The sequence below is a fragment of the Nocardioides gilvus genome (assembly GCF_003194605.1).
Taxonomy (GTDB): Bacteria; Actinomycetota; Actinomycetes; order Propionibacteriales; family Nocardioidaceae; genus Nocardioides; species Nocardioides gilvus.
Genome location: NZ_QHKY01000006.1, coordinates 167866 through 223168 on the forward strand (window position 1 = coordinate 167866; position 55303 = coordinate 223168).

Consider the following 55303-nt stretch of genomic DNA (forward strand, 5'->3'; position numbering starts at 1 on the left):
GGCTGCGGGCAACCGGTCTCAGACCTTCTTGACCACGCTGGACTTGAGCTGCATCGGGCCGAACCCGTCGACCTTGCCCTCGATGTCGTGGTCGCCCACACCCTGGGCGATGCGGATGCCCTTGACCCGGGTGCCGACCTTGATCGAGCCCGAGGCGCCCTTCACCTTGAGGTCCTTGACGATGGTGACGGTGTCGCCGTCGACGAGCACGTTGCCGACCGCGTCCTTGATCACCGACGCGGCTTCGAGTTCGGCCTCCTCGACCGGGGACCACTCGTGGGCGCACTCGGGGCAGACGAGCAGGTCGCCCATCTCGTAGGTGAACTCGCTGGCGCACTCGGGGCACGGGGGCAGGGTCTCGGACATGGGAGCGATTCTAGGACGGCGCTCGGGGGCGTACGGCCGGGGTCGATTCGCCCTTCTTGGGTGAGCCGCGTAAGGTTCATTTCAGCGACGCGGGGTGGAGCAGTTCGGTAGCTCGCTGGGCTCATAACCCAGAGGTCACAGGTTCAAATCCTGTCCCCGCTACCAATGATCAGGCCCGGAATCCAAGGATTCCGGGCCTGATCGCATTTGCTCTCCGCATCGCTCAGCGCGGAGCCGGCGTACGCCGACGTCGTATGAGTCGGTAGGCGACGCCCACGGCCATCACCGCCAGCCCGGTGATCACGGCGGTGACGGGCAGGGTCGCCACGAGGACGGCGCAGCCGGCCGCGCCCAAGATCTGGAGAGCACGGGGAAACCGGCGCTGATCGGCGCCCTGGGTGAAGGCAGCGAGGTTGGCGACGAAGTAGTAGAGCAGGACCCCGAAGGACGAGAACCCGATGGCGCCCCGCAGGTCGACGGTCAGGACCAGGACGCAGACCACGGCGGCGAGCGCGATCTCCGCGTGGTGCGGCACTCGATGGTGGGGGTGCACGGCGGAGAGCCAACACGGCAGGTCGCCCTCGCGTGCCATCGCCAGGCTCGTACGTCCCACTCCGGCGATCAGGGCCAGCAGCGCACCGAGGGCGGCGGCCGCGGCACCGACCCGAACGACGGGTGCTGCCCAGTCCCAGGTGCTGGCGTCCACGGTGGCGGCCAGTGGCGCGGACGTGGCGGCCACCCCGTCTGGGCCGAGGACGCTGAGGATGGTGACGGCGATGACGGCGTAGACGGCGACCGCCAGAGCCAGGGCGATCTGGATGGCGCGGGGGATGGTGCGTCCCGGGTCGCGGACCTCCTCGCCCAGAGTGGCGATGCGTGCGTACCCGGCGAACGCGAAGAACAGGAGCCCGGCGGACTGGAGCACCCCGTACCAGCCGCCCTCGGGATCGATGACGGTGGCGGCCCGGTCGAGGTCGGGATCCGCGCTGATGAGTCCGGCGGCCACGACGACTGCCAATGCCAGCAGCACCACGGTGACGATGACGCGGGTCAAACCGGCGGTGCGGGTGATGCCGCGGTAGTTGACCGCGGCCAACGCCACCACCGCGGCGACGGCGACCGGACGCTGCCAGGCCGCGGGGGCGGCGTACGCGGCGAAGGTGAGAGCCATGGCCGCGCAGCTGGCGGTCTTGCCGATGACGAACCCCCACCCGGCCAGGAAGCCCCACCACTCACCGAGGCGCTCTCGGCCGTAGACGTACGTGCCACCGGAGGTGGGGTACTGCGCGGCGAGCTGGGCGGACGCCGTGGCGTTGCAGTACGCGACCACGGCGGCGATGCCGAGGCCGATGAGCAGGCCGGCTCCGGCGGCCTGGGCAGCGGGGGCGAAGGCAGCGAAGGCGCCGGCACCGATCATCGAGCCGAGACCAATGACCACGGCGTCGCCGGTGCCGAGACTGCGGGAGAGGTGCGGTTGTCGGGGCGACGTGGTCACGGGCGTCCCGGTCCCTCAGAGGATCTGGCTGTCCAGTGCCCGCTGCACCGCTCGGTGCGTCGAGTCACTGAAGGCCACGATCCGGGCTTCGGTCACTGCGGTGGGGGTGGTGCGGATGGTCTCGACGGCGACCCGGATCGCGTCGTCCAGCGGCCAGCCGTAGACCCCGGCGCTGATCAGCGGGAAGGCGACCGTACGCGCCCCGATCTCGTCGGCGACCTCGAGGCTGCGGCGGTAGCAGGAGGCCAGCTGGTCGCGGGTGCCGCGGCCGTGGACCGGACCCACGGTGTGGATCACCCAGCGCGCTGGCATGTCGCCGGCGGTGGTCCACCCGGCGTCGCCGGTGGCGAGCCCGTCGGGGAAGCGTTCGATGCACTCGGCCAGCACTGCGGGTCCACCGGCGCGGTGGATCGCCCCGTCGACCCCGCCGCCTCCCCGCATCGCGTTGTTGGCGGCGTTGACGACGGCGTCGACCGCCTGGGCGGTGATGTCATCGCGTACGGCGATGGGTTCGGGCACGTCTCTCCTCCTGGGTACGGGATCAGCCGGTTGTGGACTGGGTCCCTGTGGACTGAGCGCCTGCGGACTCGGCGATCACCCGGGCGCACAACTCGGGGTCGTCGATCATCGGGACGTGACCGGTGTCGGGGAGCACGATGTGCCGGGCCCCGGGTGCGATCCGGGTGGCGAGGGGACCGTTGATGTGTTGCGGGAAGATCCGGTCGCGCTCGGGCCACGCGAACGTCATCGGGCATGGGAGCGGGTCGAGGGGGGCGATGAACTCATCGGTCGCCAAGATGTCGAGGCCCGCGGTGCAGTGCAGCAGGTCGGTCGCGTGGGTGGTCGCTTCTCGCGGGCTGAGGCGCTCACCGTGGGCGGCGACGTCGCGCATGCTGAGCCGGCGAATCAGCGCCGAGTGCATGGCGAGCGGCAACACGGGGGCGCTTGCCCGAGTCAGGTTGCGTACGAAACGGAGCCGGGCCCTCGAGCGGGAGTGGTCCGGGGCACCCGGGTCCCAGAAGCCGGCGGGGGACAGGCCGCAGACCGATCGTGCGCGGCCGCGCCGCGCCAGCTCGACCGCCATCCAGCCGCCAAGACTGTTGCCCGCCACGTGCACGGTGTCGAGGCCGAGGCCGTCGAGGTAGCGCTCGGTGTGGTCGGTCAGCTCGGCGACGGTCGCGCGACCGGTCAGCACCGGCCCGCCATGGTGTCCGGCAGCGGTGGGGATCAGCACGTCGAAGCGATCGGTGAGCAGGGGAGCGACCTGGTCCCACGCGTTGGCGGACATCATCACTCCGTGCAGGAGCAGTAGCGGGGGGAGTTCGGGCATGGGCCCATTCGATCACCTCGAGGCGGTGCGTGCCCGTCATGACGTGGGTGTCAAAAATTGTTGACACGCTCCGTGCCTTTGCCCTAAGTTCGAAGTGTAAAACATTTCTTACATCTGCCAGGAGTGCCCGGGATGAATGAAGAGCAGCGAGCGTGGGTCTACGGCCTCGTGGCGGCAGTCGTCCCGGTCGTCTATTTCGCGGTCGTGCTCTCCCGGGTGCCGGACACGCCAGTGAGCGAGATCGACTACGTCTGGCCGCTGCTGATCGCGATCGGCGCAGGCATCGTCCTCAACGCACTCCTTGCACCACAGCCGAAGAAGAAGGACGAACGGGACAAGGAGGTCGGCCGGGTCGGCGGACGTGTCGCCTTCATCGTGATGAGTGCCCTCACCGTGATCCCGCTCGCCCTGGCGATGCTGCGGGTCGACCAGTTCTGGATCGCGAACACCTTGTACCTGGCGTTCGTCCTGTCGGCCGTCACGGAATCCTTGGTCCGGATCGTCGCCTACCGACGGGGCTTCTGAGCGTGGCCAAACAGACGAAGGTCAGCAACTCGATCCGGGCACTTCGGTTCGCGCACGGCGAGATGACGCAGGCCGAGCTCGCCGAGCGGGTGAACGTCACCCGACAAACGATCATCGCCATCGAACAGGGCCGGTACTCGCCAAGTCTCGAGACCGCCTTCCAGATCGCGCGGGTGTTCGGCGTGCCGCTCGAGGCGGCGTTCCAGTACCCCGACACCGACAGCTGACCACCGCCCGGGCCACCGCAGGAGCACGCCATGAAAGCCATCGTCCATCACACCTTCGGCTCCCCGGAGGTCCTGCACCTCGAGGACGTGCCGACACCCGCCCCTCAGACGCACGAGATCCTCCTGCGCAACCACGCCACCACGGTGACCTCGGCGGAGACCGCCGGTCGGCAGGGGAAGGGGTTCGCGAGGCTCTACTTCGGGCCGCTTAGGCCCCGCTTCGAGATCCTCGGCTCCGCGGTCGCGGGCGAGGTGGTGGCGACCGGTGCCGCCGTCGAGCGGTTCGCGGTCGGTGACCTGGTGGTCGGCGGGGTCGGTCCGCGGTTCGGTGCCCTGGCGGAGTTCGTCTGCGTCGCCGAGAACGCTGCCATCACCCGCCTACCGGATCACGTCAGCTGGGCGGAAGCCGCCGCAGTCGCTGACGGCGCACTCACCGCCCTGCCCTTCCTCAGGGACCACGCCGACCTGCAGCCAGGGCAGCACATCTTGGTCAACGGCGCCTCCGGCGCCTCCGGGGCCGTCGGGAGCGCGGCCGTGCAGTTGGCGAAGCACCTCGGCGCCACAGTCACCGCCGTCAGCAGCGGACGGAACCATGACCTGGTGCGATCACTCGGCGCGGACGACCTGATCGACTACACCCGGGAGGACTTCACGCGCTCCGGCAAGACGTACGACGTGGTCTTCGACGCGGTCGGGAAGAGTTCGTACGCCAGGTGCAAGCGGTTGCTCACCCCGACGGGCCGGTATCTCACCACTGTCCCGTCCTTGGGCATCTTGGCTCGTACGCTCCTCACCTCCCGCAGCAAGCGTCGGCGCGGTTCGATCGCGTTCACCGGCCTCCGCCCGCTGGCGAAGGTTGCGGAGGACCTGGCGTACGTCATCTCCCTCGTGGAATCCGGCGACTACCGGCCGGTCATCGACCGCACATATCCGCTTGGGGAGACTGCCGAAGCGCACAGGTACGTCGACACGGAGCGCAAGCGTGGGAGCGTGGTCATCACGATCGATCCAGGCCCCGAGCGGTGAGTTCCTCCGGCTTCATCGGCCTGGCTGCGGGCGCCTCAGTGCCAGTGCGTCCTCGTTCCGGACACCGTTGCCCCCGTGTGACTACTTGACCTCGGAGCGGCGCAGGAAGAACAACCCGACGACGAGCGGAATGACGATCCAGATCATCGTGGTCGAGGCGAGCATCGCCCACTCCTCGCCGGTGTTGGTGGCGCCCTCGAAGAGTTCCACCTGCGTGTAGTTCCAGTCGACCCACGGCTGCAGGTCCAGGAACCATTCCCGCACCGACGCGAGCAACAACAGGATGCCGGGCATCACGAACGAGACCACGAAGTAGCCGACGATCGCCGCGGACGAGGCCCTCAGCAGCACGCCGAGCGTGAAGCCGATCGCCATGCCGGCCAGATTGCCGAGCACCATCTGGAGCGCCATGGGCATCGAAATGTTCCACACGGTGTCGACGCCGGCGAGTGCGGAGCCGACCACGTTGCCGAGGGCGCCCGCAGCGAAGGCGACGGCCACGGAGCCGAGGCCCACGAGGAGGGTCGCGACGGCCTTGGCGCCGATCACGCGTCCGCGGCTCGGCACCAGGGTGAAGGTCGTGAGCCCACTGCGCTGGCTCCACTCACTGGTGACGGCCAGGATCGCGATCATCGGCAGGATCACCGACATCGGGAACCCGCTCGCCCTCGCGAAGCTCTCGTAGGTGACGTCGCTGTCGGGAGCGAAGATGACGACCGACCCGGCCGCGATGGGCGACAGGACGCCGATGCTGATGAGCAGCCAGAATCCCGAGCGAGTGTTGAACATCTTGCGGAGTTCGACCTTGACCAGCCGAGTTGACGGGATGGGACGGACGGCCCGGCGGACCGGTACGGACTTCGTGGTGGTGGTCGGTGGGACGATCGTGGCGGTCATGCCGCAACTCCTTCGCGTTGGGTGTCGGCAGTGAGCGACAGGAACATGTCTTCGAGCCCGGCGCCCTCGGCGGACCGGAGCTCGGTGAGGGCGATGCCGGCGGTCAGAGCCACGGCCCCGACTTGAGCGGGGTCGGCCTCGGTACGGACCGAGCCGTCCCCGGCGAGCGTGCTGGGGATCCCGGCCTGCTCGAGTGCATGGGCCAGGTCGCGCGGTGCAGTCGAGCGGGCCAGCGTGCCGGCGGCAGCGAGGAGCTCTTCCTTGGTGCCGGACGCGACGATCCTGCCGTTGCCGATGACGACCAGGTCGTCGGCGATGACCTCGATCTCGTGGAGCAGGTGTGAGGACAGCAGCACCGTGCCGCCCCGGCTGGCGAACTCCGTCAGCAGGTCGCGCATCCACCGGATCCCGGCGGGGTCGAGTCCGTTCGCGGGCTCGTCGAGGATCAGCACCTGGGGGTCTCCCAGGAGTGCCGTGGCGATACCGAGTCGCTGGCGCATGCCGAGCGAGTAGTTGCGCACCCGGCGCTTGGCCTCAGTGGGTGTCAGGCTCACCACCTCGAGCATTTCGTCGACGCGAGAGCCGGGCAGGCCCATCGTGGCGGCGGCGACCGCGAGGATCTCGCGGCCGGTGCGACCGGCATGCTGCGCTGAGGCGTCCAGCAGGACGCCCACCTCGAGGCCGGGGTTGGGGAGGCCGGCGAACCGTTCCCCGTTGATGGTCGCGGAGCCGGATGTCGGGGCGGTCAGACCGACCATCACCCGCATCGTGGTGGACTTGCCCGCACCGTTCGGACCGAGGAAACCGGTCACGCGGCCGGGCCGGGCGGTGAAGGAGACGTTGTCGACGGCGGTGAAGCCGGCGTACCTCCGGGTCAAGGACTCGACTGTGATCATGGGCTCAACCCTCGCGACATCGCGTCGTGCGCACATCGGTCCGACGGCCAGTCCTGTCCCTGACCGAAAGCACTGGGCCGAGTCGTACTTTCGGTCGGTCCGCTGGCGGCGCTCAATCCCTAGGCTGCGGGGGTGAGCAACGCACTGAGGTCCCTGCTGGAGGAACCCCGGCCTTCGGCCCCACCAGTTCGGGTATGGCGGGACTGGGCGTTGGTGGCGGTCGTGACGATCTCCGCGGTGCTGGAAGTTGTCCTGCGCGAACACATGCCGCTAACGGGGTTGTCGGTGGTGTTGACGGTCGGACTGGCGCCGTTGCTGCTGTGGCGCCGTACCCACCCGCTCGCAGTGGTCGCGACCGTCTTCGGCGTGATCACGGTCGTGGACCTTGCCCTGATGGCATCCGACGCACCAGCGCTCGACATCTACACGATGATCTACTTCCTGGTGCTGGCCTACTCACTCTTCCGGTGGGGTTCAGGACGGGAGGCGGCGGTGGGCCTGACTATCATCCTGGTCCCTGCCACCCTGGCGCTCTGGGTCGGTTGGAGCGGGCTGGCTGAAGCCATCGGCGGATTCGGGGTCCTGACATCCGCCTTTGCCCTCGGACTGGCCGTGCGCTCCCAGCGCGGCGCCCGGGAGAGAAGGATGGAGCAGGTGAAGTCGGAGGAGCGGGTCCTGTTGGCGCGCGAACTGCACGACACGGTGGCCCACCACGTCTCTGCCATCGCCATCCAGGCCCAGGCGGGGCGCGCTCTCGCGGCGACCAACCCGTCGGCGCCGCTCCAGGCCTTGGAGGTGATTGAGGGTGAGGCGACGCGCACGCTCGCGGAGATGCGAGCGATGGTGCGAGTCCTGCGCAAGGAGGCGCCCGTCGACTACGCCCCGCAGCCCGGTGTGGCCGACCTGGAGCGGCTGGCCGGGACCTCGCCTGCCGGGCCGCGGGTGGAGGTCAGGGCCTCCGGTGACCTCGCCGGGCTCCCGGCGGCGATCGACGCCGCAGTCTTCCGGATCGCTCAGGAGGCGGTCACCAATGCCCTGCGGCATGCCCGGAACGCCACCCTGGTCGACGTACGTGTCACCGGCGAGGAGTCGACGGTCAAGCTCGTCGTCCGCGACGACGGTGATCCGGGCCCGGTCGACCCTGCCCAGGAAGCGGGGTTCGGGCTCACCGGGATGGTGGAACGCGCACTGCTCCTGGGTGGGACGTGCCACGCAGGTCCCTGCCCCGGTCGCGGCTGGGCCGTCAGCGCGACACTGCCGCGACGGGTGTCGGCGTGAGCATCCGGGTGCTGGTCGCCGACGACCAGGATCTCGTACGCACCGGACTGCGGCTCATCCTCGGCACCCTGGACGGCATCGAGGTCGTGGGGGAGGCACGCGACGGACAGGAAGCGGTGCGGCTGGCCCGCGAGCTCCGTCCCGACGTGTGCCTGATGGACATCCGGATGCCCGTCCTCGACGGGGTCGAAGCGACCCGCCTGCTGGCCGGGCCCGGCGTCGAGAACCCGGTCGCCGTCGTCGTGATCACCACCTTCGACCTGGACGAGTACGTGCACGGTGCGCTGTCGGCCGGCGCCACCGGCTTCCTCCTCAAGGACGCCGGACCCGCACTGCTCAGCGAGGCGATCCGGGCCGCCACCCGAGGTGACTCGCTCATCTCTCCCGGCATCACCCGCCGGTTGTTGTCGACGTTCGCGGGCACGGGCCGGGCAGTTCCTCCCGCCCAACCCCTCGACCCGCTCACCGAACGCGAGGAACAGGTGCTGCTCACCGTCGCGCGGGGTCGTACCAACGCCGAGATCGCCGCCGAGCTCCACATCAGCCTCAGCACGGTGAAGACCCACATCGGCAGCCTCATGACCAAGCTCGGCGCCCGTAACCGGGTCGAGGTCGCGATGTGGGGCTACGAGACCGGCCGGGTCCGGGAGTAGAGACCGGACCGCGAACCTCGGTCAAGGTACGCCCGATGTGGACGTCAGTGCGACCGCAGCTCCTCCACCACCCCCGGCAGAACCCCGCGTCGGGCCAGTGCGTCGGCGGACTCGCTCAGCAGATCACTGCGGGCCGAGGCGTCGCCCGCGTCCTCGAGGACGGAGGCGAGTCGCAGGGTCTGCTCGGTCACGGCGATGTGGCCGAGCGCGTCGGCTGCCCGGTCGAAGTCGTCGAGTGATGCGGAGAGCAGTTCGTTCGCCTCGTCGGGTTGGGCAGGCACCACGGCCATGGTCTCCTGACCGGAGTCATCGACGATGAGCACCTTGCCGTCGTTCGCCTTCGGCGCACCGAGGGCAGCGTTGGCGTGGACGGCTGCACGCGACTCAGGAAGCCTCTCGGAGAGCTCGCGCAGTGTGTCGTTGGCCGACTCCATGACGCGTGACCCGCCGAAGGCCAACACGTGCGCCACCTCCTGGGTGAACACTTCTCCGGCCAGACGCTCCGCCCCGTCACTGGCGGGACGTTCGACGACGATCCTGAGCGGCTTGCTCAAGGCACCCGTCCCCGGAATTGCCTCGGTCGCGGCGTACACCGTGTAGGTGCCCGGGTCGGTCACCAACCACCCCCCGCTCCCTGCTGAGACGAAGATCGAGCTGTACATGGCCTCGCCGGGTTGCAGCACTCGTGGTGCGGGGGCCGTGCAATAGCGGGCGAACGGCAACCACCGCCTCGTCTCGCCTCCGTCCCTGGCCACCACGATCGAGAGTCCGTCGCCCTCCAGTGAGTGCTCGTCGACCACGGTCGGCGTGGAGCTCACGTTCTTCAGCCGGAGCTCCATCACCACCGGCTCAAGGAACTCGAAGCGTGGCTCGCGGTGCACCCGCAGATCCAGCTCCAGCGGTCCGGTCGCGGCCGCCATCAGGTGGTCGTACGCGTCCTGCTCGAAGCCGTGGTGGTCGAACCACGGTGCCGCGCCCATCTTGACCAGCCGCTCCGGCGCGTGCCGCAGGAACAACAGCTCGTCCTGGCTGAAGCCGTAGTCGAAGGCCGCGAAGAAGGCGTCAAGACCACCGGGGTAGTTGTACGGGTAGTTCATGTAGCTGAGCGCCGCAGGTTCGTTGGCCAGCGGCACCCACGAGGTGCCCAGCGACTTCTGCCACGAGTGCGCGAGGTTGAAGCCGTGACCGATCTCGTGCATCGCAGTCCAGAACTTCATCCGCTCGACCCATGGGCCCGGGTTCGCCTCCCCGGCAGGGGCCTGGGAGATGAAGGAGTCACTGAAGATGGCCGTGCCCTGGCGTTGGGCGGTCCCGATGTCGTCGAACATGATCCCGCCGAGCGAGGTGCCCATGTCGTGCAGTCGCGCGAAGAGCACCCACATCGCCCACTGCGGGGCATCGGCCCACCGCGACCAGTGCGCCTGCATCGCGTCGTGCATCTCCTGGTCGGACCAAGCGGTGCCGGGCGGGACGGGGATCACCGAGTCGCCACCGGTCTTCGTCACGGCGAACCCGAGCCGGGAGTACGCGCTCTCCACCGTCAGCATCGAGGTGGGGGAGGAGGGGGCGTGGTTGGGGTGGCTCGTCGGGTTGTGCGAGGTCACCGCGGTGGCGTCGCTGACCGTGTCGTACTCGAACGCGACGTCACGGAAGGCAGCCTTCTGGTAGCCGTACGTGTAGGTGACGGTGGAGCCGGTCCCGCCGCTGAACGTGGCGGTCGCCCTCCGATTCGTGGGCAGGAACGGGCCCCCGGTCAACTTGACGGACACCGTGGCCTGCGGGCGCAGCGACGTGGTGCCGTCGCGATAGCTGATCGGCCCGATCCAGGCGCCGGTGGCGGGATCCTGCGTGACCCGGGCGATCCAGGTGAGCCGGCCCCCGAAGAGGCGGGTGATGGTCCCGCTGACGGTCATCGTCGGCTTCACCCCGTCCACGTCGACGCGGAGCTCCTCGGTGCCGAAGAGCGGCGTGATCGGCGGCAGAACGGGCCCGACGGCGGCGGCGTCCGCGTGATCCTCCTCCGGGTGCGGTGCGGCTCCGGTGCCCGGTGCCAGATGCCCGTTTCCGGCGTGAGGCGCGCCCGGGAGGTCGATCGGTGGGATGGGGATCGGCGTCGGGACTGGGGTGGGGACGCGAGGCTGGGGTGGCAGCACGATCGGACGAGCAAGGCGATAGACGCCCGAGCGTCGCAGCAGGAACGGCGGGATCGATATGGGGGTTGGCAGACGGGGGAACGGGGTCCGTCCACGTGCCTCCTCAGAGTCGGGCAGGTCGTATCCCTCGGACAGCAGTTCGGGCACGTCGGTGACCTCTGCGGTCGCGTTCCGCGCGCTGCGGTACTGCTCGTCGGACTTGTGGCCCGACGATCGTTCGACATCGATGGACATGGTGGCTCCTTCGCTGGTGGCAGTCCTTCTCACCAGTCCGGAGTCCTCGGGGTGCGGCCAGATACTGACCAATTTGTGTCAGTGACCTTGTTCAGGCGTCGCTGGGTCCGGTCGTACGCGGGCGTCAGGCAAACATCGGGGGCGCCGGTTGCGGCACCGCCCGGAGAGCGCCGTCGGTGACGTTCACGCGTACGTACGGGGTGGTTGCCGGGTCGATCTCGAGCTCGGTGGTGAGCCCCCGCTCCGGGAGGGCGATCCGCACGGTCGTCGGGGCGCCGGGTGCGGAGTCCAGCTCGACGACTGACGCGAGGCCAACCTGGTGGCGCGTGGTCACGTCGGGCTCGGTGTGTTGGCTGTCGCTGGAGGTGACCACCACGCGATCGTGGTCGAACCCCTCCTCCAGATAGACCTGGATGGTGGTCATCGGCCCCTGCCTCCCCACGTCGACTGATCCGCTGGGCACGCTCGCAAATCACTATTCCACTCTTGTCGCAGGTCTGCCATGAGTGGTCAACTGGAGAGGCAGGAATGTGGCTGCCCCCGCCTCACGAGATGACCTTCCCCCGACGTGTGTCGCTGCGCAGGGCTGAGGACTGGCATGGACGCGGATCGATCTGACGTCACGGTGCTGGTGGCTGCCGCGGGGCAGGGCGACGAGGGCGCGTGGAGCGAGATAGTCGATCGGTACATGCCGTTGCTCGTCACGGTGGCACTGCCCTACCGGCTGTCCCCGCCCGAGGTGCAGGACCTGGCCCAGACCGTGTGGCTGCACCTGGTCGAGCACCTCGGCGACATCCGTGAGCCGCGAGCCCTTCCGAAGTGGTTGATCACAACGACCAGGCGGGAAGCGGTGAGACAGGCGAGGGAGCAGAGACGCACGCAACCTGCCGACTTCCAGGATCACTGGTGGACCTCGCGACTCCTCACCTTCGACGACGCGGACGCCGACCTGGTGAGGGACGAGCGGCATGCCGCGCTGACGCTCTGCCTCGCCGTCCTGAGCCCGCGTCAGCAGCGGCTGCTGGCGCTGCTGGCCCAGGACCCTCCGCTCTCGTACGCCGAGATCAGCCGCGTGATGGGGATCCCGGTCGGTGCGATCGGGCCGACCAGGACCCGGGCCCTGGAGCGTCTGCGCCGCACCCCGCCCGTGCAGCAACTCATGGCGAGTGGTGACTCCTGCCGCACCGAGCAGTGGAGAGCATGAGCGGGTCGAGGACGCGTCAGACCGTCGTCCCCGGCGCCAACCTCGCTCCCGCGGGCAGCGACGTACTGACCCGGCTGTCGCGACCCACCAGCACCACCGCGTCGGGATCGGCGAGGTCCAGGTCGGCGGAGCCGACGATGGCCCCGTCGGCCAGTTCGCTCCCCGCGTCCACCACACTGCGCCGCACCTGCGCCCCGGCCCGTACGACCGCCCCCTCGATGAGGACCGACTCCTCCACCACGGCTCCCTCCTCCACCACCACGTCGGGACCCAGCACGCTGCGCCGCACCGTGCCCGCGACGGTGCATCCCGGACTCAGGAGACTGTCGGCCACCTCTGCGCCGGCGCTCACCCGGGCCGGAGGCCCCTGCGGCTGGGAGGTGCGCAGTGGCCACCCACCGTCGAAGAGGTCGAGGCCGCGGTCAACGAGTTCGAGGTGCGCGTTGAGGTAGTGGTGCGGTTGGCCCAGGTCGCGCCAGTAGCCGGCGTGGTGATGGGCGTACGCCTTCCCGCGCGCCACCAGCCGGGGGAGCAGGTGTTCCCCGAAGTCCCCGAGCCCGCTGTCCTCGGCTTCGTCGGAGAGTTCGCGGTGCAACTCCTCGAGCACCTCGACGAGCACCGCGACGTCGTACACGAAGATCTCGGCGACCACGAGGCTGCCTCGCGGCTTCTCGGGCTTGTACTCGACCTCGGTGATGCGCCCGAGACGGTTGACCTGGACCACCCCGTGGTCGCCGGGATCCTCGGCGAAGGTGTCCCCGATGTCGGTGGTGACCACGGTGACCTCGGCCTGCTTGGCCAGATGGGTCTCGATGACCTCTCCAAGGTCGAGGCGGTAGATGTGGTCCGCGCTCAGCACCAGCACCAGCTCCGCGTCGCTGGCCCGCAGCTGGTCGCGCAGCGCGTACAACTCGTCCGCGTTGCCCGCGGCCATCCCCTCCTCATGGGTCGAGCCACCCTGCGACGGTGGGATCAACCGCAGACCCCCGACGCTGCGGTCCAGGTCCCAGGGTCGACCGTTGCGGACCTGCTCCTCCAGGGAGCCGGCCTGGTACTGCACCGAGAGCCACACGTCGTCGATGCCCGAGGCAGCCAGCGCGGACAGGGAGACGTCGAGCAGTTGGTAGTGACCGGCGTACGGCAGGGCGGGTTTGGCGCGCTCCATGGTGAGCACGTCCATTCGTCCACCGGCGCCGCCGGCCTGCACCAGTCCGAGCACGTGGGGGAGTCGCATGCCAAGGTCTTACCCAGCCGGGGGCCCACTCACGCTCGTCGACGACGCGGAAACCGCCTTGGTTCGCTGCTAATGTCCGGAGGAGCAGTCGGCATCGTGTCGACCATCAGGGAAGACTTCTTTCTGTGGAGACCGGGATCATCGATCCCGATCCGAATAAGTCGCCGCCTCCTCTGAAGCACTTCAGAGAGTCAGTCATGCCTGAGCGCATCCCGTCCGTACGCTTCTCCTCGCCCTCCTCGCAGCAGGGTCAGGCCCACGCCTCGCTGCCGACCGGGTCGACCGCCGTCGTCTACTGCGAGGGCCAGTTCGGCGAGCAGGACGGCAAGACGGCCAACGGGCTGGTCCGGCACTCGGAGAAGTACGAGATCCTCAGCGTCCTTGACAGCCGCTACGCGGGGCAGGACTCCGGGACGGTACTGGACTCCGAGCCCAACCGGATCCCGGTGCTCGGCGACCTCGCGACCGCCATCCAGCACGCCGGCCACGTCCCGGACTACCTGATCTGCGGCGTCGCCCCGGCCGACGGCCTGCTTTCGGACGCGCAACGCGTGGTGCTGCTCGACGGCATCAGCCGCGGCATGCACATCATCAACGGCCTGCACGAGTTCCTCAACGACGACCCCGAATTCGTGGCGGCAGCGCTGATCGCCGGTGTGACCATCACCGACGTCCGCCGCCCGGCGCCGAAGAAGGACCTGCACCTCTTCTCCGGCGACATCTTCTCCGTCACCTGCCCGCGGATCGCGATCCTGGGCACCGACGGGGCGATCGGCAAACGGACCACGGCGACGCTGCTGGTGCAGGCGCTGAACGAGTACGGCATCCGCGCCGTCATGGTCGGCACCGGCCAGACCAACCTGATCCAGGGCGGCAAGTACGGCGTGGCACTCGACGCCCTCGTCCCGCAGTTCTGCTCAGGCGAGGTCGAGCACCAGGTCGTACGCGCCTTCCGCGGCGAGGACCCGCAGGTGATCGTGGTCGAGGGCCAGGGTGCGCTGAGCCACCCGGCGTACCTGACCTCGGCGCACATCCTGCGCGGCAGCCGCCCCGAGTGCGTCATCGTGCAGCACGCCCCCCGCCGGGTGATGCTCGGCGACTTCCCGATGGTGAAGATGCCGACCGTGGCCTCCGAGGTGGCGCTGATCGAGGCGTTCGCCGACACGACGGTCATCGGGATCACCGTCAACCACGAGGAGATGGCCCCCGACGAGATCGGCGCGGCCATCGACGAGGTCTCCGCCGAGCTCGGCCTGCCCGCGACCGACCCCCTGACGCGCCCGTTGAGCGAGCTCGTCGACATGGTCCTGCTTGCCCTGCCCCAGCTCGCCCTGCCCGCAGGGATCTCGGAGGCGGAAGAGGGTCGCGCGCTTGCCACGAGGTGAGTGCGCCGCGACTGGTCGCGGACCTCGCGGCCCTCACGCACAACGCCCGACACCTCGTCGCACTGCTCGCCCCGCGCGGCGTCGCTGTCACCGGAGTCACCAAGGCATTCCTCGGCGCGCCCGCACTCGCTGAAGCGATGCTCGCCGGCGGCGTGTCGGGCCTGGGTGACTCACGTTGCGAGAACCTCGTGCGTCTGCGTGAGGCCGGCACCACGGCGCCGCTCACGCTGATCCGTTCGCCGATGCTCAGCCAGGCCGCGCAGGTCGTGAAGTCCGCGACCACCAGCCTCAACACCGAACCCGTCGTGCTGAGGGCCCTGTCGGAGGCAGCTTCGGCGTCGGGCACGGTCCACGACGTGCTGCTGATGGTCGAGCTGGGTGACCTGCGTGAGGGGATCCCGGCGCACCGACTGCTCGACGTGGCGCGTCACACCAGTGCACTGCCGGGCCTGCGACTCGTCGGTGTGGGGACCAACCTCGCGTGCCGGAGCGGGGTCGTGCCCGACCAGCTGAAGATGGACGACCTCTCCTCGCTCGCCGAGCAGGTCGAGAAGGCCGTCGGGCACCGGCTCACCACGATCAGCGGCGGCAACTCCGCGAATCTGGACTGGGCGCTCGTCACCTCCGACACCGGACGCGTCAACGACCTGAGGCTGGGCGAGGCAATCCTGCTCGGGATCGAGCCCCTGCGTCGTACGCCCGTGGCTGGGCTCCGCAACGACGCGTTCGTGCTGCGTGCAGAGGTGATCGAGGTGCAGACCAAGCCGTCCCTGCCGTGGGGAGTGATCGCCCAGGGCGCCTTCGGAGTCGTGGCCGCGGACCCGTGGGCGCACGCCGGCTCGGTCAACCAGGTGATCCTGGCTCTGGGTCGCCAGGACGTCGACCCGGACGGGTTGCTCCTGCCGGAAGGCCTGCGCCTGCTGGGAGCCAGCAGTGACCACCTGGTCCTCGACGCCGGGGACGTGGCACTGCGGGTGGGCGACGAGGTCGCGTTCGGCCTCGACTACGCCGCGTTGCTCCGGGCCATGACGTCCCCGTACGTCGAGCTCACAACGACGCCTGGGCCTCGGCCAGGATCCGGGTGACCTCCACACCCAACTCCAACGGTGCGGGGCAGTTGACGTCGAGGCCCTGGGAGCGCGCCACGAGTCCGTCCAGGGCGCGGGCGAACGGCTCGACCGCGTCGACGGCGGGGAAGTCGAGGACGAGTTCGGTGCCGTCCGGCCCCAGGAGACGGAACTCGTCGACGTACGTGGGGGAGCGCAGTGAGACGGAGATGTCGGCGTGGGCACCGCCCGCGTGGTGGGTACGCAGGTCGACGCCGTGGGTCGTGCGTGCGGCGCTGACCCGTTCCACCGCACCCAGCGCCGGGATCAGCTGCGAGAGCACGTGGGGTGCGAGGTCCCAGAGGGCGGCGAGCGGCTCGGCGCGCCACACGGAGTCACGGTAGGGCGAGCCGGGAGCGTACGAGTCGGCGAACCAGGTGACCCGGGCGGCGCTCCACGACTGCGTGGCGGCGTCCCGGATCCGTTGTTCGAACTCGGGCACGAAGCGTCGGGTGAAGAAGGTCGTCGCCTGTACGACCCCCGCCTGCACGGCAGCAAGGACGTCCTCGGCCTCACGCAGCGTGGTCGCCACGGGCTTGTCCAGCAGTACGTGCTTACCTGCGCGGGCGGCGGTCGCGGCCAGCGCCGGCTGGACCTGCGGCGGGACCGCGAAGGTCACCACGTCGACCCGGTCGAGCAGATCCTCGAACGACTCGGCGGCCGTGACGTCGTAGCGCTGCGCGAACGCGGTGGCCCGCTCCCGGTTCCGGCCCCAGACCGCAACCAGCTCGGCGCGTTCTGCCGCGACGGCTCCGGCGGCGTGCACCTCCCGGGCCCAGTGCGCGGTGCCGACCACGCCGACGCGCAGGCGCGAGGACGGGGGGAGGGGGGTCGAGTCGAGGGGCATCGGTCGAGCGTACTGGCCCGGGAGGTCGCGGGGCGGAGGACGCCGATGCGCCGAGGGGCTCGCCAACCGGCCCGGACTGCGTACTCTGGCTGGAGACGCCAAGGAGCGGATCGTGACGAAGAGTGCCGGACCCAGCGACGACCCCGCGATCCGCATCGTGGGGTTGGTGAAGAAGTTCGGCTCATTCGCTGCCCTGGATCACCTCGACCTCGAAGTCGCGCGCGGCGAGGTGCACGGCTTCCTCGGGCCCAACGGATCCGGGAAGTCGACCACCATCCGTGTGCTCCTCGGGTTGCTGCGCGCGAACGCCGGCACGGTGGAGATGCTCGGCGCCGACCCGTGGCGCGACGTGGTCGCCCTGCATCGTCGGCTGGCGTACGTCCCGGGAGACGTCACGCTGTGGCCCACCCTGTCCGGCGGTGAAGCCATCGACCTGCTCGGCCACCTGCGCGGCGGCCTCGACCCGGATCGTCGCGCTCACCTGCTGGGACGGTTCGAGCTGGACCCCACCAAACGGGGTCGGCAGTACTCCAAGGGCAACCGGCAGAAGGTGGCCATCGTGGCCGCCCTGGCCGCCGACGTCGAGTTGCTGATCCTCGACGAACCCACCTCCGGGCTGGATCCCCTCGTGGAAGCCGTCTTCCGGGAAGAGATCGCGAAGGAGAAGGCCAAGGGCCGCACCATCCTGCTCTCGAGCCACATCATGAGTGAGGTCGAGGCGCTGGCCGATCGGGTCAGCATCATCCGGCAGGGCAAGATCGTGCAGACCGGGAGCCTGGCCGATCTGCGGGGTCAGAGTCGGATCACCGTTCGCGTCAGACTGGCGCGGCCGCCGGCCCACCTCGACAGTCTCACCGAACTGCACGAGGCCCACCTCGACCAGGACGGTCACCTCATCGCGACCGTCGAACCGGCCCGGGTCAACGCGGTGATGGCCCAGCTCGTGCCCCACGAGATGACGGCGCTCACCGTCACACCGGCCTCCTTGGAGGACCTCTTCCTCCGGCACTACGACAGGGATGCCGGCCAGTCGGACCGAGAGCCGGGGCCGTGATCACTGGCCTCGCCCATCGACTGACCGGCACCCGAGCGCTGTTGAAGGTGTCGCTGCACCAGGACGCCCGCAACATCGCCCCCTGGGTGGTCCTGATCTCGGCGCTCTCGGCCTCCTCGATCCTGGCCTACGTGTGGGTCTTCCCCCACCCCGGTGAGCGGGCGCAGCTGTCAATGGCCATCGGCGCCAATCCCGCCCTCTCCCTGGTCTTCGGTCCGCCGCGGGACCTGATGACCGCGGACGGCTTCAACGCGTGGCGGGCAGGTCAACTCGGTGCCTTCTTCGCCGGGTTGATGGCGATCCTGATCGTGGTCCGCAACAGTCGGGCCGAGGAGGACTCGGGCCGTGCCGAACTCATCGCCTCCGGGGTGATCGCCCGAGAGTCGCGACTGGCCGTCGCGGTCGCGATGGCGATGAGCGCCTCGCTCGCACTCGGGGTCGTGTGCTTCGGGCTCACCGTGATCTGTGGAGGCGGGATGAGTGCCACCCTGGTCCTGGCCGGCACCTTCGCCGCATCGGGGTTGGTGTTCGCAGGGGTGGGCGCGATTGCCGCGCAGCTGGGAGCTGATTCCCGAGCTGCCTCCACCTTGGCGATCGCCGTCCTGGGTGTTGGCTACGTGGTGCGCGGCTACGTCGGATCCAGCGGTGCCCCGGCCTGGGCGGACTGGCTCACCCCCTTCGGCTGGTTCGACCGGACCCGCCCTGCAGGTGACAACAACGCGTGGCCGTTGCTGCTCGCGGTCGTGGTGGCCGTGCTCCTCGTCGCCGTCGGTTTCTGGCTCCAGGCGCGACGCGACTTCGGCCAGGGGATGCTGGCCCAGCGGCCCGGGCCCTCCGGGGCCGGTGTGGCTCGCACGGTGTGGGGCCTGGCCTGGAAGTTGCACGCCGGCACCCTGGTCTCCTGGCTGATCGCCTTCGCTGCCCTGGGTCTGCTCCTCGGCAACCTCGCGGACTCCGCCGCCGACCTGGTCGAGGCGAACCCGGTGGTGGCCGCGATCCTGGCGGCCGGTGCGACCCCCAGCGACCTGTCCTTCGTCTTCCTGGCCACGATCCTGCAGGTCATCGCGATCGTGGCTGCGGCGATGGGCGTCCAGGTCATCCTTCGCGTGCACGCCGAGGAGGTCAACGATCGCGTGGAGCCGCTCCTGGCCGGATCGTTGAGCCGCTCCGCGTACCTGGCCAGCAACGTCGTCGTCGCCCTGGTGGGCACAGCCCTCGCGCTCCTGGTCGCCGGTCTCTGCCTGGGGCTCGTCGCCCACGCACAGGACGACACCATCGCCGCCGGTGACGTGATCGCCCAGGCAGTGGTGATGACCCCGGCGGTGTGGCTCCTCGTGGGTGTCGCGGTGGCTGCCGTCGGCGCTGCACCCAGCGCACGCCTGGTTGCATGGCTCGCGGTGGTGGCGACCTTCGGGATCACGCTGCTCGGCCCCACCTTTCGGCTACCCGACTGGGCCCTTGACATCAGTCCACTGCGGCACGCGCCGATCGTCGTGCTGGCCGATCCGGAGTGGGTCGGTCTGGCCGTGGTGGGCGCGATCGCGACGCTGCTGCTTGCCGTCGGCTTCGTCGGTTTCCGGCGTCGCGACGTGGACTGAGCGTCGGTCCCGGTGCAGGGCCCGGGGCTCGATCTGTTCACTGACCGTTCACCGGCGCCGGGTCGGCTTTTGCTTCGAGCAGTGTCAATATTGACGCATGTCGAAATCACAGTGTGCGCCCGACGAAGCGCTGGAGTGCTGCACGTCCCTGGCAGCGGAACCGATCGACGTCGAGCAGGCCGAGAAGATTGCTCCGCTCCTCAAGGCACTGGGTGACCCGGCTCGGCTGCGCCTGATGTCCCTGATCCTCTCCCACGAAGGCGGAGAGGCCTGCGTCTGTGACCTCCTGCCCTCCTTCGACCTGTCGCAGCCCACGATCAGCCACCACCTCAAGGTGTTGCACGACGTGGGCCTGGTCGGTCGGGAACGCCGGGGCACCTGGGTCTACTACTCGGCACGACCCGCCGCCATGGCCGCGGTCGGCAGCCTCTTCGACACGGCGGTCCTGGCATGAGTGTCCATACCCCTCCCGCCCGACCGTCCGCCCAGAGCGCTGGTCTCGAACGTCTCTCGACCCTGGACCGGCTGCTGCCGCTGTGGATCGGCCTCGCGATGGTCATCGGTCTGGGCCTGGGTCGCCTGGTGCCGGGGCTGGACGCGGCGTTGGCGGCAGTGGAGATCGGCAACGTCTCGATCGTCATCGCCCTCGGTCTGCTGGTGATGATGTACCCGGTGCTGGCCAAGGTGCGCTACGACGAACTCGGCCACGTCACGGCCGACAAGCGCCTGTTGTGGAGCTCGATCCTGCTCAACTGGATCCTCGGCCCGGCGCTCATGTTCGCGCTGGCCTGGCTGCTGCTGCCCGACCTGCCCGAGTACCGCACCGGTCTGATCATCGTGGGACTCGCGCGCTGCATCGCGATGGTGATGATCTGGAACGACATGGCCTGCGGAGACCGTGAGGCCGCCACCGTGCTGGTGGCGATCAACTCCGTCTTCCAGATCGTCGCGTTCGGGCTGCTCGGTTGGTTCTACCTGGATCTGCTCCCCACCTGGCTGGGCCTCGGTGTCGGGGAGAGCCTGGACGTCTCGGCCTGGGACATCACCAAGTCCGTCCTGGTCTTCCTCGGCATCCCGCTGGTGGCGGGCTTCCTCACCCGCACCTTCGGCGAACGCGCCAAGGGACGGGAGTGGTACGAGGAGACCTTCCTGCCGCGGATCAGCCCGGTGGCTCTCTACGGGCTGCTCTTCACGATCGTCGTGCTCTTCGCGCTGCAGGGCGACGCGATCACCAACCAGCCGCTCGACGTGGCCCGGATCGCGTTGCCGCTGCTCGCCTACTTCACCCTGATGTGGATCGGCGGCTTCGCCCTGGGCCGGGTCATCGGCCTGGGCTACGAACGGACCACCTCGCTGGCCTTCACCGCCGCCGGCAACAACTTCGAGCTCGCCATCGCCGTGGCGATCGGCGTCTTCGGAGTCACCTCCGGACAAGCCCTGGCCGGGGTGGTGGGGCCACTCATCGAGGTCCCTGTCCTGGTCGGTCTGGTCTACGTCTCACTGTGGGCCCGACGTCGCTACTTCCCTCAACCTGCATCCGTCCCTGCACCCACCGACACAAGGACATCATCATGACCACCGTTCCCGAGGTCCTCTTCGTCTGCGTCCACAACGCCGGACGTTCCCAGATGGCCGCCGGCTTCCTGCGCCACCACGGTGGCGACCGGGTCGTCGTGCGGTCGGCCGGGTCCGCGCCAGCCGAGACGATCAACCCGGCCGCCGTCGAGGCGATGGCCGAGGTCGGCATCGACATCACCGCCGAGGTCCCGACGAAGCTCCTCACCGAGGACGTGGCCGCCTCCGACGTGGTGATCACGATGGGGTGCGGTGACGCCTGCCCGATCTTCCCGGGCAAGCGGTACGAGGACTGGGCGCTGGTCGACCCTGCGGGCAAGGGGGTGGACGCAGTCCGTCCGATCCGTGACGAGATCGAGGCCCGGGTCCAGGCGTTGCTCGCCGAGATCGTCGTGCCCACCGTCTAGGGGCAGCCCAGGGACGGCTCGGGAACGGCCCCGCAAACGGCCCCGGGAACGGCCTAGTGGAACAGCGCCCGTACGTCGTCCGCGTCGATCCCGGTGCCCACCGCACCCTCGCCGGAGAAGACGGAGGCGAAGAGCTCGGCCTTGCGAGCCTTCAACGCCATCACCTTCTCCTCGATGGTCTGCGCGGCGACCAACCGGTAGACCATCACCGGGCGGTCCTGGCCGATCCGGTGGGCGCGGTCGACGGCCTGGTTCTCCGCAGCCGGGTTCCACCACGGGTCCAGCACGAAGACATAGTCGGCTTCGGTCAGCGTCAGCCCGACCCCGCCAGCCTTGAGACTGATCAGGAACGCGTCGCCGTCGCCGGCCTTGAACGCATCGATCTCGGCACCCCGGTTGCGGGTGGCACCGTCGAGGTAGCGCGAGGTCAGGCCCTCGGCCTCCAACCGGGTGCGGGCGCGTTTGAGGAAGCCGGTGAACTGGCTGAAGACCAGGGCCCGGTGTCCTTCGGCCGCCAACTCGACGAGGTGCTCGACCAGCACGTCCAGCTTGGCCGAGCCGACCCCTTCGTGGGCCTCGTCGAGGAGCGCCGGGTCGAGGCTGAGCTGGCGCAGACGGGTCAGGGCGCTGAAGATCGCCATCCGATTGTTGTCGAAGTCGTCGACGAGGCCCAGGATCGACTGGCGTTCCTTCTGCAGCCACGTGTCGTAGAGCTTCTGGTGCTTCTCGTTGAGGGTGACCTCCAGGACCTGCTCCTGCTTGGGGGGCAGATCGGAGGCGACGAGGTCCTTGGTGCGGCGCAGTACGAAGGGTCGGATCCGTGCCCGGAATCGCTCCAGCACGGCCTGGTCGCCCTGCCTCTCGATCGGTCGGGCCACCTGCTCGAGAAATCTCTGCGGCCACGGGTAGAGCCCGGGGGCGGCCACCGAGAGCAGTGACCACAGCTCCATGAGACGGTTCTCGAACGGGGTTCCGGTCACCACGAGCCGGAACGGAGTGTCGAGGGTCCTGATGGCTTGGTAGGTCTTGCTCTGGTGGTTCTTGATCGCCTGCGCCTCGTCCAGGACCAGCCCACCCCACGCACGGCTGCTGTAGGCGTCCGCCTCGAGCCTGAAGAGGGTGTACGAGGTGACGACCAGGTCAGCACCCGCCACGGCATCGGCGAAGGACTCGCTGCGCCGAGCGGCGGAGGCGTCGATGACGCGTACGGTCAGTCCCGGGGTGTGGCGGGCCACCTCGCTGGCCCACGCGGTCATCACACTGGTCGGGGCGACGACCAGGAACGGAGCCGCTCCGTGGGCGCGGGCGTGGCTGATCAACGCGAGCGTCTGCAGGGTCTTGCCCAACCCCATGTCGTCGGCCAGGATCCCGCCGAGCCCGAGCTGCCAGAGGTGGACCAGCCAGCGCACTCCCTCGAGCTGGTACGGACGCAGGGTGCTGGTCAGCCCCACCGGATCGACGTGCGGCAACGTCTCGTGACCGATCAGCGCCCGGGCGGCCTCCACCCACTTCGCGGCCTGCGCGTCGACCACACCGAGCTCGGCTAGCTCGGCCCACGTGCTCAGGTCGCGCTGGGCCACCCGCAGTCCGTCGTCGCGCCCGGCGCGGATCTCCGCGGCGGCGGCCACCAACTCGGCGAGTCGGCGGAACTCCGGGCGGTCAGTGCTCAGGTGCAGTCCGGTGGGCAGCACGAGGCGGGGTTGTCCCATGGTCAGGGCAGCCAGCACCTCCGACAGCGGCACCTGTTGGCCGTCGATGCCGATCACCACCTGGAGATCGAGCCAGTCGGTGGATCCGTCCGGATCAGGCTCCTCGATGGTGGTGAACTCGATGGTGGGGGCCTCCACTGCAGCGCGGAAGTCAGGGCGTTCACCGGTCTCGACCACGTCGATCCCGTCGTGCTCCAGCAGACCCGGCAGATCGTCGTTGACGAAGTCGAGCGCGGCCAGGTCGCCCAACGAGACACGCGGTTGCAGGTGCGTCCAGTCGGTGGCCGCGGCGAACAGGACGCGTTCGGTGACGGGACGGCGTACGGCGGGGGCCCGCTCGCTGCTGTCGATTCCAAACGTGGAATCGGTGGAACCGGCGTAGCGCCACTGCCAAGCGACCTCAGCAGTCACGCCCGTCCAGCCCACCACGACCTCCAGGCGCGGCGGATGCTCCTCGGGGAGCGCCAGCGATCCGTCGGAGGAGGTGATGGGCACCTGCTGTCGCAGTCGCGGCAGGTAGTCGGCCTCGAACGCGGCGCGATCAGCAGTGGGTACGGCGATCGTGTCACCGCGCTGGTGCAGTCGGAGCAGCGACTCCGGCAACCTGCGCTGCAACGGTGCCAGCACCAGACGCAACTTCGGGTGGAGGGCGGTGGAGTTGCTCCGGGTGGGGGCGATCAGGGCCGCGGTGTGGGGTTGGCGGCCGAGCAGCAACAAGTCGTCGCGGGTGCGGAACTCGTCGTCGAACCAGACGCCCAGCCGCAGGTCCGTGCCGTCCGAGGCCGCGACGACGTCGAGCACGGCCTCGACCGGGTCAGCGGCGACCTCGACGCTGGAGAGGCGCTCGCCCCCGAGCAGCGGGATGCCGGCTTCCTGGGCCTCGAGCAGCAGTGCGGGGAGTTGTGGCCCGATCGTGGTGAGGTCCAGTACGTCGCGGGGGACCCCGCCGGGGACGGCGCGGAGGAAGCGGCTCAGGACCGCCAGCTGGTCGAGGTCGTGGACCTCGTCGTACTGCGCAGCCTCGACGACTGCCCAGGTGATGCCGGTCTTGATCCAGTTGTTGCGGGCGCCCTGCCGCATCGGCCGCAGCCAGAGCCGTTGGCCGGCCTCGGGGTGGAGGCGGTAGCGGCGACGACTCGGCACCGGGATCTCGAACTGCAGGGCCAACTTCTTGCGCGGCCCTGACTCAGTCGCTGACCCAGTTGCTGACTCCTCGAGCGGTGCCAGGAGTTGGTCCAGGCTGCGTTGCCACAGTGGAGCCACCTCCACCGGCTGCAGTGACTGGGCCGAACGCACCACATGGACCAGCGCAGCAGCGTGCTTGCAGTGCAGGGCGACCGGACAGTCACACCGGGCGCTGATACCGGACTCGTTGATCCAGACCTCGGCGCGGTAGGGGGCACGCCTGCTGCCGGTCACGAGACCGGTGATCTCCAGTGACCCGTCGTCAGGTTCGGCCAACTCGGCGGAGAGCACGCGGCGCGAAGCCGCGTAGGAGCGTCCGCGAGCGATCGTGCCGGGGTCGAAGGCAGCGAAGAGCATCGCATCGCTGATCGTCACCCTTCGCACGTCGTCAAGGCTGCCACAGGAGAGTGATCGTGGTTCAGTCGGACGGCCCGCTGGCCGCGCGGATCCGTTGGAAGTTGCGGCCGCCTCTGGCGAACGCGGCCAGGACCGCGGGGGGAGCCACGGCTGCCGTCACGTCGCGGTCGAGCCAGTCACAGGCGCGTACGTGCACCAGGTCCGCCTCGAAGGCCGCCTCCGTGCCGTCGAAACGCCACTGACCGGTGAATTCGCCGCGGTGGAAGAGTCCGTCCTCGTCCACCGTCCAGACGTGCGCGCCGGCGGGGAGGGCCATGAACCGCTCCAGACGCCGAGCCACGCGTTCCCCGTGCTCGTGATCGACCGCCAGAACGGCGGCCAGGGCGGTGTCAGGAGCCTGCGTCAGCCGCCCCCCGACACCGCAGAGACCGAGGTCGAGGGCGCGCCGGACCCCAGCCCACCGGTCGACGGTGTCGTCGCGGGACCACATCGGCGCCCGGTGGACGTCAATCACCCGCACCCGCTGGGGGCGCGCACCCGGTGCGGCGAGAGCTGTCTAGGAGATGACGGCGTCAATGGTCTTCTTCAGGGCGCTCGGCTGGGACGGGCGACGGGGAGCGGTCTTCTGCGCCTCCAGCATCTCGGCCCCCATCCGCTGCAGCTCGTTGCGCCCGAGTCCTTCACGGACCTTCGGGAACCACTCGTCCTCCTCCTCCTCGATGTGGTGGCGCACGTTCTCGATGAGGACCATGGTCTTGGCGTCGAAGCGCTCGTCCTCCGGCTTCATCATCGACAGCTCCATGACGAGCACGTCGGCCACGTGATGCTCCTCGTACGACTCCAGGACGTCGTCCTCGAGCTCGGGCAGGGCCGCACGGACCTGGGGGTACATGACTTCGTTCTCGATGTAGGTGTGCACGGTGAGCAGTTCGATCATCTTCTCGACCAGTTTGCCCTTGGTCTTGTAGGCGTTGGGGCCGGCCTCCTCGAACTCCTTGAAGGTGCTGAGGATCTGCTTGTGGTCGTCCTTCAGCAGGACGATGGCGTCGGTGGACATGGAGCCTCCTGGAGCGTTGAACGGATCGTGAGCGGCGCCGGTGGACGTGCCCCTCGCTGGGTGCCCGCTCCCGGGGACCCCGAAACGTCGGTGGACACCCTGGGGAAGCAGGTGTGCTGGGCCGCCGGCATGGGTACTGCACGGGGGACGACCCCAACGGCAGCGGAGGAACCATGGCACTCACCTCACTCTGGGAGACCGGTCACACCCCTCGGGCGGAGCGCGCCGAGGTGCGCGACGGGCACTGGGAGGTCGCCGTGGTGGGCGGTGGCATCACGGGCCTGGCGGCAGCGGTGCTGCTGGCCCGAGCCGGCCGCTCCGTGGCACTCTTCGAAGGTCGTCGCCTCGGCGCCGGGAGCACTGGCCGCAGCACGGCCAAGCTGAGCCTGCTCCAGGGCACTCGTCTCTCCGAGATCGCACGTCTGCATTCGAGCTCCGTGCTGCGTGACTACGTCTCGGCCAACCGGGCAGGGCAGGCGTGGGTGCGCGAATTCTGTGCCGACAGCGGTGTCGAGCTGCAGACCCGCTCGGCCTACACGTACGCCAACACGACCGTGGGGGAGCGACGGCTGCGAGAAGAGCTGTCCGCCGCCACGGTCGGCGGGCTCCACCCCCAGTGGCTCGACGAGGTGGGGTTGCCCTTCGCGACCCAGGGCGCCATCCGTCTGGACGATCAGTTGCAGGTGGATCCCCTCGACCTGGTGGACGCGCTCGCTGCGGAGGCACTGACCCTGGGCGTCCAGATCTTCGAGGAGGCCCGGGTCACCGGGGTGGGGATCACGGCGCCCTACCGGCTCCAGATCGACGCTGACGGCGGTGCCGGTGAGGGGGCCGATGCTGACGCAGTCGATGTCACCGCCGACCGGGTGGTGCTGGCCACCAACCTGCCGATCCTCGACCGGGGTGCCTTCTTCGCCCGCGCCTCGCCCGCCCGCTCGTACGCGCTCGCCTTCCGGACCCCGGCCCTGGCGGTCGACGGGATGTATCTCTCGGCGGATGAGCCCTCCCGCTCACTGCGCGACTCCCCGTCACCGCAGGGCCCGGTGTTGCTCGTGGGCGGCAACGGTCACCGCACGGGCGCCAAGGTCTCCGAGCAGTCCCGCATCGACGAGTTGCGCGACTGGACCCACCAGCACTTCCCGGGGGCGGAGGAGACCCACGCCTGGTCGGCCCAGGACCAGGTGCCGCACCGCGGTCTTCCGTACGCCGGTCCCGTGCTCCCTGCGACGTCCGGGATCCTGGCGGCCGGCGGTTTCGCCAAGTGGGGCATGACCAACGGGGTCGCGGCCGCGATCGCCCTGGTCGGCGAGATGGTCGGGGCTCCGCCGCGCTGGTCAGGTGTCTACCGCTCGTGGACCCCACGCGAACTGCGCTCGGCCCACAAACTGGCGGCCGCGAACCTCAAGGTGGGCCTTGAGTTGGCCGAAGGATGGTTGCGGCCACTCGTGGGCGCGGGGGGCGCCACGGGCCAGGAGGGGTACGTCTCCCGTGAGGGCGCGCACCTGGTCGCGACCTCCGCGGTCGACGGTCACACCGAGCGGGTCAGCGCGGTCTGCACCCACCTCGGTGGTGTGGTCAGGTGGAACGACGCCGAACGCAGTTGGGACTGCCCACTGCACGGCTCCCGCTTCGCGCCCGACGGATCGGTCCTGGAGGCGCCGGCCACCTGTGGGCTGCGCAAAGCCTGAGAGGGCGGGCGTCGTCTGCATCGTGGTGACCAACCTGGCTGGCGGGCTGGGTCTCACGACGGTGCTGGCGAAGCGGTGGGGCCTCCCGGAGGACTGACCCCACCGCTCCACCCGTGTCAACAGACTTCAGGGCCGGGTGGGGCCCTTGCTGTCGCTTGCGGTGGACCCCATCGGGTCGCTGTCCCCGTGGTCCTCCGAGCCGTTGGACAGGCTTGCACCCGGGGCGGTGCTCAGGGTGCCGCCGCCCTGCGGCCCCGGGACCGGGGAGCTCGCTGCTGAACCGGCCCGGAGGGCCTTGACCTTGCGTTGCAGGAGTTCACGCCGGGACTTGGAGGCGAGCAGGGCGCCCACCCCGGCACCGGCCAGGAGCATGAGTTTCTTGAACATTGGCGTTCCTTTGCTGGTGGTTGATCAGCCCGCGACCGGGAACCGGTCCCAGGCGCGGTGCAACTTCATCTCCGAGGTGAGGTCCGCGAAGACTGCCTCGGCGGTGTCGCCGGTCACGACGCCGGAGGCCCCGACGTAGCCGGCGGCCTCGAGGACGTCGACGCCCGCGCCCCAGGCACCGATGGCCTTGGCGTGTCGGAAGCACTCGTCCACCAACAGGGACACCCGCGGGTCGACACCCGGCGCCCCGGGAGCTCCGGCCTTGGCGTCGCGGTGCGGCTGCGCGTCCGGAGCCGGCACGGGCGCGCCGGCGATCAGCACTGCATCGAACTCGACTGAACGCGCGGTGGCGAACGTCCGCTGAATCGGCATCCCCTCGACAGTGCCACCGTGGGGAGCGATGATCAGCGGCACCATCTTGGCGGCGAAGACCGCCGAACGGAGCTCCGCCAGACCGTCCAGTGAGCCGGCGGGGTCCACGACGATGCCGACCATGCGCCCGTCGATCGGCCACGCCTCACCGACCTGGGAGAGCGCCGGGCTGGGCTCGGGGTCGACGAGGGAGATCGTCGGCTCCGGGGCGGGCAGCCCGAGACCCGTGGCGACCTCGGAGCACAGGCGGGGATCGATGTTGGCCAGGCTCTGGAGCTGACGCTCCTTGATCGTCTCCTCGTAGCACTTGCCCAGCTCGAAGGTGTACGCGCGGATGATGTGCTCCTGCTCGACCGGCGACATGCTCAGCCAGAAGAGTCGGGCCTGGCTGTAGTGGTCGTCGAAGGAGGCCGACAGCGCTCGCACCTTCTGGGCAGCGGGCACGGTGACCGGCAGGTCCGCGAAGGCGCTCTCGTCAGCGCCCGCGAAGAACGGGCAACCACCGTCGAGGGTGTTGGGCTTGTACGGTGCCGCGCCGCTGTGCACCGCGTGTTGGTGGAAGCCGTCGCGCAGCATGTCGTTGACCGGCGCATGGGGCCGGTTGATCGGGATCTGCGAGAAGTTCGGGCCACCCAGGCGGGTCAACTGCGTGTCCAGGTAGGAGAAGAGCCGGGTCTGCAGCAGCGGGTCGTCGGTGACGTCGATGCCGGGCGGCAGGTGACCGACGTGGAAGGCCACCTGCTCGGTCTCGGCGAAGAAGTTCGTCGGGTTGCCGGTCAGCACCATCATCCCGATCGGCTGCACCGGGGCGAGCTCCTCGGGCACCATCTTCGTCGGGTCGAGCAGGTCGATCCCTTCAAAGCTCTGCTCCGGGTTGTCCGGGAACACCTGGACCCCCAGCTCCCACGCCGGGTAGGCACCGGACTCGATGGCGTCGTAGAGGTCCCGGCGGTGGAAGTCGGGGTCGATGCCGTTGATCAACTGCGCCTCCTCCCAGACCAGGGAGTGCACACCGAGACGCGGCTTCCAGTGGAACTTGACCAAGGAGGTCTCGCCCTCGTCGTTGACGAAACGGAACGTGTGGACCCCGAAGCCCTCCATGGTGCGGTAGGAGCGCGGAATGCCCCGGTCGGACATGTTCCACATGGTGTGGTGCTGGGCCTCGGTGTGCAGCGAGACGAAGTCCCAGAAGGTGTCGTGGGCGCTCTGGGCCTGCGGGATCTCACGGTCCGGGTGGGGCTTTCCGGCGTGGATGACGTCAGGGAACTTGATGCCGTCCTGGATGAAGAAGACCGGCATGTTGTTGGCCACCAGGTCGAAGGTGCCCTCCTCGGTGTAGAACTTCGTCGCGAAGCCGCGGGTGTCGCGCACCGTGTCGGCCGAGCCGCGCGATCCCAGCACCGTGGAGAAGCGTACGAAGACGTCGGTCTGCTTCCCCTCGGCCAGGAAGCCGGCCTTGGTGAGGGCGCTGGCGGTGCCGTACCCGACGAAGACGCCGTGGGCGCCGGCCCCGCGGGCGTGGACCACCCGCTCGGGGATGCGTTCGTGGTCGAAGTGGGTGATCTTCTCGCGCAGGTGGTGGTCCTGGAGGAGCGTCGGGCCTCGCTCGCCGGCCTTCAGCGAGTGGTCACTGTCGCGCAGACGCGTCCCCTGGGAGGTGGTGAGGTAGGCACCGTGCTGGGTGCGGTCCTCGCTCGGGTCGCCGCCGGTGGCGGTACGCAGGGCAGGGGCGGCCTGGTCATCGCGCGGGGGGAGCGGGGGGCGCGGCTCAGTGGGCTCCTCCAGTGAGGGGCGCTCCGGAGCCGGGGCTCCGGGAGTGGGCGGGTCAGGCGTCTCCTTCACGGCATCAGCGATGCCTCCTACGATTCGTTCGAACGTGTCCTGAGCCAGCTTCTTCGGGTCCACGGGTCTTCCTTTCGCGTCTGGGGTTGGCTTCCGGTACCCCCGTGCCGTCAGGCCCAACCCCCTTCGGACACGTTGTCTCGGCGGACTCCATGATTCGCCCCGCATACTGGGGCACATGTCCGCCATCGATCCTGAGTCCTCCCGCGAAGTCGACGTCCTGGACTCGTTCCGAGGACTGGCGGTGCATGGAGATCCGGAGGACCCGCGCGCGAGGGCGCGGGAGGTGCACCGGCAGCTGTCGACGTTCCTGATGGAGTACAAGTTCGCGCTCGACGAGGTCGAGGTGAAGATCAACATCCTGCGCGAGGAGTTCGAGCTCGACCACGACTACAGCCCGATCGAGCACGTGAAGTCACGGCTCAAGTCGTTGGAGAGCCTCGCCGAGAAGGTCAACCGAACCAACTGCCCCAGCGACCTGGGCGTGATCCGCGAGCAGATCCGCGACATCGCCGGGATCCGGGTCACGACTGCCTTCGTCGAGGACACCTACCGTTTCGCGGAGATGCTGATCCGCCAACGTGACGTGACCGTCCTGGCCCGCAAGGACTACATCGCGACCCCCAAGTCGAACGGATACCAGAGCCTCCACCTGGTGATCGCCGTGCCGGTCTTCCTGTCCGACCGCACGGTCCAGGTGCCTGTCGAGGTGCAGATCCGCACCATCGCCATGGACTTCTGGGCGAGCGTCGAGCACCGCATCTACTACAAGTACGACGGACAGGTCCCCGAGCACCTGACCGAGACGTTGCTGAAGGTCGCTGGCACGGCTGCTGACCTGGACGCCCAGATGGAGAGGCTGCGCGACGAGATCGGGACGTTGGCCAGCGACCCCGTGGAGCCGCGCGTGACGAAGGATTGAAATTTCGCTGGTCGGGTATCGAAGTCACACCCCCGACCACCAGGAGTCAGTGATGACCGAGAACGTGCAGGACACCGCCCCCACCCAGGCGCGCAACGACCGTCGAGTCGCCGTGCTCGTCGCGTCGGAGGGCATCGAGCAGATCGAATTGACCTCTCCCTGGCAGGCCCTCGAGGAGGCCGGCTACGAGCCGGTCCTGATCTCCACGGAGGCCGGAGAGGTCCAGGCGTACAACCACCTCGACGCCGCCGACACCTTCACCGCCGAGCACGCGGTGGCCGACGTTGACCCCGACGACTACGCCGGCCTGCTGCTCCCGGGTGGGGTGGCCAACCCGGACGCGCTGCGGATGGACGAGGGCGCGGTCGACTTCGTACGCCGATTCGTCGACGCGGACCGGCCCGTCGCGGCGATCTGCCACGCGATCTGGCTGTTGGTGGAGGCTGACGTCGTGCGGGGTCGCCGGGTCACGTCGTGGCCCAGCCTGGCCACCGACGTACGCAACGCCGGCGGTGAGTGGCAGGACAGCGAGGTGGTGCGCGACCGCCACCTCGTCACCAGCCGCAAGCCCGACGACCTGCCGGCCTTCAACGCCGCACTCCTCGACGTCCTCGCGGGGGACGAGGCCGCATGAGCACCAAGTTCGGATACTTCCTCTCGGCCGAGGAGTACGGTCCGGCCGAACTGGTCGAGCAGGCCAGGCTCGCCGAGGAGGCGGGCTTCGACAGTCTCTGGATCAGCGACCACTTCCACCCATGGAACGACGAGCAGGGTGAGAGCCCGTTCGTGTGGTCGGTGATCGGCGCGATCTCCCAGGTCTGCTCGCTGCCGTTGACCACCGCCGTCACCTGCCCGACCTTCCGGATAGACCCCGTGATCATCGCCCAGGCGGCGGCGACGAGCGCGGTGATGCTGAAGGGAAGATTCATCCTCGGTGTCGGCTCGGGCGAAGCGCTCAACGAGCACGTCCTGGGCCAGGGATGGCCCAGCGCCCAGGTCCGCCTGCAGATGCTCGAGGAGGCCGTCGACGTGATGCGGGAGTTGTGGCAGGGCGACCTCGTCACGCGCCAGGGCGAGTACTACACCGTCGACTCTGCCCGCATCTACACGTTGCCCGACTCGCCGCCCCCCGTCTACATCTCGGGTTTCGGTCCGCGGGCGACCGATCTCGCGGCACGGATCGGGGATGGTTACGTCAACACCTCTCCCGATGCCGAACTCGTCAACCGCTTCAAGGAAGGCTCCGGTGGCAAGCCGGCTCAGGGTGGCGTCAAGGTCGCCTGGGCTCCCACCGAGGACGAGGGTGTGGAGCACGCCCACCGACTCTGGAGGACCAGCGGACTTCCCGGCGAGCTGGCGCAGGTGCTTCCCTCCCCCCGGCACTTCGAACAGGCGGCCGACCTGGTCACCCCGGAGATGACGCGTGAGTCGCAGGTCTGCGGACCCGACGTGGACCGACATGTCCAGGCGATGACCGAGTACGTCGACGCTGGCTACGACGAGGTGTACGTCGCCAACATGGGTCCGCACTGGCGCGAGATGATCCGCGCCTACGGGGAAGAGGTGCTGCCCAGACTCCGCTGAGGGCTTGTGCGATCACCATCCCTGAGTAGGTTGAGTCCGAGCCAACTGTTCCCTCTCGGGGAGGTCGCCCATGGCCCTTGCGCGATCCGCACCACTGGACAACCCGTACGACCACCTGCCCCGCGACGAGCGCAGGGTGCTGACAGCCAATTTGCTTGCTCGGGCCGCCCGAGCGCTCGGCAGTGAACGTCGCGCCCTCCTCGACGAGGTCGTCCTAGTCAACATGGCGGTGGCGAGCAGCATCGCGTCGCGCTACCGCTCTCGTGGCATCCCCGTCGACGATCTCCAACAGGTGGCCCATGCGGCACTGGTGCGAGCCGTGCGGCGCTTCGACGTCGGGCATCACCGAGAGCTGCTCGCGTACGCCGTCCCGAGCATCCGGGGCGAGCTGATGCACCACTTCCGCGACGCGGGATGGGTGGTGCGCCCACCGCGTCGGGTGCAGGAGATCCAGGCGAGGGTGCTCGCTGAGCGAGATCTGATGCGGGGTGGCGCGGCCGGGCCAGTGACCACCCAGGGTCTCGCCGCCCGACTCGAGGTCCCGGAGCAGGACGTCGAGGAAGCGCTGAGGGCCCAGGGCTGCTATCGGCCGGCGTCCCTCGACGTGCCCGCTCAGCGCTCCGGGACCATGACAGTGGGGGAGACGCTCGCCGAGTCGAGCGCGCTCGGCACCTTGGAGGCGGCTGAGGCCAGGGTGATGCTGTGGCCGCTCCTCGCGAGCCTCACCACCCGTGAGCGCCGGCTCCTGCACCTACGATTCACGCGCGATCTCAGTCAGCAGCAGATCGCACTCGAGCTGGGTGTCACCCAGACCCAGATCTCCCGCCTGCTCGCCAAGGTGCTGCGCGACCTCCGTACACGACTGGGCGAGGTCCCCCTGGTGGAGGACCTCGCCGAGTCGGTGAGGTTGGCGGGAGGCGACTAGAGGACGACGATGCCGACCACGAGCATGGCCAGCAGCGCCACCACCAGAACGGCGATGAAGGTGGTCACGAAGACGGGCCCACCCCCACTGTCGGTCGGGTCCACGTCAGCGGCTGCCTCGTGCGCTGCGTCGTGTCCGTCCGGCTGCTTGGGGTTGTTCGCCTGGGCGGAGTCGCCGCCGAGGTCAGGAGTCGGCTTCTCATTCGGCTCGTTGGTCATGGCTCTGCGATACCCATCCTCGGGGGAATTCATGCATGCAGCCTCGACTGGATCGTCGGCCGTGGGATTCGAACACCGTCAACCGGGTATGGCCGAAGGGGCAAACTCGAACTGAGGAGGACCCATGGCGAAGCAGAAGGCGTCGACCGACCCCGGACCGAGCGTGAAGGACGCCGAGCTCTACGAGAGCCTGCGCGACGACGGAGCCAGCAAGCAGAAGGCAGCGCGGATCGCCAACGCCGCAGCCGCCAGCTCACGCTCCGAGGTCGGGCGCCGTGGCGGCGAGTCGCGGGCGTACGAGGAGTGGACCGTCGCAGAGTTGAGGGAGCGTGCTCGCGAGGTGGGCATCGACGGCCGGTCCTCGATGCGCAAGGGAGAGCTCGTGGAGGCCCTGCGCGACCACTGACGAAGGTCGGGCAGGATGGCCCGTGTGACCTTCTCGCCCCTCATCTGCGTCGTCGGTGGGTACGGTGTCGTCGGGTCGCACATCTGCCGACTGCTGGCGAGCCGGCACCCGCAGGCACGGATCGTCGTGGCCGGCCACGACATGCAGAAGGCCGGGCTGCTGGCGCGCGCATTGCCGCACGGGCGGCCATGGGCGCTCGAGGTGGGGGACGACGACCCATTGGCCGGGCTCGAGGAGGACGAGGTCCCAGACGTGCTCGTCATGGCCACCCTCGACCCGGACGACCATGTGCTGCGCGCTGCCGCACGCCGTGGCATCCCCGTGCTGGACCTCACCCGGAGCCTCGACCGGATCGACGACGCCCGTGAAGTGCTCGCCGACGTCGATGAGCTGATCCGCTTCGTCGCCGCCTCCGGCTGGATGGCCGGCGCCGCCGCCGTGACGGTCGCTGCCCACGTCAGGCCGGACGAACCGGCCGAGCAGGTGGAGATCGACATCCTGATGGTGGTGGCGGACGCTCTGGGGCCCGAGACAGCGACCAGGTTCGTCGACGCGCACAAGTCCTTCGCGATCTGGATCGAGGGCCGCCCCCGTCTGGTGCGCGGGCTCGCAGGTCCGCGCCGATTCCGGTTCAGTGGCGACCGCATCGTGCGGACGCGTCTGGTCTCCAGCCCCGAGCAGGAGACCTTGGTCGCCCACCGACTCAGCAACGGCGTCACGGTCCGACTGGCGGTCGCGGAGGTGGCGACCCACGTGGGTTTCTCGGTGCTCGTCGGCACCAAGATCTGGTCCTGCCTACCCAGGGCGACCCGCCGCAGGATGCTGCAGCGACTGACCACGGGACAGGGTGAGCACCCGCATGAGTTCTGGGTCTCCATCGTCCGCCCTGCGGGCGGGGACCACCGGGTGGCGCAGATCCGTGTCGTGGACCCACACGGTCAACGGCACCTGGCGGCGGCCAGCGCGGTCAGTCAGGTGGAACGGTTGCTCGGCTGGAACGGCCGGGCGGTGCCCCCGGTCGGGGTGAGTCTCCCGGAGTCGGCCCCGGATGCGGTGCGCGACGTCGAGGCGATGGCCCAGATGGGCGTACGTTTCGACGTCACCCTGCACTGAGGGTCGCCCCAGAGGAATCAGTCAGGAGAATCAGCCAGGGACAATCAGTCGGGCAACCCGCCACGCCAGCCCATCGCCCTGGAGACGAGGTCGGCGGTCGCCATCACGTGGACTGCGTGCAGGGACCGGATGTCGGCGTTCATCCGCTCTGTCGGTCCGCAGACCGAGATGGCGCCGACGGAGTGGCCATCGACGTCGAACACGGGGGCGGCGACCGAGGCAGCCCCCTGGTGGCGCTCGCCACTCGAGCTGCTCCAACCCTGTCGACGGACCTCCTGCAACTGCTCCCGGAGCACTGCGGCGTCGATCGCGAGGTCGTCGGGGACCGAGAGGTCGCCCGCGAGACATGCTTCGATGACGTCGGCGGGCTGGAAGGCCAGGATGCACCGCCCCGAGCTGCCGAGGTGCAGCGGAAAACGACGGCCGATCTCCACCGTCATCTTGATCTCACTGGGTGACTCGACCTGAGCGATGAACGCGCGTACGTCGCCGACCAGGGCCGAGAGGGTGGAGGTCTCACCCGTTGCCCGCTGAAGCGAGGGCAGCAACGGCTGGGCAGAGACTCGGATCGAGGAGGCGCGCAGGGCCCGAGCGCCGAGGGTGGTGGAAGCGGGGCCGAGCCGGTACCCACGCCCGCCGACGCCCGGGCTGAGGACTCCGCGGTCGACGAACGTGGTGATGATCCGGTGCACCACGGCCTTCGACAGATCCAGTCGGCGCGCGATCTCGGAGATCCCGAGGACGTCGCTCTCCTCGGTGAAGAGAAGAAGGACGTCAGTGGCCCGGGCGACCGACGTGGTCGCCCCCTGCGGGACAGTCACCTGCATTTCAAGAGCCTCCTCCCTCAAGGCCGTTCCGTTGAGCGAAACGACCGTGCCGCGACACTGCGTCACGCCTCCGCCCTCAGCAGACCACAAAAACTGATCCTCCGGAACCCCTTGCACGCTCAACATCAGACAATTACTGTATGCCTCAGTGATTGTTTGGGGGGAACCAAACAAAGCTTCTCTGCAGTGGGAGAAGCAGCACGCATCTGATGTTCCGTTAGGCGAAACGCAAGAAGCTCGCCGCCGCGGGGCATCTGATCGCTTCGACCCCCAGCAGTCAGGAGACGCATCGATGAGTTCCACAGGTCCGGACCTGGTGGTGGCAGGCGCCGGAGGTGGCCTCGTGGCCGCGCTCCGAGCAGCGCAGCACGGGCTCTCGGTCCTCGTCGTGGAGGCGAGCGAACACTTTCGGCGGGGCAACAACACCGCCATCTCGACGGCGATGATTCCCGGCGTCGGCTCGCGGTGGCAGAGGCACGCCGACGTCGACGACTCGATCGAGCGATTCGTCTCCGACGTACGCACCAAGACGAAGGGCGCGGCCGACCTGGAGTTGGCAGCTGCTCTCGCTGAGGTCAGTGCCCCGATGGTGGAGTGGCTGGCTGACCACCTCGGTTTCCCGCTCACGCTGGTCACCGACTTCCAGTACCCCGGCCACACCGCCCACCGCTGCCACACCATCGAGGGACGCCACGGCAGTGTCCTGCTGGAGCGTCTCGTCAAGGCAGTCGAGGCCGATGACCGCATCGACATGTTGGTGCCGGCCCGACTCAGCGACGTCCTGGTCGACGAGGGTGGCGCGGTCAGCGGCGTCGTGATCACGATGCCCGACGGCACCACCGAGGAGATCGACTGTGGCGCCGTGCTGCTCGCCACCAACGGATACGCCGGTGCGCCCACGTTGGTGGCCGAGCACCTGCCGGAGATCGCCGGGGCCCGCTACCACGGCAGCGAGCACTCCCGCGGTGACGCGCTGCGGATCGGCGCCGGCCTCGGCGCCGCCAGCGCCTACCTCGACGCCTACCAGGGCCACGCCGCGCTCTCCAAGCTGGCCAACACCCTGGTCGGCTGGGCCACCGTCATGCATGGCGGGATCGTCGTCAACGTGCTCGGCGAGCGTTTCGGCGACGAGACAGCCGGCTACTCCGAGTTCGCGCCGGCCCTCGCCGCGCAGCCTGACTCCGAGGGTTGGATCGTCATCGACAGTGAGATCCATGAGCGGTGCCTCGCCTTCACCGACTACGTGCAGACCGTCGAGAGCGGTGCTCTCGTGTGGGGTGACACGGTCGCTGACCTGGCGGCCGCGATGAAGGTCCCTGTCGAGGCGCTGGCCGACGAGCTCTCCGATCTGGGTGCGTTCGCGAGCGGTGACAAGTCGGACCGCTTCGGGCGTACTTCCTTCGACCACGTGCTGGCCGGGCGTCTTGCTGCGGTGAAGATCGTCCCTGCGCTGTTCCACACCCAGGGCGGGTTGGTGGTCGACGCGAACGCCCGGGTCCTGCGCCCGGACCGCGCACCCATCGCAGGGTTGTACGCCTCCGGTGGCGCGGCCAACGGCATCTCGGGCCACGGCGCCAGCGGCTACCTCGCGGGCAACGGACTGCTCCCAGCCCTCGGCCTGGCCTACCTGGCGGCTGACGACGTGGCGCGGCGCCGGACCTGACCCCCACCCCCGTTTCCCCCACCTTCGGGTTCCCCCACCCGGATCCCCAGACAACCAGGAAAGGAGACCTCCATGGACATGGATCTGCGGCAGCGCCGACGAGCCAGCCTGGAGTTCCTCGGGTCGGTCCAGCACTTCGCCGGCCGTACCCTCCAGTCGGCCGCGGCCGCCCAGTACGAGGCCGCGGTCCCCGCGCCGCCGGACTCCCTCGACGAGCGCCGTGAATCGGTGCACTCGACCCTCGACGGCAGCAGCGTCTGGGAGTTCGACAGGTTCCTGACCCGCTGGGTCGCCGAGGAGATCTACGTCCGGGCACTCCCCGCGATCGAGGAGATCCGTGGGGGAGTGGAGAAGTGGCTCGACGTCGCCCGCCCCAGCGGCACGCTGACCCTCGACCCCGACCTGGTCCCGCCCGCCTACTGGGAGCACGGTTTCCACCTGGCCCCCGGCGGCTGGGACGGACACGACCTGATGGGACCGGCGATCTCCGAGCTGGTCTTCGCCTACGTGCTGACCCCCGGCGGCGTCGGTGCGGTGCGCGCCGGGGAGAACCTCAACGACCAGCGCAGCCAGGTCGCCGGCGAGACCCGGCGTACGGACTACGAGCACGTGGTCGAGCTCGGCGCCAGCAGCGGTCGCTTCACCTTCGCCCTGCGTCGCCGCCTGCCCGACGCGCGGATCACCGCTGTCGAGCTGTCGGAGTCGGCACTGCGCCACGCGCACGCCCTGTCGGCCGACAAGGGGGCCCGCATCGACTGGTGGCAGGGCGCGGCGGAGGACACCAAGCTCGAGTCCGGCAGCGCCGACCTCGTGGCCTGCTACACCCTGCTCCACGAGTGCCCTGCCGAGGTCAACCTCCAGATCTTGGCCGAGGCGTTCCGACTCCTCGAGCCCGGCGGCGACCTGATGATCAGCGAGATCGCGCCCTACGAGCACCAGAACGCCTTCCGCGCGGTCGTCCTCGACTGGGAGACCGAGAACCGTGGCGAGCCGTACTGGCGTGAGGTCATGGCCCTCGACCTCCACCGGGCGCTCGCGGACGCGGGCTTCGTCGACATCGAGTCCTACGGCGTGGGAGGTGGCGTCTACCCCTGGGTCACCCGCGCCACCAAGCCCGCCGCCTGACCTCCACAAGAGAAGGAGACATCCCATGACCGGTGGAGACGTCCCGAACCGCCCCCACTACCTCGGCTCCGACCGGCTCGATGATCTGGCTCGGATGATCACCGAACTCACCTCAGAGCTCTGGATCCTCAAGGACCGCAACATGGTGCTCGAGAAACTGCTTGCAGAGGCCGGGGTGGTGACCGTCGAGTCGATCGACTCCTACCAGCCCGACGCCGAGACCGCAGCTCACATTGCCGCGGAACGCAGCGCCCTGGCGGCCCGCATCTTCGGAGCCGTCCTCCCCAACGACCAGAGGCTGGAACGCGAGCTCGGCACGGTCCATCCCTGATCAGCACCACCAGTACGTGTGCACCACAACCCCCACTGACCTGCACTGACAACCCGAGGACACACCATGACCCCCACCCCGAAGAGTTCGCGTCGTTTCCGGCTCGCGGCCGCCGCCGTCGCCGTCACCCTGAGTGCCTCCCTGCTGACCGCGTGCGGTGGCGACTCGGACTCCGGTTCGTCCGACACCGACAAGCTTGTCGTCGGGACCACCATCTCGCTCGGCCAGATCGACCCGATGGCCATGCAGTACAAGACGGTCCAGCACAACGTCTTCGACGGTCTCGTCCGTGTGGACTCCGAGGGCAAGGTCGAGCCTCGTCTCGCCACCGAGTGGACCGCGGTCGACGACACGACCTGGGACTTCACCCTGCGTGAGGGTGTGACCTTCCACGACGGCTCCGAGGTCACCGCTGAGGACGTCGTGTACTCGTTCACCGAGCCCAAGAAGTTGCAGTCCCTCGCCTCCACCCTGATCTTCTCGATCACCGGCGTCGAGGCCATCGACGAGAAGACCGTACGCATCACCACCGCTGAGCCCGACCCGCTCGTCCTGAAGTCGATCGGGCAGATTTCCATCGTCCCGAAGGCGATCTACTCCGACCTCGGTCCTGAGGGCTTCTCGAAGGCCCCTGTCGGCACGGGCCCCTACACGGTGAAGGCCATCGACGGTGACCAGAAGGTCACCCTCGAGGCGTACGACGAGTTCTGGGACGAGAAGGCCAGGACCAAGACCGTCGAGGTCCAGTACTTCGCTGACGGCAACGCCCTGGCCACCGCCTTCGAGTCTGGGCAGGTCGAGGTCGCGCACGAGCTTCCCCCGACCGCGCTGAAGACCCTCGAGGGCAACTCCGACTTCGTCGTGGAGTCGGGCTACGCGGGGAACCAGAACATGATCACCTTCAACTCCACGAAGGGCGTGTTCGCCGACGAGGCCGCGCGTGAGGCGGCCAACCAGGCTGTCGACGCCGAGGCACTCATCGAGGCCCTCACCTACGGCAAGGGTCTGCTCGAGGACGGCCAGCTCCCGATCGAGGGCATCTTCGGGTACTCCTCCGACATCACCCGCCCCGCCTTCGACCTCGACGCCGCGAAGGCAGCCGTCAAGGCCGCTGGTGTCGAGGGCGCCAAGATCAAGGTCGCCGGCCCGTCGCTGTACAAGCCGCTGCTCGAGGCCGTCGCCGCGCAGCTCGCGGAGGCCGGTTTCGAGCCCACCGTGGATGCACTGGAGATCTCGGTGTGGCTCGAGGGCCTGCGCAACGGCTCCGACGCGGACGTCTTCTACAAGGGCGTCTCCGACATGGGCTACTTCGACGCCGACCGTTCGCTGTCCCAGTTGGCCCGCGGCGACAACGCCATGGTCAAGGACGCCAGGTTCGATGAGCTGTACTCCGCACAGCGCACCGAGATGGACGCGGACAAGCGTGCCGACGCCATCACCGAGGTCAGCAAGTACGTGGCGGACCAGGACCTGGTGCTGTGGACGTACGGCCGCCCGAGCGTCAACGCCCACGCCGACGAGGTCTCCGGACTCTCGTTCGACTCCGGCCTGATGCTCCTGCTCGACGACGCCGCCAAGAACTGACGCGCGTCTCTCTCCTCGATCCGAAAGGCACGCCATGAGCACGGTCTCCGCCCAGAGCGACACCCGCACTCCCGGGCAGCGCATCGACCAGCGAGGTCGCGCCGAACTCGAGTTCGTCGTGGCTCTGCGGACCGGCATGACCAGCGCCCTGCGCAGCCAGGTGCGCCGTCGGATCGAGGAGAGCGGTGTCCTCGACCGAGACACCGTAGACACCTCTGACATCGTCTCCGTACGTGAGGCGGTCGACCCGCTGGTCGAGGCCTCCGCAGCCCACCGGTTCCAGGCAGCCACGCTGCGCTGGAGCCGTGAGATCTCGACCGCCCGCGGGGTGCAGGCCTTCGACCGCAGCCGTGAGCGCCTCGAGACCCTCGCCGTCCCCTCGTCGCCGGTGGAGGACTTCACCGGCGGCGAGGTCCCGCGCTACTGGTCGTACGAGTTCCACGCGACCGAGGGAGGTTGGGACGGTCACGAGCACATGGGGTTCGTGCACCACGAGATGGTGTACCACTACCTCCTGACCAAGATCTACGGAGGCGGTGGCGACATCTTCGCGCTGCGCCGCGCGTTCGCCGACCGAGCCCCGGCGCAGGCCTACCGGTCAATCGTCGACCTGGGTTGCGGCACCGGTCAGTACACGCTGAAGCTGGCCGAGGCGTACCCGGACGCCAGGATCACCGCGCTCGACCTCTCGCAGTCCGAGCTGAACTACGCGAAGAGGCGCAGTGAGGATGCCGGACTGGACATCGCCTTCCGTCGCGCGGCCGCCGAGAAGACGGGGTTGGCGGACGGCTCGGCCGACCTGGTCACCTCCTACATCCTGCTCCACGAGATGCCGCCCCACGCCATCCGGTCGGTCTTCGACGAGGCCTTCCGCCTCCTCGAGCCGGGTGGTCACGTCCACTTCGGCGACGTCGGTGCGTACGCGGGCAGGTCCGGCTACGACGCCTGGAACGACGACTGGGACGCCGAGCACGGCAACGAGCCGTGGTGGCGCCTGGCGGCGACCACCGACATCGCCCAGATCGCGCGTGAGGCCGGCTTCGTCGACGTCGAGCGTTACGAACTCCTGCCGGGCGGTCACCCGATGGGCACAACCGCCCGCAAGCCTGAGGAGGCCTGATGGCCAGCACTCTCACCCCCACCCCCAGCCCCGGCCGCGTCGCCCACCGCGTGCCGCCAGCTGTCTCGCTGGAGGACGTGACGGTCACTCTGCCGCGCGCCAGCGGAGACCTGCAGATCCTGCACGGCGTCTCCTTCAAGGTGCCTGCCGGGTCGGTGGTGGCCCTGGCCGGTGAGTCCGGCTCGGGCAAGTCGACCGCGGCCCTCTCCCTGATGCGGCTGCTGCCGTGGGGAGCCGAGGTCGGTGGTCGCATCATGGCGGGTGATCGTGACGTCGCGGCCATGAGCAAGGAGGAGTTGCGGCTGTTCCGGAGCAAGGAGGCCCGCATCATCCTGCAGGACCCGTGGTCCTCGCTGCACCCGATGAAGTCCGTCGGCTCGCAGCTCATCGAGTCCGCGCGTGCGTCCGACCCGGCGCTGAGCAAGGCGCAGGCGCGCGAACTCGCCGTCGAGACGATGAAGCGGGTGCACATCCCTGACCCGAAGAGCCGACTCAAGGCCTACCCGCACGAGATGTCGGGCGGTCAGCTGCAGCGGGTGCTGATCGCGATGGCGCTGGTCGCCAGGCCGACGCTGCTGGTGTGTGACGAGCCGACCACCGCGCTCGACGTCTCCACCCAGGCCCAGATCCTCGAGCTCTTGCGTGAGCTCAACCGTGAGATGGGCCTGACGATCGTCATCGCCACGCACGACCTGGACGTGATCGCCGGCCTGGCCGACCGTCTGGTCGTCATGTACGCCGGCCGGGTCGTCGAGGAGGGGCCCACCGCTCAGGTGATGGCGAACCCGCAGCACCCCTACACGTGGGCGCTGCTGGCAACCGCGCCCAAGCACAACAGGGGCGAGCGGATGCTCACCATCGAGGGTCGTCCTCCGGCGCTCGACGCGCTTCCGCCGGGTTGTTCCTTCGCCGAGCGGTGCGAGTTCACCACCGCGAGGTGCCTCGAGACCCGTCCCGAGCTGGTCCTGGTGGACGAGCCCAGTCGACACCGCACCGCCTGTCTGCGTGTGCAGGCCGACCAGAGCGTGAGCGAGGAGGTCCGATGAGCACGCCCCCGATCATCCGCACGGGCAAGACAGCGGTCGACCCGACCGACGTGGTCCTGGAGCTGGACGAGGTCGTCCAGACGTTCCACGGCAAGGGCGGTCTCAAGGTCCACGCCGTCAACGGGGTCTCCTTGAAGATCGCCCGGGGTGAGACCCTGGGCCTCGTCGGCGAGTCCGGCAGCGGCAAGACCACCGTGGGGCGGGCAGCGCTGCGCCTCTACACCCCGACCTCGGGGAGGATCACCTTCGAGGGCGCGGACGTCTCGCGGGTCAAGGGTCGCAAGCTGCGCCGGATACTGCGCCGTCGCTCGTCGATGGTCTTCCAGAACCCGAGCACTTCGCTCAACGGCTACATGCGCCTGGGAGAGATCCTGCGCGAGCCGCTGGACGTGCACAGGGTCGGCACCCCGGCCGAGCGCAAGCGGAAGGTCGAGGAGATCCTCGACGTCATCGGTCTGGATGCTGCGTACGCCCAGCGCTACCCGCACGAGCTCTCCGGGGGTCAGCGCCAGCGTGTGGGTATCGCGCGGGCCCTGATGCTTGATCCGTCCCTGATCGTGGCCGACGAGCCGACCGCCTCACTCGACGTCTCGGTGCAGGCCCAGATCGTCAACCTGCTCGAGGACATCCAGGCCGAACGTGGCCTGGCCTACCTCTTCATCACCCACGACCTGGCTCTGGTCCGTCGCATCAGCCACCGGATCGCGGTCATGTACCTGGGGCGCATCGTCGAGCTGGGGGCCGCCGAGGACGTCTTCGCTCGACCCCAGCACCCCTACACGGCGTCCCTGGCGTCGATGGAGCTGACGCCCGAGCACCAGATCATCCCCGAGGGCGAACTCCCGTCCCCGGCCAACCCGCCGCCGGGTTGTTCGTTCCACCAGCGCTGTCCCATCGCCCGCCCGCAGTGTGCGAGAGAACGCCCGGAGCTGACGGAGGTCGCCGACGTGGTGTCGGGGCAGCCCCGCTCCTTCGCCTGCCACTTCCCGGGTGAGCTCACGCTGGCTCTGGCCGACGAGCGCGTCGTCACCGTCCCTCCGCCCCTTCCCGTCGTCCCGGCCCTCGCGGCCCGTTAGGAGGAACCCATGCCCGGCCATGCACAGGACCACCCCCGGTATCTCGACAGCGCCATCGACGTCGACACCCTCTACCGGATGCTGCTCGAGGTCACGTCCGAGCTCTCCGTCACCCGTGATCGACTGATCCTGGTCGAGTCGCTCCTCGTGGACAAGGGGCTCTTGGACGACGCGTCGATCGAGCTGGCCGCCTTCGCCCCCGAGACCGCGGCCAGACTCGACCGGGAGCGCAAGCTCCTCGTGTCCCGTCTGGCGGCCAGCGTCCAGGACTCCGCCCCGGGCGCAGTCGTTCCGGACGGTGGGTAGACGTTGATGAACATCCTCCGCTTCCTGTTCTGGAAGGCCGTGCTGCTGCTGATCGTGCTGGTCGGTGTCACCACGCTCATGTTCTTCCTGACCCGCGCCACCGGTGACCCGGCCGTGCTCATGTCGCCGCCCGAGGCGAGCGACGCGGTCATCGAGGCGACCCGTCAGCGGCTGGGCCTGGATCGGCCGCTGCTCGTGCAGTTCTGGGAGACCCTGGTCAACACGTTCACCCTGGACTGGGGTTCTTCGTACGCGCTCGGTTCCGAGGTCCGCCCGTTGGTGATGGACCGCCTGGTCCCGAGCCTGTCGCTGGTCGTTCCCGCGCTGGTCCTGGCGGCTGCACTGGCCGGTGTCATCGGCACCTACGCCGCGCTGCACCAGGCGGACGTACGGGGCCGCTTCCTGATGGGCGCCGCCTTTGTCCTGGACGGCATCCCCTACTTCCTCATCGCCCTGGTGCTCGTGCTGGTCCTGGCAATCCAGATGGGTGTCCTTCCCGCCACGGGCGGCGACGGGGGAGTGGCACTGGTGATCCCGATCGCTGTGCTGACGATCCAAGGGTTCGCGACGCTGTCGCGGCTGACCCGGGGACAGTTGATCGACTCCCTGAGCCAGGGCCCGGTCACGATGGCCAAGTCGAAGGGGTTGCCCGCTCGCACCGTGCTGTTCCAGCACGCGGTGCCGCTCGCGCTGCCTCCGCTCATCGCCTACCTGGGCATCCTCTTCTCGTTCATGATCGGCTCACTCCTGATCCTCGAGTCGATGCTCAACTACCCGGGTCTGGGCCAACTCCTCGTGCGAGCGGTGAACCAGCGTGACTTCCCGATCGTCCAGGCCGCGGTGATCGTCATTGCCGTCCTGATCACCCTGGTCAACATCGTCATGGACACGATCGTCAGGGTCCTCGACCCCCGTCTGCGAACGAAGGTGTCCTGATGAACAACGACCACAACCAGCCTCCCGCTGAGGCGGGCAAGGCACACATGCCGTCCGTCGTGACCGAGGGCGATCCGTGGGGGTCCGTCCCCACCGTGGCCGGGATCGAGCCGCAGAACGCCGGGGAAGCGATCCCGCGCAAGGCACCTGGGCGTCTCCGCGAGATCCTGCGCAAGGCGTGGGGCAATCCCTCGGGTCGCGTCGGATTCGTGCTGCTCGGCCTGCTGGTACTGGCTGCGGTGTTCGCCCCCTTGATCGCACCCCACGACCCGGTGGTGCAGACCCTGGCCGCGACCAACGAGGCACCGGTCTGGTTGGGGGGAGAGAGCGGGTACCTGTTGGGTGCTGACTCCCTGGGCCGCGACGTGCTGAGCCGCGTCCTGCACGGGCTACGTCTCTCGTTGCTCGTGGGCATCGTCGCCGCCACGGTCTCTGCTCTGCTCGGTCTGACGCTGGGGATCCTTGCCGGGTGGTACGAGGACACCTTGGGCAAGGTGCTGATGCGCCTGGCCGACATCCAGTTCGCCGTCCCGTTCGTCGCCGTCGGCATCGCGCTGACCGCGGCCCTGGGGCCGGGCCTCGGCCCGGTGCTGGTGATCCTCTCGGTGTGGGGCTGGACCACCTACGCGCGCACCATCGCCAACTCGGTCGCCCAGGTCAAGCGGGCCGACTTCGTGACCGCTGCTCGTACCCTGGGCGCGGGCACGGGACGGATCATGGTCAAGCACGTCGCGCCGAGCGTCCTGGCACCGGTCGTGGTGCTCTGGTCGACGAGCGCTGGCGTGCTCATCCTGGCTGAGTCGGGTCTGTCCCTGCTGGGCCTCGGTGTCCAGGCCCCCGGCTTCTCGTTGGGTTCGATGCTCTCCGACGGTCAGGTCGCGCTGCGACTGTCCTGGTGGGCGGTGCTCTTCCCGGGCACGGCACTGCTGCTGATCGTGCTTGCCTTCAACATGATCGGCGACGCCCTGCGCGACGCCTTCAACCCGTCCTCGTCGCTGGCGCCGAAGAACCCCGAACTCGTCTGAGTCGACGATGTCGTGCGCACCGGACCGGGCCGACTCAACTGAGGGCCGCGGAGATCCGCTGTCCGACGGTCCGGACCTTCTCGATGATCGTGGCACGAAGCGCGTCGTCGGTGCGGAAGACGGGGGCAGCGGTCCCGATGGCAGCCACCACGCTGTCCCCGACACGGATCGCGGCGGCACAGCCCCAGATGCCCTCGTCGACCTCCTCGAAGCTCTGGGTCCAACCCTCAGCACGGGTCACGTCCAGGGCGGCGGGAGTGAGGAGTTGGAGACGTTCAGGGCTCAGTCCAGGGCTGATGCTGTCCACGTACCGACGGCGCTCGGCGATCGGCATCGCCGAGAGCAGAATCCTGGAGAGGGAGCCGGCGTGCAGATCCATCGCCTGACCGCGGTCGAACTGCAGGCGTACCGGGCGTTGGGACTCCACCCGGTCGACGCAGTACGCGGACGTCCCTCCTCGGCGAGCGATCAGCACCGTCTCCCCGATCTCGTCGCGCAGCCTGGTCATCTCCGGCAGTGCGACCTCGGCGAGTGGGGCCTGGGCGGCCTCACACGCCCGGGAGAGGCCGAAGACGAGATCGGTCACGCGGTAGGTGTTGTGGGGAGCGCTGTCGAGCAGGCCGACCTCGCGCAGCAGGCCCACGTACCGGTAGGTCGAGGTGGTCGAGAGGCCGAGCTCGGCGGCGAGTTCGGCGACCGACCAGGTGGGCTGCTCCTCGGTGAAGAGCAGGAGCGTGTTGAGCAGTTTGCGACTGCTGCTGGCCCCGCTGACCCGGGGGGCGTTCTCGGATGAAGGCACTGGCTCCTCAGTTCTGCTGGTGGGACGGATCTCCGACCACTTGATTTTCGCATGGTGGGAATGAACTGCGAAGAAGCACCGCCATATGGAGGCAGGGCTTGCTGACGCTGTCGTTCTTGGTAATCTATATCCACAATATGGAAGGAATTATCCACATTATGAAAATCCAGACTGCCACTCTGCTGGGTTCCAGCGAGAACAGGACGTCGACCTCGGTCCGCGTGGGCACCGCCCAGTTCTTCTCCGGCACTGACGTGGCCGCCAACGCGGAGCTCGTCGCCGACTACCTCAGGGTGGCCGCGGAGGCAGGTGTGCAGTTGGTGGTCTTCCCCGAGAACAGCAACCGGGTACGTGACTACGCCGATCGCGACGACGCCTGGGAGAAGTGCGAGCGGATCGACGGCCCCTTCGTGACCAGGGTCCGCGAGGCCTGCCGTGAGCACGGCGTCCATGCCGTCGTCGGCGTCGACCTCAGCGAGGACCCCAAGCCGGTCGTACGCATCGCCTCGGTCCTCATCGGTCCTGACGGCACGATCATCCACGTGCACCACAAGACCGTCTTCTGGGACTACGAGTACACCCTCTTCACCGCCGGCACGAAGCAGCTCGAGGTCGTCGACACCGAGCTCGGTCGGATCGGTCTGCTGATGTGTGCCGACGGCATCGTCCCGGACGTGCCGCGTGTGCTCGGTCTGCTCGGCGCCCAGATCTTCTGCAACTCCCTCAACTCCCGTGGCCCCGACGAGGTCCGTGTGCACGTCCCGCTGCGCACGCTGGAGAACCACGTCTGGCACATCTCCTCCAACACCGTGGGCGGATTCGCCGACGGGTGGCCCTGGATGGGTGGCTCCCAGATCGTGGCCCCGCGCGGCGAGGTCCTCGCGGGTGCGGGTGAGGAGCACGAAGGCATGGTCTGGGCCGACATCGAGGTCGCCCACGCGGACGACAAGAACGTCCCCGGCTTCACCGACGTCTTCGGCTGGCGCCGCCCCGACCTGTACGGCGACCTGATGACACCGCACGCCGACCTTCCGGTCGCCTCCATGCTGGGTCCAGTCGGTGACGACGTGCCCTCCAAGCCCCTGACCGTGGCGACCCTGCAGGTGTCGTGGTTCCACAACACCGCGTGGACCATCACCCGGGCCGAGGGGCAGATCGCCCACGCGGCCGTGCAGGGCGCCCGGTTGGGTGTCTTCCCCGAGCTCTTCTGCTTCCGCCCCGGTGAGGTCGCGGCCGACCCCGCCAAGGCTGCCGAGGTCTCGGAAGAGGCGTTGGGCCGGGTCAGGGCTGCTGCCGCCGAGCACGGTCTCTGGGTGGTGGTGAACCTCGTCGAGAAGTCGGACCTGGGGTACCACTCCACCGCCCACCTGATCGACGACGCGGGTCAGGTCGTCCACTCCTACCGCAAGACCCACCTCGACACCGAGGAGCAGGGCTGGGCAGTGGCGGGCGACGAGATCGGCGTGGCCGAGACCGCGATCGGTCGCATCGCAATGATGATCGGCAACGAGGTCTGGCTCCCCGAGGTCAGCCGTCTGCTGACGCTGCGTGGCGCGGAGCTGATCGCCCACCCCGCCAACTGGGACCGTGCCGAGGCGGCCGACTGCGCTGCCACTGAGCGGACCGAGGAGAACCGGGTGCATCTGGTCTCCGTCAACCGGCTCGACAGCCCCGCTGCGATCGGCAGTCAGATCGTCCGTTCGGACCCGTTCATCCCCGGGCAGCCCGTCGCGTTGATGCGCTACCCGTCGGCCCAGTGGACCCGCCACGGGTTCGAGGAACAGTTGATCCAGACCCTCGACCTGCGCGAGTCGCACAACAAGATGATGGGCTTCCACCTCGACCCTGTCGGGACGCGGCAGCCGAACCTCTACGGACCTCTCGTCCGCTCCCAGGGAGAAATCTGAATGACTGACCTGCTCACCCAGCTCAAGCTGCGGGACAACCCGCCCCTGGCCGACATGCACACCGTGGCCATCTCCGGCATGGGACCGGTCGGCATGGTGGCGGCGCTGCGTCTGGCGCGCCTGGGCCATGACGTCATCCTCTTCGAGGCGGGAGCAGGGCTCTCCGACGAGGCTCGGGCCTCGACCTTCCATCCCTCGTCGCTGGAGATGCTCGACGAGCTGGGGGTCTGTGACGACCTCCACGCTGTCGGCCTCAAGGCCCCGAAGTACCAGTATCGCGACGGCTTCGGCAAGGTCCTGAGCGAGATGGACATGTCGTTGCTCGCGGGGGAGACGAAGTACCCCTACCGCTTGCAGAGTGAGCAGAACAACCTCACGGCGATCATCCTCCGGGTCCTGGAGACGATGCCGAACGTGACGCTCAGGTTCTCCTCCCCGGTCGCCCGGGTGGAGCTCGCGGACCGTCACGTCCGGATCCACCTCGAGGGAGGGGACCGGGACAGACCGGTCCTCGCCCGGTGGATGATCGGTGCCGACGGGGCCGCCTCGCCCACCCGCAAGTCGCTCGGCATCGCCTTCGAGGGGGCGACCTACGACGACCGGTTCCTGGTCATCTCGACGACGCACGAGTTCCGCGACGACTTCCCGGACCTGGCCTACGTCTCCTACATCTCCGATCCCGAGGAGTGGAGCGTGTTGCTGCGCACGCCGAACCACTGGCGCGCGCTCTTCCCGGTCCGCGACGGTGAGTCCGACGCGGAGGCCATGAGCCCTGAGGCGATGGAGCGCCGACTCCAGCGCGTCGCGGCCCAGCCCGAGCCGTACGAGGTCGTGCACCGCAACGTGTACGCGGTCAACATGCGCGCCGCCGCCACCTTCGCGGTCGGTCAGGTGCTGCTCGCGGGGGACTCGGCCCACGTCAACAACCCGCTCGGCGGGATGGGCATGAACTCGGGCATCCACGATGCCTGGGCCGCCACCGAGGTCATCCATGCCTCGCTCGTCGACGGGGTTGACCCGGGTCACGCGGGGCGCCTCTACAGCGAGCTGCGTCGCGACGTCGCCCTCAACCACGTCCAGGCCCGCGCCCAGTCCAACTACGACTCCATGCGCGAGGACGACGACTCGGCTCGCGCGGCCCGGGCCAACGAGCTCTCGGAGATGGACAAGGACGAGTTCGACAAGCGCGAGCACCAGCGTGGAGCAGCCATGCTCACGTCGCTGCGGATCACGCTGGGTCGCCTCAAGCGCGAGCTGTACGCGGGCCGGGCGCACACCCCGTCCGCCGGCGAGCGCCTCTCCGCGTTGCTGAGTCAGGGCCCGGTCACGGCTGCGGGCGCCTACGACGGCATCAGTGCCGCGCTCGTCGAGCGCTCGGGCTTCAAGGCCGCGTACGTCTCGGGCGCGGCAGTCTCCGCTGCGGCACTGGGGCAGCCTGACCTCGGTTACATCGGGCTTGCCGAGATGGCCGAGCAGGTGCGTCGGATCGCCGCGGTGACCGACCTCCCGCTCATCGTCGACGGCGACACCGGCTACGGGGGAGTGCTCCAGACCGGTGAGGCCGTACGTCGTCTCGAGGGGGCCGGTGCTGCTGCGGTCCAGTTCGAGGACCAGCTCGCGCCGAAACGCTGCGGTCACCTGGCTGGCAAGGCCTTGGTCGAGACCGAGGAGATGGTCGCGAAGATCAAGATCGCCGTCGCCGAGCGCAACTCGATCCTGGTCATCGCCCGGACCGACGCGCTGGGCGTGGACGGCTTCGACGCCGTCCTCGAGCGGGCCGCTGCCTACGGCGCGGCTGGCGCCGATCTGGTCTTCGCGGAAGGTGTGACCAGCCGTGAGCAGCTCACCGCCCTGCGCAATGCCGTGGGTCAGGGCGCTGCGCGTCGACCACTCATGGTCAACCTCTCCGAGGCCGGTGACCACTCCGACCTCCCGGCGTTGCCGATCGCGTACGAAGCCGGTGTCGGCCTGCTGATCCAGCCGGTCTCCGCCGTCCTGGCCGCCGCTGAGGCGATCGCGGCCGTCTACCACCGCCTGCGCACCACCGGCGAGTCCGGCAAGGGCACCGAGGACTGGGCCGCGTTCACCGACGTGATGGGCCAGAACGACCAGTTGGCGCGCGCATCCGCGCTCGCCGCCACCGACACGAACCGCTGAGGAGTCCCGAGATGATCACCTTGAACAAGGGCAAGAAGTTCGCCTTGGTCCTGCCGTCGACCAACACCTCGGTCGAGCGCGAGTTCCACCACCTCCGACCGCAGGACTGCTCCTGGCACACCGCCCGGATCATGATCAAGGCTCCGGCGCTGGACTCGGCCAATGCCTTCGCCGCCTTCCGCGAAGGACTCAACGAGGCGCTGCCGTCCGCCCTGGAGATCGTGATGACCGCCAAGCCCGACTACATCGTGATGGGCATGAGCGCCGAGACCTTCTGGGGCGGCGTGCAGGGCAACGCTGCGTTCGAGCAGAACGTGCGCGAGCAGACCGGGCTCGAGGTGACCACCGGCGCCACCGCTGCCGGGGAGGCCCTCAAGGCCTTCGGCGCCAAGCGGATCGGCATCGTCACCCCCTACCAGCCGGTGGGCGACGAGCAGGTCGTCGACTACTTCACCGAGCTCGGCTTCGACGTGGCGGCCATCACCGGCCTCTGCTCCGAGTCCGCCACCTCGATCGCGGACGAGTCCCCGGAGAAGCTGCGCGACGCGTTCCTCTCGGTCGACGGACCCGACGTGGACGCGCTGATCCAGTGCGGGACCAACCTGGAGTGCATCGCCGTGGCCGCCGAGCTCGAGAAGGAGTTGGGCAAGCCGGTCATCGCGATCAACCTGGCAACGATGTGGCACGCCTTCCGGGTCAACGGCATCGAGGACAAGATCGCGGGCTACGGCTCGCTCCTCGAGAAGCACTGAGGGCTGCCTTGAACGACATGTCTGGTCGTCCCCTGCGCGGCGCGACGCTCGCGGAGGACTACGCGAGCGCAGGGTTCGGCGGTCGCCTCGAGCCCGGTGTGTCGCCGGCGCTGGTGATCGTGGATCCCGCCGTCGCCTACGTCGAGCCGAGCTCGCCGCTCTACGCCGGCGTCGAGGAGTCGGTCGCCGCGATGCTCGAGCTGCGCGAGGCCGCCGCAGCTGCCGGTATCCCGGTCTACCTGACCCGGGTGCTCTACGAGGACGACGCAGGTCTGCTGGGCGGTCTCTTCTTCCAGAAGGTCCCGGCCCTGAGGTGCTTCGTCGAAGGCAACCCGTTGGGCGACTGGATCGACGGGTTCGCACCGCGCCCGGGCGAGACCGTGGTGACCAAGCACTACCCGAGCGCCTTCGCGGGCACGTCGTTCGCGGCGTCGTTGACGGCACGACGCGTCGACACGTTGCTGATCGCCGGGCTCTCCACGAGCGGGTGCATCCGGGCGACCGCTCTGGACGCACTCCAGCACGGATTCGTGCCGGTCGTCGTCCGTGAGGCGGTGGGCGACCGCCACCGCGAGCCCCACGAGTCGAACCTGCGCGACATCGCCGCGAAGTGCGGGGAGGTGCGTTCGCTCGACGAGATCCGCACGTACCTGGGGTCCCTGTCGTCCGATGAGTAGGCTCGGTCCGAGACTTCCCAGCAGAAGGGGTCGGGAGACCTGGTGTCCGTAGCGCAGACGATCGCGGCCGACTTCGCTGCGCTCGCTGCTCCCGACCATGCCGACTCGTCAGCCTGGGTGCTGCGCGGTGAGCACCACAGCTTCTCCGGCGTCCCCAGCAAGGGCGACGACGAGGTGCTGGTCTTCTACGTGCACCCCACGACAGGTAATGGTCCGGGGTGGTTCGCGGACCCGCAGGAGCACGAGACCCTGGCTGCCGTCGACCAGGTGACGGGGGAGCACCTCGAGGCCTTCCCTGGTCGGGTCTGGGCACCTCGGTATCGCCAGACGACGACGCGCGCCTACTTCGAGCGCGGCCGCGGAGGCGAGCAGGCCTACCAGCTGGCGTACAGCGACGTGGCTGCGGCCTTCGCCCAGTTCCTGGCCGACGACGCTGTCCATGCGCTCGAGCATCCCGGCGAGCCCCGCCCCATCGTGCTGGCCGGGCACAGTCAGGGCGCGCGCCACGTCATGCAGCTGCTGGAGGACTTCTTCGACCACGACGGGTTGGCGTCTCGACTCGTCGCTTCCTACCCGATCGGCATCGGGGTCGCCGAGGACGCGTCCGTCCTGGCCCGATTCCCGGCGGCCAGCGACCCGGACAGCAGCGGGGTGGTCGTCTGTTTCCGGGCCACGCTCGAGTGGGGTGCCGAGCCCGAGACCCCAGGGGTCTGCCTCAACCCCCTCACCTGTTCGACCCAGGTGCGCGACGCTCCGGCCTCGTGGCACCTCCCGGTCGAGACGGGCACCAGCGGCCCACTGGCGGGGATCCGCGTCGCAGCGCGGGTCCGGGGCGACTTCGTGCTCGTCGACCCCATCCGCCCCGGTGCACTCGACAAGGTCGCCCTGCCCGGTGGCGGTCTGCACCGGGTCGAGCTCCAGCTCTTCGCCCGCAACCTGCGCAACGATGTACGTCGAAGGGTGGCAGCCTGGCGCGCGCGCCATGACGATGAGTGCGCCCGACTCCGCGCCGCCGATCCAGGTGGGTCAGCACCCGATGCCCACGCCGAGGTGCCGTACTGGCCGGGAGTGCTGGGCGAACGGATCCAGATGACCGCAGGGCAGATCCATTACGTGGACCTGCCTGCCACGGGAGCGGACGCCGGGTCGGCGGCGGAGCTGCCGGTGGTCCTGCTCCACAAGCTGGGTGGGTGGGCCGCCGACTGGCGCGGCGTGGCCCAGAGCCTGTCCGGCGTACGACGGGTGGTCGTCGTCGACCTGCCCGGCCACGGCGGGTCCCGGATGGACGTGGAGGCCCCGTGGGTGATGTGGCCACAGGCGAGCGCACAACGGCTCTGGGCCCTGCTCGACGAGTTGGGCATCGAGCGCGCCCACCTGATGGGCAGCTCGCTGGGTGGGATCGTCTCTCTGCTGATGACGGTCTCCGCGCCCGAGCGCGTCGTCAGCCTCGGTCTCGTCGGTGTCTCCTTGACGCCGGCCCACACGGCGGCCCGGGTGTGGGCAACTGACCAGGCCGTACGTGCCAACTTCGGCCCCGGGTGGGTGCCGGTGCCGGGCGTCCATGCGCGGGCGGGCACCTCTGACCCGGTGGTCCTGGCGGAGCAGGACGCCTCGCGCGCCCGCGCCGGCCAATGGGTGCGTCCCTCAGAACGAGGAGTCGGCCTGAGCGGTGTGGCCCACCTGTTGGGTGAGGTGGACGTGCCGGTGCTGGTCGTCAACGGCGAGAACGCCGGCTACCGGGTCTACGAACAGAGCGCGCGGGATCTGCTCCGCGACGTCGAGATCGAGACCGTCGCGGGCGCGGGCTCGTTCCCGCACCAGGAGCGGCCCGAGGCGGTCGCGGCGCTGTGGGAGTCGTTCGTCCACCGCAGGTGACCCGGGCGATGCGGGGCACACAGCGGATCGGAGCGACACCACGAAGGCCGGACCCGATGGACGGGCCCGGCCTTCGTCGTCAGTTCACTGTGCCCAGTCGCAACTGAGCGGTCATGGTCAGGGCAGGAAGCGAGCCTTGGAGCAGTTGGAGCTGGCGGTCTTTCCGTTGAACCGGTCGATCATCCAGTTCTTCGAGTTGCCCATCCCGGTGATCAGGGGACCGAGGTGGGTGAGCATCAGGCCTCCACTGCTGACCAGCTGGATCGTCGGGTCGTAGTTGACGTTGACGCCCTCGGCGCACCAGTCGAGTGCGAGCTGCTTGGCCTGCCCGTGGTCGACGACGTCGTCCTTGGTGCCGGTGATGACCAGGACAGGGACCTTCGGCTTGAGCTTGCCGATGCGCTGCTCCTCGACCGCCGCCACGATCGCGGGGTAGTTCTTCACCTCGACGGAGGCCGACTTGCCCGAGTTGGTCCACGACGAGGTCTTCTTGAAACCGGCGCCGAGGATCGCGTCCACGACGCACTGGTCCTTCGACTTCTCGAGGTAGTCACGGCCGGACTGGTTCAGCAGTTGGCCGATGTAGGGAGCCAGGTCGGGGTGGTAGGGCGCGATGGCGTTGATGGTCCAGGGGATGACGCCCGTGAGCAGCGTGTTGTCGGCCGACTGCATGACCTCGTACAGGTCAGCGGGCGGGCCGCCCACGTACGCGCCCTTGAGGTTGAGCTCGGGGGCGTACGTCGGAGCGAGCTCCGCGGCGGCACCGGACGCGCCACCGCCCTGGGAGTAGCCGTACAGCCCGATCGGGGAGTCGGGGGTGACCGAGGTCTGCGGCAGCTGCA

General features: G+C 69.1%; 55 protein-coding genes and 1 tRNA gene (2 of these 56 running past the window's edge). 37 read left to right on the top strand and 19 right to left on the bottom strand.

Annotation, left to right across the window (positions count from 1 at the left end):
• Positions 1–32, top strand: the 3' portion of a protein-coding gene (locus DNK52_RS14865) for a DUF6314 family protein (RefSeq protein ID WP_110241816.1). It extends 400 nt beyond the left edge of the window; 32 of the gene's 432 nt are visible here — the last part of the coding sequence; its start codon lies off the left edge, out of view; its stop codon occupies positions 30–32.
• Here the strand turns inward: DNK52_RS14865 and DNK52_RS14870 are convergent.
• Complete coding sequence (locus DNK52_RS14870) at positions 19–366, bottom strand: zinc ribbon domain-containing protein YjdM (protein WP_110241817.1); 348 nt, start codon at positions 364–366, stop codon at positions 19–21. The two genes, DNK52_RS14865 and DNK52_RS14870, sit on opposite strands and share 14 nt — an antisense overlap.
• Positions 367–454: 88 nt before the next feature.
• On the opposite strand from DNK52_RS14870, the gene DNK52_RS14875 reads away from it, so the two are divergent.
• A tRNA-Met gene (locus tag DNK52_RS14875) sits at positions 455–531 on the top strand.
• A 58-nt stretch (positions 532–589) separates the two neighbouring features.
• On the opposite strand, the gene DNK52_RS14880 is transcribed toward DNK52_RS14875, so the two are convergent.
• The 3 genes from DNK52_RS14880 to DNK52_RS14890 are packed head-to-tail and all read right to left on the bottom strand — an operon-like array spanning position 590 to position 3191.
• Positions 590–1861, bottom strand: coding sequence for an APC family permease (locus DNK52_RS14880; RefSeq protein ID WP_204163567.1), 1272 nt, complete (start codon positions 1859–1861; stop codon positions 590–592).
• A 15-nt stretch (positions 1862–1876) separates the two neighbouring features.
• Positions 1877–2380: an O-acetyl-ADP-ribose deacetylase gene (locus tag DNK52_RS14885; protein WP_110241818.1), complete on the bottom strand. Its 504-nt coding sequence runs from the start codon at positions 2378–2380 to the stop codon at positions 1877–1879.
• Between the two features lie 22 nt (positions 2381–2402).
• Positions 2403–3191, bottom strand: a complete 789-nt coding sequence (locus tag DNK52_RS14890) for an alpha/beta fold hydrolase (RefSeq protein WP_110241819.1) — start codon at positions 3189–3191, stop codon at positions 2403–2405.
• A 132-nt stretch (positions 3192–3323) separates the two neighbouring features.
• On the opposite strand from DNK52_RS14890, the gene DNK52_RS14895 reads away from it, so the two are divergent.
• Genes DNK52_RS14895 through DNK52_RS14905 form a run of 3 tightly spaced genes read left to right on the top strand, consistent with a single transcriptional unit; the run spans position 3324 to position 4969 of the window.
• Positions 3324–3716 carry a hypothetical protein gene (locus DNK52_RS14895; protein WP_110241820.1) on the top strand — a complete coding sequence of 131 codons (393 nt, stop codon included), beginning with the start codon at positions 3324–3326 and terminating at the stop codon, positions 3714–3716.
• A 2-nt stretch (positions 3717–3718) separates the two neighbouring features.
• Positions 3719–3943 (top strand): helix-turn-helix transcriptional regulator, encoded by a 225-nt coding sequence (locus DNK52_RS14900; protein ID WP_110241821.1) that lies wholly within the window; start codon positions 3719–3721, stop codon positions 3941–3943.
• A 30-nt stretch (positions 3944–3973) separates the two neighbouring features.
• On the top strand, positions 3974–4969 hold the full coding sequence (locus DNK52_RS14905; protein ID WP_110241822.1) for an NAD(P)-dependent alcohol dehydrogenase: 996 nt from the start codon (positions 3974–3976) through the stop codon (positions 4967–4969).
• A gap of 81 nt (positions 4970–5050) precedes the next feature.
• On the opposite strand, the gene DNK52_RS14910 is transcribed toward DNK52_RS14905, so the two are convergent.
• On the bottom strand, positions 5051–5866 hold the full coding sequence (locus DNK52_RS14910; protein ID WP_110241823.1) for an ABC-2 transporter permease: 816 nt from the start codon (positions 5864–5866) through the stop codon (positions 5051–5053).
• The gene (locus DNK52_RS14915) at positions 5863–6762 is read right to left on the bottom strand and encodes an ABC transporter ATP-binding protein (RefSeq protein ID WP_110241824.1); all 900 of its coding nucleotides are present in this window, start codon (positions 6760–6762) and stop codon (positions 5863–5865) included. The genes DNK52_RS14910 and DNK52_RS14915 overlap by 4 nt, the downstream gene beginning before the upstream one ends.
• 222 nt (positions 6763–6984) lie before the next feature.
• Here DNK52_RS14915 and DNK52_RS14920 point away from each other — a divergent pair, with 222 nt between their 5' ends.
• The gene (locus tag DNK52_RS14920) at positions 6985–8040 is read left to right on the top strand and encodes a sensor histidine kinase (RefSeq protein WP_239455712.1); all 1056 of its coding nucleotides are present in this window, start codon (positions 6985–6987) and stop codon (positions 8038–8040) included.
• Positions 8037–8693: a response regulator gene (locus DNK52_RS14925; protein WP_110241826.1), complete on the top strand. Its 657-nt coding sequence runs from the start codon at positions 8037–8039 to the stop codon at positions 8691–8693. The genes DNK52_RS14920 and DNK52_RS14925 overlap by 4 nt, the downstream gene beginning before the upstream one ends.
• Positions 8694–8737: 44 nt before the next feature.
• Here DNK52_RS14925 and DNK52_RS14930 read toward each other — a convergent pair whose 3' ends face one another.
• On the bottom strand, positions 8738–11080 hold the full coding sequence (locus DNK52_RS14930; protein ID WP_110241827.1) for a zinc metalloprotease: 2343 nt from the start codon (positions 11078–11080) through the stop codon (positions 8738–8740).
• Between the two features lie 124 nt (positions 11081–11204).
• Positions 11205–11504: a hypothetical protein gene (locus DNK52_RS14935; protein WP_110241828.1), complete on the bottom strand. Its 300-nt coding sequence runs from the start codon at positions 11502–11504 to the stop codon at positions 11205–11207.
• Positions 11505–11678: 174 nt separating this feature from the next.
• Here DNK52_RS14935 and DNK52_RS14940 point away from each other — a divergent pair, with 174 nt between their 5' ends.
• Entirely contained in the window at positions 11679–12284 is a 606-nt protein-coding gene (locus DNK52_RS14940) for an RNA polymerase sigma factor (RefSeq protein WP_110241829.1), read from the top strand.
• 16 nt (positions 12285–12300) lie between these two features.
• Here the strand turns inward: DNK52_RS14940 and DNK52_RS14945 are convergent, their stop codons facing one another.
• Positions 12301–13518 carry a glucose-1-phosphate adenylyltransferase family protein gene (locus tag DNK52_RS14945; protein WP_110241830.1) on the bottom strand — a complete coding sequence of 406 codons (1218 nt, stop codon included), beginning with the start codon at positions 13516–13518 and terminating at the stop codon, positions 12301–12303.
• 197 nt (positions 13519–13715) lie between these two features.
• Between DNK52_RS14945 and DNK52_RS14950 the strand changes: the two genes are divergently transcribed.
• Both DNK52_RS14950 and DNK52_RS14955 read left to right on the top strand, forming a co-directional pair.
• Entirely contained in the window at positions 13716–14903 is a 1188-nt protein-coding gene (locus DNK52_RS14950) for an N-acetyltransferase DgcN family protein (RefSeq protein ID WP_110241831.1), read from the top strand.
• Positions 14900–15988 carry an alanine/ornithine racemase family PLP-dependent enzyme gene (locus DNK52_RS14955; RefSeq protein ID WP_110241832.1) on the top strand — a complete coding sequence of 363 codons (1089 nt, stop codon included), beginning with the start codon at positions 14900–14902 and terminating at the stop codon, positions 15986–15988. The genes DNK52_RS14950 and DNK52_RS14955 overlap by 4 nt, the downstream gene beginning before the upstream one ends.
• Here the strand turns inward: DNK52_RS14955 and DNK52_RS14960 are convergent.
• The gene (locus DNK52_RS14960; RefSeq protein ID WP_162598798.1) at positions 15951–16856 is read right to left on the bottom strand and encodes a Gfo/Idh/MocA family protein; all 906 of its coding nucleotides are present in this window, start codon (positions 16854–16856) and stop codon (positions 15951–15953) included. The two genes, DNK52_RS14955 and DNK52_RS14960, sit on opposite strands and share 38 nt — an antisense overlap.
• Positions 16857–16968: 112 nt before the next feature.
• Between DNK52_RS14960 and DNK52_RS14965 the strand changes: the two genes are divergently transcribed.
• The 5 genes from DNK52_RS14965 to DNK52_RS14985 all read left to right on the top strand — a co-directional run bounded on the left by DNK52_RS14965 (position 16969) and on the right by DNK52_RS14985 (position 21490).
• Positions 16969–17910 (top strand): ABC transporter ATP-binding protein, encoded by a 942-nt coding sequence (locus DNK52_RS14965; protein WP_110241834.1) that lies wholly within the window; start codon positions 16969–16971, stop codon positions 17908–17910.
• Positions 17907–19508 (top strand): ABC transporter permease, encoded by a 1602-nt coding sequence (locus DNK52_RS14970; protein WP_204163568.1) that lies wholly within the window; start codon positions 17907–17909, stop codon positions 19506–19508. The genes DNK52_RS14965 and DNK52_RS14970 overlap by 4 nt, the downstream gene beginning before the upstream one ends.
• Positions 19509–19605: 97 nt before the next feature.
• The gene (locus DNK52_RS14975) at positions 19606–19962 is read left to right on the top strand and encodes an ArsR/SmtB family transcription factor (RefSeq protein ID WP_110241835.1); all 357 of its coding nucleotides are present in this window, start codon (positions 19606–19608) and stop codon (positions 19960–19962) included.
• Positions 19959–21083 (top strand): ACR3 family arsenite efflux transporter, encoded by a 1125-nt coding sequence (arsB, locus tag DNK52_RS14980; RefSeq protein WP_110241836.1) that lies wholly within the window; start codon positions 19959–19961, stop codon positions 21081–21083. Before DNK52_RS14975 ends, arsB begins: the two co-directional genes overlap by 4 nt.
• Complete coding sequence (locus tag DNK52_RS14985; RefSeq protein ID WP_110241837.1) at positions 21080–21490, top strand: arsenate reductase ArsC; 411 nt, start codon at positions 21080–21082, stop codon at positions 21488–21490. Before arsB ends, DNK52_RS14985 begins: the two co-directional genes overlap by 4 nt.
• A gap of 53 nt (positions 21491–21543) precedes the next feature.
• Here DNK52_RS14985 and DNK52_RS14990 read toward each other — a convergent pair whose 3' ends face one another.
• The 3 genes from DNK52_RS14990 to DNK52_RS15000 are packed head-to-tail and all read right to left on the bottom strand — an operon-like array spanning position 21544 to position 25798.
• Positions 21544–24759, bottom strand: coding sequence for a DEAD/DEAH box helicase (locus tag DNK52_RS14990; RefSeq protein WP_110241838.1), 3216 nt, complete (start codon positions 24757–24759; stop codon positions 21544–21546).
• Positions 24760–24802: 43 nt separating this feature from the next.
• Positions 24803–25255 (bottom strand): GAF domain-containing protein, encoded by a 453-nt coding sequence (locus DNK52_RS14995; RefSeq protein WP_204163569.1) that lies wholly within the window; start codon positions 25253–25255, stop codon positions 24803–24805.
• Positions 25256–25297: 42 nt separating this feature from the next.
• The gene (locus tag DNK52_RS15000) at positions 25298–25798 is read right to left on the bottom strand and encodes a hemerythrin domain-containing protein (protein ID WP_110241840.1); all 501 of its coding nucleotides are present in this window, start codon (positions 25796–25798) and stop codon (positions 25298–25300) included.
• A 173-nt stretch (positions 25799–25971) separates the two neighbouring features.
• On the opposite strand from DNK52_RS15000, the gene DNK52_RS15005 reads away from it, so the two are divergent.
• On the top strand, positions 25972–27486 hold the full coding sequence (locus DNK52_RS15005) for an FAD-dependent oxidoreductase (protein ID WP_110241841.1): 1515 nt from the start codon (positions 25972–25974) through the stop codon (positions 27484–27486).
• 126 nt (positions 27487–27612) lie between these two features.
• Here DNK52_RS15005 and DNK52_RS15010 read toward each other — a convergent pair whose 3' ends face one another.
• Together DNK52_RS15010 and DNK52_RS15015 are read right to left on the bottom strand one after the other, a co-directional pair.
• Positions 27613–27873 (bottom strand): hypothetical protein, encoded by a 261-nt coding sequence (locus DNK52_RS15010; protein WP_110241842.1) that lies wholly within the window; start codon positions 27871–27873, stop codon positions 27613–27615.
• A 24-nt stretch (positions 27874–27897) separates the two neighbouring features.
• Positions 27898–30150, bottom strand: coding sequence for a catalase (locus tag DNK52_RS15015; RefSeq protein ID WP_275426159.1), 2253 nt, complete (start codon positions 30148–30150; stop codon positions 27898–27900).
• 115 nt (positions 30151–30265) lie between these two features.
• Between DNK52_RS15015 and DNK52_RS15020 the strand changes: the two genes are divergently transcribed.
• The 4 genes from DNK52_RS15020 (at position 30266) to DNK52_RS15035 (ending at position 33518) form a co-directional block, all read left to right on the top strand.
• Positions 30266–31009, top strand: a complete 744-nt coding sequence (locus DNK52_RS15020; RefSeq protein ID WP_110241844.1) for a GTP pyrophosphokinase — start codon at positions 30266–30268, stop codon at positions 31007–31009.
• Between the two features lie 52 nt (positions 31010–31061).
• Positions 31062–31643, top strand: coding sequence for a type 1 glutamine amidotransferase domain-containing protein (locus tag DNK52_RS15025; RefSeq protein ID WP_110241845.1), 582 nt, complete (start codon positions 31062–31064; stop codon positions 31641–31643).
• Complete coding sequence (locus DNK52_RS15030) at positions 31640–32593, top strand: LLM class F420-dependent oxidoreductase (protein ID WP_110241846.1); 954 nt, start codon at positions 31640–31642, stop codon at positions 32591–32593. Before DNK52_RS15025 ends, DNK52_RS15030 begins: the two co-directional genes overlap by 4 nt.
• Before the next feature lie 70 nt (positions 32594–32663).
• Positions 32664–33518, top strand: coding sequence for a sigma-70 family RNA polymerase sigma factor (locus DNK52_RS15035; RefSeq protein WP_110241847.1), 855 nt, complete (start codon positions 32664–32666; stop codon positions 33516–33518).
• Here the strand turns inward: DNK52_RS15035 and DNK52_RS15040 are convergent.
• Positions 33515–33769, bottom strand: a complete 255-nt coding sequence (locus DNK52_RS15040) for a hypothetical protein (RefSeq protein ID WP_162598799.1) — start codon at positions 33767–33769, stop codon at positions 33515–33517. The two genes, DNK52_RS15035 and DNK52_RS15040, sit on opposite strands and share 4 nt — an antisense overlap.
• A gap of 91 nt (positions 33770–33860) precedes the next feature.
• On the opposite strand from DNK52_RS15040, the gene DNK52_RS15045 reads away from it, so the two are divergent.
• Together DNK52_RS15045 and DNK52_RS15050 are read left to right on the top strand one after the other, a co-directional pair.
• Entirely contained in the window at positions 33861–34142 is a 282-nt protein-coding gene (locus DNK52_RS15045; RefSeq protein ID WP_110241849.1) for a Rho termination factor N-terminal domain-containing protein, read from the top strand.
• Between the two features lie 24 nt (positions 34143–34166).
• On the top strand, positions 34167–35255 hold the full coding sequence (locus DNK52_RS15050) for a saccharopine dehydrogenase family protein (RefSeq protein ID WP_162598800.1): 1089 nt from the start codon (positions 34167–34169) through the stop codon (positions 35253–35255).
• Between the two features lie 44 nt (positions 35256–35299).
• On the opposite strand, the gene DNK52_RS15055 is transcribed toward DNK52_RS15050, so the two are convergent.
• Positions 35300–36082 (bottom strand): IclR family transcriptional regulator, encoded by a 783-nt coding sequence (locus DNK52_RS15055; RefSeq protein WP_110241851.1) that lies wholly within the window; start codon positions 36080–36082, stop codon positions 35300–35302.
• A 292-nt stretch (positions 36083–36374) separates the two neighbouring features.
• On the opposite strand from DNK52_RS15055, the gene DNK52_RS15060 reads away from it, so the two are divergent.
• The 10 genes from DNK52_RS15060 to DNK52_RS15105 all read left to right on the top strand — a co-directional run bounded on the left by DNK52_RS15060 (position 36375) and on the right by DNK52_RS15105 (position 46294).
• Entirely contained in the window at positions 36375–37745 is a 1371-nt protein-coding gene (locus DNK52_RS15060; protein WP_110241852.1) for an FAD-dependent oxidoreductase, read from the top strand.
• A 72-nt stretch (positions 37746–37817) separates the two neighbouring features.
• The gene (locus DNK52_RS15065) at positions 37818–38870 is read left to right on the top strand and encodes a class I SAM-dependent methyltransferase (RefSeq protein ID WP_110241853.1); all 1053 of its coding nucleotides are present in this window, start codon (positions 37818–37820) and stop codon (positions 38868–38870) included.
• Between the two features lie 25 nt (positions 38871–38895).
• Positions 38896–39201 carry a hypothetical protein gene (locus DNK52_RS15070; protein ID WP_110241854.1) on the top strand — a complete coding sequence of 102 codons (306 nt, stop codon included), beginning with the start codon at positions 38896–38898 and terminating at the stop codon, positions 39199–39201.
• A gap of 66 nt (positions 39202–39267) precedes the next feature.
• Positions 39268–40785: an ABC transporter substrate-binding protein gene (locus tag DNK52_RS15075; RefSeq protein ID WP_110241855.1), complete on the top strand. Its 1518-nt coding sequence runs from the start codon at positions 39268–39270 to the stop codon at positions 40783–40785.
• Between the two features lie 34 nt (positions 40786–40819).
• Positions 40820–41905, top strand: coding sequence for a class I SAM-dependent methyltransferase (locus DNK52_RS15080; protein WP_110241856.1), 1086 nt, complete (start codon positions 40820–40822; stop codon positions 41903–41905).
• Positions 41905–42951 carry an ABC transporter ATP-binding protein gene (locus DNK52_RS15085; RefSeq protein WP_110241857.1) on the top strand — a complete coding sequence of 349 codons (1047 nt, stop codon included), beginning with the start codon at positions 41905–41907 and terminating at the stop codon, positions 42949–42951. The genes DNK52_RS15080 and DNK52_RS15085 overlap by 1 nt, the downstream gene beginning before the upstream one ends.
• A complete protein-coding gene (locus DNK52_RS15090; RefSeq protein WP_110241858.1) occupies positions 42948–44027 on the top strand; it encodes an ABC transporter ATP-binding protein in 1080 nt (359 codons plus the stop codon). The genes DNK52_RS15085 and DNK52_RS15090 overlap by 4 nt, the downstream gene beginning before the upstream one ends.
• Before the next feature lie 9 nt (positions 44028–44036).
• Positions 44037–44333, top strand: coding sequence for a hypothetical protein (locus tag DNK52_RS15095; RefSeq protein WP_110241859.1), 297 nt, complete (start codon positions 44037–44039; stop codon positions 44331–44333).
• Positions 44334–44339: 6 nt separating this feature from the next.
• Positions 44340–45269, top strand: coding sequence for an ABC transporter permease (locus tag DNK52_RS15100; protein WP_110241860.1), 930 nt, complete (start codon positions 44340–44342; stop codon positions 45267–45269).
• Positions 45269–46294, top strand: a complete 1026-nt coding sequence (locus DNK52_RS15105) for an ABC transporter permease (protein WP_110241861.1) — start codon at positions 45269–45271, stop codon at positions 46292–46294. The genes DNK52_RS15100 and DNK52_RS15105 overlap by 1 nt, the downstream gene beginning before the upstream one ends.
• Positions 46295–46328: 34 nt before the next feature.
• Here the strand turns inward: DNK52_RS15105 and DNK52_RS15110 are convergent, their stop codons facing one another.
• Positions 46329–47093 (bottom strand): IclR family transcriptional regulator, encoded by a 765-nt coding sequence (locus DNK52_RS15110; RefSeq protein WP_110241862.1) that lies wholly within the window; start codon positions 47091–47093, stop codon positions 46329–46331.
• A 158-nt stretch (positions 47094–47251) separates the two neighbouring features.
• On the opposite strand from DNK52_RS15110, the gene DNK52_RS15115 reads away from it, so the two are divergent.
• Genes DNK52_RS15115 through DNK52_RS15135 form a run of 5 tightly spaced genes read left to right on the top strand, consistent with a single transcriptional unit; the run spans position 47252 to position 54461 of the window.
• Positions 47252–49000 carry a carbon-nitrogen hydrolase family protein gene (locus DNK52_RS15115; RefSeq protein WP_162598801.1) on the top strand — a complete coding sequence of 583 codons (1749 nt, stop codon included), beginning with the start codon at positions 47252–47254 and terminating at the stop codon, positions 48998–49000.
• The gene (locus DNK52_RS15120) at positions 49001–51157 is read left to right on the top strand and encodes an FAD-dependent monooxygenase (protein WP_110241864.1); all 2157 of its coding nucleotides are present in this window, start codon (positions 49001–49003) and stop codon (positions 51155–51157) included.
• Positions 51158–51168: 11 nt separating this feature from the next.
• Positions 51169–51909, top strand: coding sequence for a maleate cis-trans isomerase family protein (locus DNK52_RS15125; protein WP_110241865.1), 741 nt, complete (start codon positions 51169–51171; stop codon positions 51907–51909).
• 17 nt (positions 51910–51926) lie between these two features.
• Complete coding sequence (locus DNK52_RS15130; RefSeq protein WP_110241866.1) at positions 51927–52586, top strand: isochorismatase family protein; 660 nt, start codon at positions 51927–51929, stop codon at positions 52584–52586.
• 42 nt (positions 52587–52628) lie between these two features.
• Positions 52629–54461 (top strand): alpha/beta fold hydrolase, encoded by a 1833-nt coding sequence (locus DNK52_RS15135; RefSeq protein ID WP_110241867.1) that lies wholly within the window; start codon positions 52629–52631, stop codon positions 54459–54461.
• A 117-nt stretch (positions 54462–54578) separates the two neighbouring features.
• Here DNK52_RS15135 and DNK52_RS15140 read toward each other — a convergent pair whose 3' ends face one another.
• Positions 54579–55303, bottom strand: partial view of a lipase family protein gene (locus tag DNK52_RS15140; protein WP_110241868.1) — the 3' portion only. Its footprint extends 574 nt past the window's final position; only the last 725 of its 1299 coding nucleotides appear in the window; its start codon lies off the right edge, out of view — the gene reads right to left on this strand; it ends in the stop codon at positions 54579–54581.

What these genes read in the sequence shown, in the direction of transcription:
- DNK52_RS15035 (WP_110241847.1), top strand. Translation starts at nt 32,664, where the DNA reads ATGGCCCTTGCGCGATCCGCACCACTGGACAACCCGTACGACCACCTG.
- DNK52_RS15095 (WP_110241859.1), top strand. Translation starts at nt 44,037, where the DNA reads ATGCCCGGCCATGCACAGGACCACCCCCGGTATCTCGACAGCGCCATC.
- DNK52_RS14890 (WP_110241819.1), bottom strand. Translation starts at nt 3,191, where the DNA reads ATGCCCGAACTCCCCCCGCTACTGCTCCTGCACGGAGTGATGATGTCC.
- DNK52_RS15115 (WP_162598801.1), top strand. Translation starts at nt 47,252, where the DNA reads ATGAAAATCCAGACTGCCACTCTGCTGGGTTCCAGCGAGAACAGGACG.
- DNK52_RS15045 (WP_110241849.1), top strand. Translation starts at nt 33,861, where the DNA reads ATGGCGAAGCAGAAGGCGTCGACCGACCCCGGACCGAGCGTGAAGGAC.
- DNK52_RS15000 (WP_110241840.1), bottom strand. Translation starts at nt 25,798, where the DNA reads ATGTCCACCGACGCCATCGTCCTGCTGAAGGACGACCACAAGCAGATC.
- DNK52_RS15100 (WP_110241860.1), top strand. Translation starts at nt 44,340, where the DNA reads ATGAACATCCTCCGCTTCCTGTTCTGGAAGGCCGTGCTGCTGCTGATC.
- DNK52_RS15130 (WP_110241866.1), top strand. Translation starts at nt 51,927, where the DNA reads ATGTCTGGTCGTCCCCTGCGCGGCGCGACGCTCGCGGAGGACTACGCG.
- DNK52_RS14910 (WP_110241823.1), bottom strand. Translation starts at nt 5,866, where the DNA reads ATGACCGCCACGATCGTCCCACCGACCACCACCACGAAGTCCGTACCG.
- DNK52_RS15120 (WP_110241864.1), top strand. Translation starts at nt 49,001, where the DNA reads ATGACTGACCTGCTCACCCAGCTCAAGCTGCGGGACAACCCGCCCCTG.
- DNK52_RS15005 (WP_110241841.1), top strand. Translation starts at nt 25,972, where the DNA reads ATGGCACTCACCTCACTCTGGGAGACCGGTCACACCCCTCGGGCGGAG.
- DNK52_RS15020 (WP_110241844.1), top strand. Translation starts at nt 30,266, where the DNA reads ATGTCCGCCATCGATCCTGAGTCCTCCCGCGAAGTCGACGTCCTGGAC.
- DNK52_RS15065 (WP_110241853.1), top strand. Translation starts at nt 37,818, where the DNA reads ATGGACATGGATCTGCGGCAGCGCCGACGAGCCAGCCTGGAGTTCCTC.
- arsB (WP_110241836.1), top strand. Translation starts at nt 19,959, where the DNA reads ATGAGTGTCCATACCCCTCCCGCCCGACCGTCCGCCCAGAGCGCTGGT.
- DNK52_RS15055 (WP_110241851.1), bottom strand. Translation starts at nt 36,082, where the DNA reads ATGCAGGTGACTGTCCCGCAGGGGGCGACCACGTCGGTCGCCCGGGCC.
- DNK52_RS15105 (WP_110241861.1), top strand. Translation starts at nt 45,269, where the DNA reads ATGAACAACGACCACAACCAGCCTCCCGCTGAGGCGGGCAAGGCACAC.
- DNK52_RS15040 (WP_162598799.1), bottom strand. Translation starts at nt 33,769, where the DNA reads ATGAATTCCCCCGAGGATGGGTATCGCAGAGCCATGACCAACGAGCCG.
- DNK52_RS14915 (WP_110241824.1), bottom strand. Translation starts at nt 6,762, where the DNA reads ATGATCACAGTCGAGTCCTTGACCCGGAGGTACGCCGGCTTCACCGCC.
- DNK52_RS15060 (WP_110241852.1), top strand. Translation starts at nt 36,375, where the DNA reads ATGAGTTCCACAGGTCCGGACCTGGTGGTGGCAGGCGCCGGAGGTGGC.
- DNK52_RS15125 (WP_110241865.1), top strand. Translation starts at nt 51,169, where the DNA reads ATGATCACCTTGAACAAGGGCAAGAAGTTCGCCTTGGTCCTGCCGTCG.
- DNK52_RS14895 (WP_110241820.1), top strand. Translation starts at nt 3,324, where the DNA reads ATGAATGAAGAGCAGCGAGCGTGGGTCTACGGCCTCGTGGCGGCAGTC.
- DNK52_RS14940 (WP_110241829.1), top strand. Translation starts at nt 11,679, where the DNA reads ATGGACGCGGATCGATCTGACGTCACGGTGCTGGTGGCTGCCGCGGGG.
- DNK52_RS15080 (WP_110241856.1), top strand. Translation starts at nt 40,820, where the DNA reads ATGAGCACGGTCTCCGCCCAGAGCGACACCCGCACTCCCGGGCAGCGC.
- DNK52_RS14935 (WP_110241828.1), bottom strand. Translation starts at nt 11,504, where the DNA reads ATGACCACCATCCAGGTCTATCTGGAGGAGGGGTTCGACCACGATCGC.
- DNK52_RS15070 (WP_110241854.1), top strand. Translation starts at nt 38,896, where the DNA reads ATGACCGGTGGAGACGTCCCGAACCGCCCCCACTACCTCGGCTCCGAC.
- DNK52_RS14870 (WP_110241817.1), bottom strand. Translation starts at nt 366, where the DNA reads ATGTCCGAGACCCTGCCCCCGTGCCCCGAGTGCGCCAGCGAGTTCACC.
- DNK52_RS14930 (WP_110241827.1), bottom strand. Translation starts at nt 11,080, where the DNA reads ATGTCCATCGATGTCGAACGATCGTCGGGCCACAAGTCCGACGAGCAG.
- DNK52_RS15085 (WP_110241857.1), top strand. Translation starts at nt 41,905, where the DNA reads ATGGCCAGCACTCTCACCCCCACCCCCAGCCCCGGCCGCGTCGCCCAC.
- DNK52_RS14905 (WP_110241822.1), top strand. Translation starts at nt 3,974, where the DNA reads ATGAAAGCCATCGTCCATCACACCTTCGGCTCCCCGGAGGTCCTGCAC.
- DNK52_RS14950 (WP_110241831.1), top strand. Translation starts at nt 13,716, where the DNA reads ATGCCTGAGCGCATCCCGTCCGTACGCTTCTCCTCGCCCTCCTCGCAG.
- DNK52_RS15075 (WP_110241855.1), top strand. Translation starts at nt 39,268, where the DNA reads ATGACCCCCACCCCGAAGAGTTCGCGTCGTTTCCGGCTCGCGGCCGCC.
- DNK52_RS15030 (WP_110241846.1), top strand. Translation starts at nt 31,640, where the DNA reads ATGAGCACCAAGTTCGGATACTTCCTCTCGGCCGAGGAGTACGGTCCG.
- DNK52_RS14945 (WP_110241830.1), bottom strand. Translation starts at nt 13,518, where the DNA reads ATGCGACTCCCCCACGTGCTCGGACTGGTGCAGGCCGGCGGCGCCGGT.
- DNK52_RS14975 (WP_110241835.1), top strand. Translation starts at nt 19,606, where the DNA reads ATGTCGAAATCACAGTGTGCGCCCGACGAAGCGCTGGAGTGCTGCACG.
- DNK52_RS14985 (WP_110241837.1), top strand. Translation starts at nt 21,080, where the DNA reads ATGACCACCGTTCCCGAGGTCCTCTTCGTCTGCGTCCACAACGCCGGA.
- DNK52_RS15025 (WP_110241845.1), top strand. Translation starts at nt 31,062, where the DNA reads ATGACCGAGAACGTGCAGGACACCGCCCCCACCCAGGCGCGCAACGAC.
- DNK52_RS14960 (WP_162598798.1), bottom strand. Translation starts at nt 16,856, where the DNA reads ATGCCCCTCGACTCGACCCCCCTCCCCCCGTCCTCGCGCCTGCGCGTC.
- DNK52_RS15010 (WP_110241842.1), bottom strand. Translation starts at nt 27,873, where the DNA reads ATGTTCAAGAAACTCATGCTCCTGGCCGGTGCCGGGGTGGGCGCCCTG.
- DNK52_RS15090 (WP_110241858.1), top strand. Translation starts at nt 42,948, where the DNA reads ATGAGCACGCCCCCGATCATCCGCACGGGCAAGACAGCGGTCGACCCG.